The sequence below is a fragment of the Chryseobacterium sp. MMS23-Vi53 genome, from assembly GCF_047651245.1.
Taxonomy (GTDB): domain Bacteria; phylum Bacteroidota; class Bacteroidia; order Flavobacteriales; family Weeksellaceae; genus Chryseobacterium.
Genome location: NZ_CP180265.1, coordinates 114,570 through 172,240, shown reverse-complemented (window position 1 = coordinate 172,240; position 57,671 = coordinate 114,570). Strand labels below are relative to the sequence as shown.

48 protein-coding genes (2 of these 48 cut by a window edge) are annotated in these 57,671 nt (G+C 34.1%); 16 read left to right on the top strand and 32 right to left on the bottom strand.

Features of this window, described 5'->3' with window-relative positions:
* The 5 genes from ACKX2A_RS00790 to ACKX2A_RS00770 all read left to right on the top strand — a co-directional run.
* Window positions 1-311, top strand: partial view of a polysaccharide deacetylase family protein gene (locus tag ACKX2A_RS00790; RefSeq protein WP_415327120.1) — the 3' portion only. Its footprint begins 556 nt before the window's first position; the window shows 311 of its 867 coding nt (coding positions 557-867); its start codon lies beyond the left edge, outside the window; its stop codon occupies window positions 309-311.
* 137 nt (window positions 312-448) lie between these two features.
* Window positions 449-1,108 (top strand): YggS family pyridoxal phosphate-dependent enzyme, encoded by a 660-nt coding sequence (locus ACKX2A_RS00785; RefSeq protein WP_415327119.1) that lies wholly within the window; start codon window positions 449-451, stop codon window positions 1,106-1,108.
* A gap of 57 nt (window positions 1,109-1,165) precedes the next feature.
* Entirely contained in the window at window positions 1,166-2,350 is a 1,185-nt protein-coding gene (locus tag ACKX2A_RS00780) for a sigma-54-dependent transcriptional regulator (protein ID WP_415327118.1), read from the top strand.
* 95 nt (window positions 2,351-2,445) lie between these two features.
* Window positions 2,446-3,807 carry an MATE family efflux transporter gene (locus ACKX2A_RS00775; RefSeq protein ID WP_415327117.1) on the top strand — a complete coding sequence of 454 codons (1,362 nt, stop codon included), beginning with the start codon at window positions 2,446-2,448 and terminating at the stop codon, window positions 3,805-3,807.
* 61 nt (window positions 3,808-3,868) lie between these two features.
* On the top strand, window positions 3,869-4,594 hold the full coding sequence (locus ACKX2A_RS00770) for a hypothetical protein (RefSeq protein ID WP_415327116.1): 726 nt from the start codon (window positions 3,869-3,871) through the stop codon (window positions 4,592-4,594).
* A 39-nt stretch (window positions 4,595-4,633) separates the two neighbouring features.
* On the opposite strand, the gene ACKX2A_RS00765 is transcribed toward ACKX2A_RS00770, so the two are convergent.
* Both ACKX2A_RS00765 and ACKX2A_RS00760 read right to left on the bottom strand, forming a co-directional pair.
* A complete protein-coding gene (locus ACKX2A_RS00765) occupies window positions 4,634-5,137 on the bottom strand; it encodes a GNAT family N-acetyltransferase (protein ID WP_415327115.1) in 504 nt (167 codons plus the stop codon).
* Window positions 5,138-5,192: 55 nt separating this feature from the next.
* Window positions 5,193-5,777, bottom strand: a complete 585-nt coding sequence (locus tag ACKX2A_RS00760) for a Crp/Fnr family transcriptional regulator (RefSeq protein ID WP_415327114.1) — start codon at window positions 5,775-5,777, stop codon at window positions 5,193-5,195.
* A gap of 89 nt (window positions 5,778-5,866) precedes the next feature.
* Between ACKX2A_RS00760 and ACKX2A_RS00755 the strand changes: the two genes are divergently transcribed.
* Complete coding sequence (locus ACKX2A_RS00755; protein WP_415327113.1) at window positions 5,867-6,556, top strand: HAD family hydrolase; 690 nt, start codon at window positions 5,867-5,869, stop codon at window positions 6,554-6,556.
* 332 nt (window positions 6,557-6,888) lie between these two features.
* Here ACKX2A_RS00755 and ACKX2A_RS00750 read toward each other — a convergent pair whose 3' ends face one another.
* The 9 genes from ACKX2A_RS00750 to ACKX2A_RS00710 all read right to left on the bottom strand — a co-directional run bounded on the left by ACKX2A_RS00750 (window position 6,889) and on the right by ACKX2A_RS00710 (window position 17,352).
* Complete coding sequence (locus ACKX2A_RS00750; RefSeq protein ID WP_415327112.1) at window positions 6,889-7,323, bottom strand: hypothetical protein; 435 nt, start codon at window positions 7,321-7,323, stop codon at window positions 6,889-6,891.
* Between the two features lie 62 nt (window positions 7,324-7,385).
* The gene (locus ACKX2A_RS00745) at window positions 7,386-9,788 is read right to left on the bottom strand and encodes a prolyl oligopeptidase family serine peptidase (protein ID WP_415327111.1); all 2,403 of its coding nucleotides are present in this window, start codon (window positions 9,786-9,788) and stop codon (window positions 7,386-7,388) included.
* A gap of 363 nt (window positions 9,789-10,151) precedes the next feature.
* Window positions 10,152-10,580, bottom strand: coding sequence for a DoxX family protein (locus tag ACKX2A_RS00740; protein WP_415327110.1), 429 nt, complete (start codon window positions 10,578-10,580; stop codon window positions 10,152-10,154).
* A gap of 68 nt (window positions 10,581-10,648) precedes the next feature.
* Entirely contained in the window at window positions 10,649-11,524 is an 876-nt protein-coding gene (gene era / locus ACKX2A_RS00735) for a GTPase Era (RefSeq protein ID WP_415327109.1), read from the bottom strand.
* A 129-nt stretch (window positions 11,525-11,653) separates the two neighbouring features.
* Window positions 11,654-12,490 carry a sugar phosphate isomerase/epimerase family protein gene (locus tag ACKX2A_RS00730; RefSeq protein WP_415327108.1) on the bottom strand — a complete coding sequence of 279 codons (837 nt, stop codon included), beginning with the start codon at window positions 12,488-12,490 and terminating at the stop codon, window positions 11,654-11,656.
* A gap of 218 nt (window positions 12,491-12,708) precedes the next feature.
* Window positions 12,709-14,118 (bottom strand): carbohydrate porin, encoded by a 1,410-nt coding sequence (locus ACKX2A_RS00725; protein WP_415327107.1) that lies wholly within the window; start codon window positions 14,116-14,118, stop codon window positions 12,709-12,711.
* Between the two features lie 9 nt (window positions 14,119-14,127).
* Window positions 14,128-15,375 (bottom strand): sugar MFS transporter, encoded by a 1,248-nt coding sequence (locus ACKX2A_RS00720; protein WP_415327106.1) that lies wholly within the window; start codon window positions 15,373-15,375, stop codon window positions 14,128-14,130.
* 41 nt (window positions 15,376-15,416) lie between these two features.
* Complete coding sequence (locus ACKX2A_RS00715) at window positions 15,417-16,319, bottom strand: carbohydrate kinase family protein (protein ID WP_415327105.1); 903 nt, start codon at window positions 16,317-16,319, stop codon at window positions 15,417-15,419.
* Between the two features lie 34 nt (window positions 16,320-16,353).
* The gene (locus ACKX2A_RS00710) at window positions 16,354-17,352 is read right to left on the bottom strand and encodes a LacI family DNA-binding transcriptional regulator (RefSeq protein ID WP_415327104.1); all 999 of its coding nucleotides are present in this window, start codon (window positions 17,350-17,352) and stop codon (window positions 16,354-16,356) included.
* A gap of 344 nt (window positions 17,353-17,696) precedes the next feature.
* Here ACKX2A_RS00710 and ACKX2A_RS00705 point away from each other — a divergent pair, with 344 nt between their 5' ends.
* The 3 genes from ACKX2A_RS00705 to ACKX2A_RS00695 all read left to right on the top strand — a co-directional run bounded on the left by ACKX2A_RS00705 (window position 17,697) and on the right by ACKX2A_RS00695 (window position 19,663).
* Window positions 17,697-18,260, top strand: a complete 564-nt coding sequence (locus ACKX2A_RS00705) for a Crp/Fnr family transcriptional regulator (protein ID WP_415327103.1) — start codon at window positions 17,697-17,699, stop codon at window positions 18,258-18,260.
* Between the two features lie 230 nt (window positions 18,261-18,490).
* A complete protein-coding gene (locus ACKX2A_RS00700; protein WP_415327102.1) occupies window positions 18,491-18,820 on the top strand; it encodes a DMT family transporter in 330 nt (109 codons plus the stop codon).
* Window positions 18,821-18,946: 126 nt separating this feature from the next.
* Window positions 18,947-19,663, top strand: a complete 717-nt coding sequence (locus tag ACKX2A_RS00695) for a T9SS type A sorting domain-containing protein (RefSeq protein ID WP_415327101.1) — start codon at window positions 18,947-18,949, stop codon at window positions 19,661-19,663.
* A 68-nt stretch (window positions 19,664-19,731) separates the two neighbouring features.
* Here ACKX2A_RS00695 and ACKX2A_RS00690 read toward each other — a convergent pair whose 3' ends face one another.
* From ACKX2A_RS00690 to ACKX2A_RS00665, 6 genes are all read right to left on the bottom strand, one after another.
* A complete protein-coding gene (locus ACKX2A_RS00690; protein WP_415327100.1) occupies window positions 19,732-20,499 on the bottom strand; it encodes a class I SAM-dependent methyltransferase in 768 nt (255 codons plus the stop codon).
* The gene (map, locus tag ACKX2A_RS00685; protein ID WP_415327099.1) at window positions 20,499-21,308 is read right to left on the bottom strand and encodes a type I methionyl aminopeptidase; all 810 of its coding nucleotides are present in this window, start codon (window positions 21,306-21,308) and stop codon (window positions 20,499-20,501) included. The genes ACKX2A_RS00690 and map overlap by 1 nt, the downstream gene beginning before the upstream one ends.
* Before the next feature lie 91 nt (window positions 21,309-21,399).
* Window positions 21,400-21,831, bottom strand: a complete 432-nt coding sequence (locus ACKX2A_RS00680; RefSeq protein ID WP_415327098.1) for a BT0820 family HAD-type phosphatase — start codon at window positions 21,829-21,831, stop codon at window positions 21,400-21,402.
* A 90-nt stretch (window positions 21,832-21,921) separates the two neighbouring features.
* Complete coding sequence (locus tag ACKX2A_RS00675; protein ID WP_415327097.1) at window positions 21,922-22,902, bottom strand: acyl-ACP desaturase; 981 nt, start codon at window positions 22,900-22,902, stop codon at window positions 21,922-21,924.
* Window positions 22,903-23,611: 709 nt separating this feature from the next.
* Window positions 23,612-25,153 (bottom strand): 2,3-bisphosphoglycerate-independent phosphoglycerate mutase, encoded by a 1,542-nt coding sequence (gene gpmI, locus ACKX2A_RS00670; RefSeq protein ID WP_415327096.1) that lies wholly within the window; start codon window positions 25,151-25,153, stop codon window positions 23,612-23,614.
* Between the two features lie 330 nt (window positions 25,154-25,483).
* Window positions 25,484-26,722 (bottom strand): DUF2268 domain-containing putative Zn-dependent protease, encoded by a 1,239-nt coding sequence (locus tag ACKX2A_RS00665; protein ID WP_415327095.1) that lies wholly within the window; start codon window positions 26,720-26,722, stop codon window positions 25,484-25,486.
* Between the two features lie 238 nt (window positions 26,723-26,960).
* Between ACKX2A_RS00665 and ACKX2A_RS00660 the strand changes: the two genes are divergently transcribed.
* Window positions 26,961-27,284, top strand: a complete 324-nt coding sequence (locus ACKX2A_RS00660; RefSeq protein WP_415327094.1) for a translation initiation factor — start codon at window positions 26,961-26,963, stop codon at window positions 27,282-27,284.
* Between the two features lie 154 nt (window positions 27,285-27,438).
* Here ACKX2A_RS00660 and ACKX2A_RS00655 read toward each other — a convergent pair whose 3' ends face one another.
* The 3 genes from ACKX2A_RS00655 to ACKX2A_RS00645 form a co-directional block, all read right to left on the bottom strand.
* Window positions 27,439-28,338, bottom strand: coding sequence for a leucine-rich repeat domain-containing protein (locus tag ACKX2A_RS00655; RefSeq protein ID WP_415327093.1), 900 nt, complete (start codon window positions 28,336-28,338; stop codon window positions 27,439-27,441).
* Between the two features lie 58 nt (window positions 28,339-28,396).
* Window positions 28,397-30,541 (bottom strand): PhoX family protein, encoded by a 2,145-nt coding sequence (locus ACKX2A_RS00650; RefSeq protein WP_415327092.1) that lies wholly within the window; start codon window positions 30,539-30,541, stop codon window positions 28,397-28,399.
* Window positions 30,542-31,162: 621 nt separating this feature from the next.
* Entirely contained in the window at window positions 31,163-32,989 is a 1,827-nt protein-coding gene (locus ACKX2A_RS00645) for a cytochrome-c peroxidase (protein WP_415327091.1), read from the bottom strand.
* Between the two features lie 257 nt (window positions 32,990-33,246).
* Between ACKX2A_RS00645 and ACKX2A_RS00640 the strand changes: the two genes are divergently transcribed.
* A complete protein-coding gene (locus ACKX2A_RS00640) occupies window positions 33,247-34,101 on the top strand; it encodes a nucleoside phosphorylase (RefSeq protein ID WP_415327090.1) in 855 nt (284 codons plus the stop codon).
* 207 nt (window positions 34,102-34,308) lie between these two features.
* Here ACKX2A_RS00640 and ACKX2A_RS00635 read toward each other — a convergent pair whose 3' ends face one another.
* A complete protein-coding gene (locus tag ACKX2A_RS00635; RefSeq protein WP_415327089.1) occupies window positions 34,309-35,682 on the bottom strand; it encodes a hypothetical protein in 1,374 nt (457 codons plus the stop codon).
* A gap of 735 nt (window positions 35,683-36,417) precedes the next feature.
* On the opposite strand from ACKX2A_RS00635, the gene ACKX2A_RS00630 reads away from it, so the two are divergent.
* Both ACKX2A_RS00630 and ACKX2A_RS00625 read left to right on the top strand, forming a co-directional pair.
* Complete coding sequence (locus tag ACKX2A_RS00630; RefSeq protein ID WP_415327088.1) at window positions 36,418-36,717, top strand: hypothetical protein; 300 nt, start codon at window positions 36,418-36,420, stop codon at window positions 36,715-36,717.
* A 123-nt stretch (window positions 36,718-36,840) separates the two neighbouring features.
* The gene (locus ACKX2A_RS00625) at window positions 36,841-37,650 is read left to right on the top strand and encodes an enoyl-ACP reductase (protein WP_415327087.1); all 810 of its coding nucleotides are present in this window, start codon (window positions 36,841-36,843) and stop codon (window positions 37,648-37,650) included.
* Window positions 37,651-38,027: 377 nt separating this feature from the next.
* On the opposite strand, the gene ACKX2A_RS00620 is transcribed toward ACKX2A_RS00625, so the two are convergent.
* The 7 genes from ACKX2A_RS00620 to ACKX2A_RS00590 form a co-directional block, all read right to left on the bottom strand.
* Complete coding sequence (locus tag ACKX2A_RS00620) at window positions 38,028-39,467, bottom strand: glycoside hydrolase family 30 protein (RefSeq protein WP_415327086.1); 1,440 nt, start codon at window positions 39,465-39,467, stop codon at window positions 38,028-38,030.
* Between the two features lie 75 nt (window positions 39,468-39,542).
* Window positions 39,543-40,346, bottom strand: a complete 804-nt coding sequence (locus tag ACKX2A_RS00615) for a family 16 glycosylhydrolase (RefSeq protein ID WP_415327085.1) — start codon at window positions 40,344-40,346, stop codon at window positions 39,543-39,545.
* A 359-nt stretch (window positions 40,347-40,705) separates the two neighbouring features.
* Window positions 40,706-42,928: a beta-glucosidase BglX gene (gene bglX, locus ACKX2A_RS00610; RefSeq protein ID WP_415327084.1), complete on the bottom strand. Its 2,223-nt coding sequence runs from the start codon at window positions 42,926-42,928 to the stop codon at window positions 40,706-40,708.
* Window positions 42,929-43,080: 152 nt separating this feature from the next.
* Window positions 43,081-44,547, bottom strand: coding sequence for a glycoside hydrolase family 30 protein (locus ACKX2A_RS00605; RefSeq protein ID WP_415327083.1), 1,467 nt, complete (start codon window positions 44,545-44,547; stop codon window positions 43,081-43,083).
* Between the two features lie 21 nt (window positions 44,548-44,568).
* Window positions 44,569-45,429, bottom strand: coding sequence for a hypothetical protein (locus ACKX2A_RS00600; protein ID WP_415327082.1), 861 nt, complete (start codon window positions 45,427-45,429; stop codon window positions 44,569-44,571).
* 17 nt (window positions 45,430-45,446) lie between these two features.
* On the bottom strand, window positions 45,447-46,991 hold the full coding sequence (locus ACKX2A_RS00595) for a RagB/SusD family nutrient uptake outer membrane protein (protein ID WP_415327081.1): 1,545 nt from the start codon (window positions 46,989-46,991) through the stop codon (window positions 45,447-45,449).
* Between the two features lie 10 nt (window positions 46,992-47,001).
* Window positions 47,002-49,902: a SusC/RagA family TonB-linked outer membrane protein gene (locus ACKX2A_RS00590; RefSeq protein ID WP_415327080.1), complete on the bottom strand. Its 2,901-nt coding sequence runs from the start codon at window positions 49,900-49,902 to the stop codon at window positions 47,002-47,004.
* Window positions 49,903-50,079: 177 nt separating this feature from the next.
* Between ACKX2A_RS00590 and ACKX2A_RS00585 the strand changes: the two genes are divergently transcribed.
* The 3 genes from ACKX2A_RS00585 (at window position 50,080) to ACKX2A_RS00575 (ending at window position 53,378) form a co-directional block, all read left to right on the top strand.
* Window positions 50,080-51,267 (top strand): MFS transporter, encoded by a 1,188-nt coding sequence (locus ACKX2A_RS00585; RefSeq protein WP_415327079.1) that lies wholly within the window; start codon window positions 50,080-50,082, stop codon window positions 51,265-51,267.
* 23 nt (window positions 51,268-51,290) lie between these two features.
* Window positions 51,291-52,100: an NUDIX hydrolase gene (locus ACKX2A_RS00580; RefSeq protein WP_415327078.1), complete on the top strand. Its 810-nt coding sequence runs from the start codon at window positions 51,291-51,293 to the stop codon at window positions 52,098-52,100.
* Between the two features lie 99 nt (window positions 52,101-52,199).
* Entirely contained in the window at window positions 52,200-53,378 is a 1,179-nt protein-coding gene (locus ACKX2A_RS00575) for an acyl-CoA dehydrogenase family protein (protein ID WP_415327077.1), read from the top strand.
* Window positions 53,379-53,456: 78 nt separating this feature from the next.
* Here the strand turns inward: ACKX2A_RS00575 and ACKX2A_RS00570 are convergent, their stop codons facing one another.
* The 4 genes from ACKX2A_RS00570 to rsmG all read right to left on the bottom strand — a co-directional run.
* Window positions 53,457-56,150, bottom strand: a complete 2,694-nt coding sequence (locus ACKX2A_RS00570; protein WP_415327076.1) for a PD-(D/E)XK nuclease family protein — start codon at window positions 56,148-56,150, stop codon at window positions 53,457-53,459.
* Window positions 56,147-56,683, bottom strand: a complete 537-nt coding sequence (locus ACKX2A_RS00565) for a DUF922 domain-containing protein (protein ID WP_415327075.1) — start codon at window positions 56,681-56,683, stop codon at window positions 56,147-56,149. Before ACKX2A_RS00565 ends, ACKX2A_RS00570 begins: the two co-directional genes overlap by 4 nt.
* A gap of 5 nt (window positions 56,684-56,688) precedes the next feature.
* Complete coding sequence (locus ACKX2A_RS00560; RefSeq protein ID WP_415327074.1) at window positions 56,689-57,096, bottom strand: hypothetical protein; 408 nt, start codon at window positions 57,094-57,096, stop codon at window positions 56,689-56,691.
* A 62-nt stretch (window positions 57,097-57,158) separates the two neighbouring features.
* Window positions 57,159-57,671: the 3' portion of a 16S rRNA (guanine(527)-N(7))-methyltransferase RsmG gene (gene rsmG / locus ACKX2A_RS00555; protein WP_415327073.1), read on the bottom strand. It continues 123 nt past the right edge of the window; only the last 513 of its 636 coding nucleotides appear in the window; its start codon lies off the right edge, out of view; the stop codon is at window positions 57,159-57,161.

Sequence of the window (57,671 nt, the reverse complement as noted above, 5' to 3'; positions counted from 1 at the left end):
CAACAGCCGCAGCAGACCAGCTTAAACAGGCAGGTTACAAAGTTGTCGGTTGGGATCTTGAATGGAAGCCAACCAATAAAATGGAATTAAAAGGAAATCATGAGGCAATGCTGAAAAAAGTAGACAGCATTTTCTTCAATGACCTTGAGAAAACATCAAGGCATCTCGTTTTTCTGACACACGATCAATATTTAACAGATAATGATTCGGTGAACGAACTGGATCTTTTTATTGAAAAATTACAGAAAAGTAACCGATTCGTCTTTAGAAAAATATCGGAATATCCGAAGATTAATGAAGTTTTGAATTAATCTTTTTTGTTTTTCCCACAGATTTTCACAGATGTTTGCGTTACATTCTTATTAAAATAGAAAAAACTAAGCGCAATCATCTGTGAAAATCTGTGTAATCTGTGGGAATTAAATTTAAAATTCAGAAATTTGCATTTATGAGTATTCAAGAAAATTACAACGATATAAAAAATCAGCTTCCGGAAAATGTACAATTGGTTGCTGTTTCGAAAACGCATCCGGTGTCGGCTATTCAGGAAGTTTATGATTTTGGGCAAAGAGTTTTTGGAGAAAATAAAGTTCAGGAGGTTATGGAGAAATATCCGCTTCTTCCGAAAGATATTCAATGGCATCTGATTGGGCATTTACAAACCAATAAAGTAAAATATATTGCAGGATTTGTTGATACCATCCAAAGTGTAGATTCTGAAAAATTAATCAAAGAAATCGACAAAGAAGCAACAAAACATAATCGTAAAATTAAGGTTTTGCTTCAAGTAAAAATTGCTGAAGAAGACACAAAATTTGGTTTGGAAATTGAAGAAGCAAAAGATCTATTTCAAAAATATATCAGCGGAGAATTTCCAAATACTGAAATTACAGGATTAATGGGAATGGCTACCTTCACAGATGATAAAGATCAGGTGAAAAAGGAATTTTTAATCCTAAAAAGACTTTTTGATGAATTAAATCAACTAAAAAAATTAGAAACTTTATCTATGGGAATGAGTGACGATTTCCCTATCGCCATCGAATGCGGGGCGAATTCTGTACGAGTAGGATCTGCAATTTTCGGCAGAAGAGATTATTCAAAATAGAATGATTTAGGTATAGTTTTTGCTAATAATTCAATCAAAAAATTTAAATTTGCAACTATGCAAAAAATCCTTATTGTAGAAGACGAAAAAGCAATCTCAGGGGTACTCCACAGTATTCTTTCTGATGAACTAACTGACTATGAATTTGTTATCGCCGAAGACGGCCTTGAAGGTTACAAACAGGTTGAAAAAGAAGATTTCGCTTTGGTGATTTCCGATATTAAAATGCCTAAACTTTCCGGGACTGAACTTTTGAAACAAAGTTTAGCCCTAAAGCCGGAATCCACTTTCATTATGATTTCAGGACACGCAGATATTGATTCTGCAGTTTCTTGTCTGAAAGATGGTGCTTACGATTTCATTTCTAAGCCTATCGATATCAACAGATTGATTACCAGTGTAAAAAATGCTTTAGCTAAAGAAACTTTAAAGAAAGAAAACAAAAATCTTCAAACTGAAAATAAAACGCTAAAGAAAAAGGTAAACAAAAAGTACCAAATGATCGGTGAATCAGCTGGTTTGCAGAAGATTCAGGATATGATCGAAAAGGTTGCTGCTTCTGATGCAAGGGTTTTAATTACTGGTCCAAACGGTGCAGGAAAAGAATTGGTTGCTCATGCGATTCACAATCAAAGTGACCGAGCTAGAGGTCCGATGGTAGAAGTAAACTGTGCTGCAATTCCTTCCGAACTAATTGAATCTGAATTATTTGGACACGTAAAAGGTTCATTTACAGGTGCAATTAAAGACAAGCAAGGAAAATTTGAGCAGGCAAATGGAGGTACAATCTTCTTGGATGAAATTGGAGATATGAGCTTAATTGCTCAGGCAAAGGTCTTGAGAGCGCTTCAGGAAAGCAAAGTTTCTCCTGTGGGAAGTGATAAGGAAATAAAAGTTGATGTAAGAGTTCTTGCAGCAACCAACAAAAATATGCAGACGGAAATTGAAGCAGGAAGATTCAGAGAAGACCTTTATCACAGACTTTCTGTAATTGAAATCTACGTTCCGCCGTTGGATGAAAGAAAAGAAGACATCAAATTATTGGTTGAGCATTTCTCGGGAATGATCGCCGATGAGCACGGAACTGCTACAAAAAAATTCGATGATAAAGCGATTGATGCCTTAAAAGCACTTTCATGGACTGGAAACATCAGAGAATTGAGAAACGTTGTAGAAAGGCTAATTATTTTAGGAGGAAACACTGTTTCAGCCGAAGATGTTGCAAGTTTTGTAAGGAAATAATGTAAATTATTATCTAATATAAATTATAAAAATTGCAGTATCATTTTGTTACTGCAATTTTTTTTTAATTAAAACTATATGAATTATAAACTATTATGAACTTTTTAAATAAAAACTACACGAAAGAATGCCTGACCTTGGCTCTTCCTGTGATGTTGACGCAGGTGGGGCAAGTCTCGGTGAATTTATTCGACAACATCATTGTCGGACAGCTTTTGGGAGCAAATGCATTAGCTTCTGTTTCGCTGGGAAATGCGGTGTTTTTCTCAATGTTTGTATTGGCATTGGGATTTTCTTTTGCGATTCCGCCATTGGTTTCGGAGGCGCATTCTCAGCATGATCATAAAACGATCAATTCCGTTTTCAGTCATGGATTTGTGATAAATATGACGGTCGGAATTATTTTAATGGGAGTTCTGATTTTGGGACTGCCGCTACTCTATCATTCTGGTCAACCGGCGAAAATTGTTCCAGATACAGTAGATTTTTTAGGAATAATGGCAATTAGTATTGTTCCTTTTATGGCATTTCAGACGTTGCGAGAAGTTTCGGAAGGATTATCATATACGATTGGAGTTACAAAGGCTACGATTATTGCAAACGTTATTAATATCGTTCTGAATTATGTTTTCATTAAAGGACTTTTCGGAATTCCGCCAATGGGTGTGAAAGGCTCTGCTTTGGCAAGTTTAATTGCGCGAGTTTTTATGGTTGTTTTCCTTTATTTTGTTTTATTAAATGAAAAGAAAACAAAACAATATATCAAGGATTTTTCGTTAAAAATTCAGGTTTTTACGAAAGAAATGTTTGAAAAAATGATAAGATTAGGATTTCCTACAGCCTTACAAATGTTTTTTGAAGTAACGGCTTTTGCGGGTGCGGCTTTCATTTGTGGATTGATTTCGGCTCATGACATTGCATCTCACCAAATCGCTTTGAGTATGGCTTCTTTTACCTTCAATTTATGTATCGGTTTCAGTGTGGCTTCAACGGTGATGATTGGTAGAAAATTGGGAGAACAAAACTTTGTTGAATTAAGAAAAGTCGGAATCAATAATCTGAAAATTGCTTTTATTTTCATGATTATTTGTGGAATTATTTTCATATTAGGACGAAATATTTTACCAACATTCTTCACAAAAAAAGAGGAAGTTGAAGTAATTACATTAGCTTCAAAATTAATGATTATTGCTGCATTATTCCAGTTATCAGACGGAATTCAGGTAACAGCTTTGGGAATGTTGAGAGGTTTGCAGGACGTGAAAATCCCTTCTATTTACACTTTTATTGCGTATTGGATCATTACGATTCCTCTTGGATATTTCTTTTGTGTAACATTAGAAATGGGCGCTTTCGGAATGTGGATCGCATTAGGTTTGGGATTGACGGTTTCCGCAGTGATGCTGGTCAAGCGATTTTTGAATATGTCTGCGAAGAGAATTAAGCAGAATTTATAAATTAAAAGCGATCTTTTTGGGTCGCTTTTTTTATTACCTTTTATTAAATTTATCAATAATTATGGAACAAAAGCTTCAACAAATTTTTCACTTCTTAAAAGAAAATAGAAAATATAATAAAGATCTACAAGAAAGATATTATTCCTCTCTTATTTTACCCTTTGAAACAAAAGAAGATAAAATAATTTCCATTCTTTATAACATTGCCTCAACACAAAGTAAATCAAAAATTAATGATTTATCTGTATTTTTTAAGTCAATACATAAGGAATCAAACTCATTAAATACGTTCAACGCTTTTGTTCAAACAATAAATCCTGACGGCATAAAAAATTATCAATCTTTATTTCAAGGAATGAAAAAACAAAAAGGATGGGGAGATAAAACATCCGCTTTATTTACAAAAGTTATATTCCATTTGCATAATAAAGAATATTCTGACAAACTTTTAATATGGAATGATGTTCCACAATTTTCAGAAAATGATAAATTCTTTTTACCCGTAGATTTTGTTATAATTTCAATTTTTAATAAAATTCAAAAAAGTAGTTGGAATTTTAAAAAGATTAATGATCTATTGAATGGGTATTATAGAGGTAAAGAAATTGAAATTTGGGATGATCTTTGGTTTTGGGGATTTATAACACAGCACGGCTCGGGAATAAACCGTGATTTTAAATGGAATGAAAATAAATATTGGATGATGAAAGAAAGTAATAAAAACCAAAATACAATAACTGAAATAAAGAACAAATCAAAAATATTTTTAGATTTAAATGATGGTTAAATTTTAAGATTGCTTCGTCGCTTCGCTCCTCGCAATGACCTAATCTATCCTCTTCCCCAAAATCACCAAAGTTCTTTCCACACCATCCAAAACCGCTACATTCGGAAGTGTCCCCCAATCTTCAAAACCAAAATGTCTAAACAATTTTAAGCTTGGTTCGTTATGTAAAAATATAAAGCCTAATAACGTTTTTACACCAAATTTTCCTGCATTATCGATACAATATTGAAGGACTTTCTTTCCATAGCCTTTTCCTCGGCTGTTTTCGCCCATGTAAATGCTGATTTCTACCGTTCCGTTATAGGCAGGTCTGCCATAAAATGAAGAAAAACTTACCCAACCTAAAACATTTTGTTGTTCATCCTCAATCATCCATAATGGTCGTGTTTCAGGGTTATGAACGAGAAACCAATCCAGTCTACTTTCTACTGAAACATCTTCTGTATCCGCAGTTACCATTCTTGAAGGGATGGTTGAATTGTAAATTTCAACAATTGTGGGCAAATCCTCTAAAGTTGCATTCCTGAATACCAATTCTTGCATGATCTTATCGCATATTTTTGCAAATATACACGAAGATTAGGCTATTTTTCAAGAATTATTCTTTCTCGATATTTTCTTTTTCTTCCAGTTCTTTTAATGCTCTGTTAAGACTTCGTACCGTAATTCCCAAGTAGGCAGCCATATCCTCTTTCGAAATTTCCATTTCTTTGGATTTTAATTCAAGAAGTTGAGACAGTGTATGTTCCGTTGTGTAAAGTTGTTGATAAGACGCTCGACTCGAAGTATTTACGATACGTTCAGCGAAAACATCAAGCAGTAAATTATTCAACGTTAAATCATTTTTTATCAAAGACTGAAAATACGGAATCGTCATAGAATACACCGTAACTTCCGTCATGGCTTCGATGCTGCAAAGGCACGAAACGTTTTTAATGACTTCAATTTCACCAATAATTTCACCCTTTCCTAAAAACTCAACAATATATTCTTTGCCATTTTCTTCGACAAAATAACATTTCGTAATTCCGTTTTTAATAAGCATTATTTTATTCGAAACTTCATTTTGGGTTAAAATTCTATCGCCTTTTTCATAAGATTTTAAGACAATATCCTTTTTATTTTTTTGTTTGCTGTAAAGCTCTTCCAGATAGTCTAAAAATTGAGGATTGGTACGTAACATATTTCGTTTGGGACAAATGTCCTTTTCTAGTTTGTTTTTTATATTGATTTTTGTCGGCAGAAAATTACAAAAACTAAAGTAAACTCAATATGAATAATGCTATAATAACCATCGCTTTTGACGCAGATGATACACTTTGGATCAATGAACCTTATTTTCAGGAAGCTGAAAAAGAATTTTGCGTCTTACTTGAAGATTATCTTCCGCAACATTCTGTTTCTCAGGAATTATTCAAAACAGAGATGAAAAATCTTCATTTGTATGGCTATGGAGTGAAAGGATTTATGTTGTGTATGATTGAAACGGTAAGCAAAGTTTCAAACAACACTGCATCATTGGAACTCATTAATAAAACGATAGAAATCGGTCATGATCTTCTCCAAAAACCAGTCGAACTTTTAGATGGAGTGACTGAAACTTTAGAAAAATTAAAGGGAAAATACAGATTGGTTGTTGCCACAAAAGGCGATTTGTTGGATCAGGAACGTAAGTTAAAAAAATCAGGATTGCAGGATTATTTTCATCATATTGAAATTATGAGCGACAAAAAAGAATCTGATTATCAAAAACTATTAAAGCATTTGGATTGTAAACCGGAGAATTTTTTAATGCTTGGAAATTCAGTTAAATCCGATATTTTGCCTGTTTTGGAAATTGGTGGATTTGCCGCGCATATTCCGTATCATATGACGTGGAGTCATGAGCAGCATGATTTGAATTTAGAACATCCTAATTTTATGGAATTGGAGAATATTATTGGGATTTTGGGTTATTTGTAATTTGTAAATTTTTATTTGAAGCTTATCCTGCTTTCCACTGTATCTTTTTGGTTACGGCTTCCACTTCGTTCCAGCCGCAACCAAAAAGGATGTCGTTTCAATCAGGGCTAGGAGAAGGTCGCTGTTGAAAACCACCCCGTCAAAAATTCTTTGAATTTTCGCCACCCCTCCAAAGGAAAGGAATTCCCGATATGTAAAACCTTTGAGGTCTTTGTTAAGTGAAACGCCTTTACGAACTTAAAAACGATTAGTAGTTTAAAAAAAACTTTGTGGACTTTGCGTTAAAAAACATATTAACAAAGAAGCATTCAAAAAACTGAAACAACTAGTTCCTATTTAATCTTTTGGTATAAATCTTCAAGCTCTAAATTATTTTTCCAACCTCCAGATTTATATATTGAAATAATTATCATATTTTTAAATTCATTCAATGTTCTTGATTTTCCTTGTATTATCGCTCCCTCCCAAGGTCTTTCATTTTCCGGAATTATATATTCTATCCTAAATTCATTATAATATTTTGATTTGTACGCACTGATAACGATAAAGTAATCTGAATTTTCTTTATCATCATTAAATAAAAGCAGATGTGCATGAGAAGTTAATCCATATATTTTTGTTTGTGGGAATATTTCATTTAATAGTGACAAAACTTCAAGCATTGGAGTCCCAACATCTTCAAATGTATCTTCATTTTTAGGTATAAACTCTTTATAAAATTCTTCTAGTGTTTGTCGTTTCTGCTCAAAACGTCTTACAATTGGCATAATTCTAAATTATTAATACAAATAAAACAAAAAACTCGCTCAAAAAGAACGAGTTTCAAAATTTATTTCTTCAAACATTTCTCCAAAAACTGATCCTGTTCCCAAAGAACATGCAAAATATTCTCTTTTGCCTGATAACCGTGGGCTTCTTTTGGAAGAAGAACCATTTTTACCGGAGCACCAAGATTTTTCAAAGCCTGAAAATATCTTTCTGTCTGCAAGGTAAAAGTTCCAGGATTATTATCCGCATCTCCGTGAATCAAAAGCATTGGAGTTTTCATTTTGTCGGCATTCATAAACGGTGACATTGCATTATAAATTTCAGGAATATCCCAGTAATTTCTCTGTTCACTCTGGAATCCAAATGGCGTCAATGTTCTGTTATAAGCACCGCTTCTTGCAATTCCACAAGCGTAATCTTTAGAATGTGTCAAAAGATTTGCCGTCATGAAAGCACCGTAAGAATGTCCTCCAACAGCAACTTTGGTTCTGTCGATGTAACCCAATTTATCTACCGCATCAATCGCTGCTCTTCCGTTAGCTACCAATTGAGGGATAAATGTGTCGTTCGGTTCCGTTTTTCCTTCTCCGATTATTGGGAATGAAGCGTCATCCAAAACTGCATATCCTTTTGTCGTCCAATACACGAAAGATCCGTAATATGGGAATGTGAAATCATTCGGGTTTTGCGTGTTTTGTCTTGCTGTATTTTTGTCTTTATATTCTGTAGGATACGCCCAGATCAGCAAAGGAAGCTTGTCTTTTTTCGTTTTTCTATCGTAATTTGCAGGAAGATAAAGTGTTCCGGTCAAAATAACTCCGTCATTCCTTTTATAGGTAATAACTTCTTTATAAACATCTTTAATGCTTTCGAATGGATTTGCAAAATTAGTTACTGCTTCTGCTTTATTAGACTTAATATTCTTCTTAAAATAATTCGGATATTGACTTGAAGATTGTTGAATCGTTAAAACTTCACCTTTTGAAGGATTAAGGATATCTATAATTTCTTCCTTTGCATTTTTGATATTGGATGTGTACAATCTCTTTTTCTTCAGCGTTTTCATATCCATTTCATCGATAAAAGGATGCTGTCCATCCTTTGTAAATCCTGCTCCGATAAGATAAGATTTCTCGCCTTTCATATCGATTACATTTCTTCCGTATTGGTTTTTTGTTGTATTAAAATTACCCGGATCACTATAAACATCCTGATAATTTCGATCATCAATTACTTTTGATTCACCATTGTTAAGATCGATAAGGAAAGACTTTGTATTTCTTGTATCGTACCAACCTTCAGAAACAATCGCATAGTGATCGTTCGTCCAGTTTACCCCTTCATATCTTTGTTTGGTTTTAAAAAATGATTTTGGAGCATTATCAAATGGTGCTTCCCAAGTAAAAATTTCATCTCTGTAATCCGCTGTCTTAAATTGATCTCCCCCATCCAAAGCTTCGGTGTAAACCAAAGTTGAAGGAAGATCACTTCTCCAGCCCATATCTCTTTTTCCTGTTCTCACAGAAGAAAAGCCTTTCGGCATGATTTCATTTAATGGAATTTCATTTACCACTTTTATCACATTTCCTTTGTTATCAAATATCGTGGTCGTCATCGGAAATCGGTTTAAAGGAACGATATATGAGAACGGTTTTTTAATTGTTGTTACCATCAAATAATTCCCATCAGGAGAATAGCTTGTTCCGGTATACATATCCTGATCCTTTATTTTTTTAAGATTTCCGTTCAGGTCAACATTATAAATTTCTGACGCGGTAAGAATCTCAAAATTCTTTTCATCCTGAGGATTTTTCAAAAGATCCTGGTATGTTCTGTTTTGTGAAACTTTACCGTCCGCTGTAGACACAATCGGACCTGTCGGAAGATCTTTGCCTGAATCGATTAAAGTTCCTCTATTTTGCGGAAGAGTTTTAATTAAAATATTCTGAGAATCTTTATTCCAGACATACGGGCTTCCTAAATTGGCGTTTAAATTATCATTTGTAATTTTCTTTGCTGTTGCCGTTTCCAGATCAACAATCCAAAGTTCTACACCTTTATTTGTCGTATTTGTGAACGCCAATTTCTTTTCATCCGGTGAAAATGAAGTATATGTTATTTTCGGATTTGATGGTAAATTTTTAACCTGAACCTCCGTTTTTTCATTTATTTTTCTAACTTTTAAGTTATTTGAATACGTCGCCGTACTTGAAATATTCGTCACAGGATTGATTCTTAATCCTCCAAGTTTCATTTCCTGCTGACTAAGATCTTCCAATGTTTTGTAAGTTGGGCGATAGGTAAAAACGATCCAGTCTTTTTTGCTATTCATTAAAACACTTGGAGGTCTCTCATAATCTGCAAGTTTCAAAATTTCTGCAGATGGCTTCTGATATGTGATACTTTCCTGAGCTTCATAAAAATTAAGAAACGCAAGAAGACATATAGTCAGTTTTATTTTCATAAATTCTCTTTTCAACGAAAATAATGAATTTAAAATTAATGATTTTTCTTTTTTTTGGGAGCTATTTCCCGCTTTCCACTATATCTTTTGTTTCGCTTCGCTACACAAAAGGATGCCATTGCAATCGGGGCTAGGCTACAATCTTTTATTTAAAAATTAGTAAAATATACAAGTGGTTTGTCATCCTGTAAAAATCTATGCTCAAATCTTTCAATTTTATTTACTCATACTATGCCTAGCCCCTTACAAGATGATAAACGTTGTGTGAATAAATTTAAATGGAAAGGTTAAATAATCGAATCTTAATCACAAAAAAAACAGCAAGAAAACTTACTGCTTTATGATATGTATTTTTTAATTTAATTACCAATCATTGGCTCTTTTTCTTTTTTCAATCATATAATCTACGGAAATTTTTCCGGCTCCGTAAACGATTAAAAGAAGATAAACAGAGAGATAAATTAAACTCATTTCCTGTTTCTCAAAAGGATCTGCTCCATGAACTACAAACCCAGCGATAATCATCGTGAAGATTAAAAATCCTAAAGCGATTCTTGTAAAAAGTCCTAGAATTAAAAGAATTGAACAAACAAATTCTGCAAAAACCGTTAAACCTAAAGAAATTTTTGCACCCATTCCCAAAAAGTCGAAAAATTCTACTTTTCCTCCTTCTATCAACAATTGCAATTTTGGAAAACCGTGAGACAGCATGGCAAAGCCAATAAAAACTCTCACGACTAGCAAAATAATATCCTTTAAAACCGTATTGGAATTTGAATTCAAATTATTCATTTAACCTCGAATTATAATTTAAAGATAATAAAAATCTTTTAATAGAACGGCTTTTCGAAGTTTTTAGTTTATCTGTAACCGAAATTTTTTAAATCTCTGTCGTTTTTTCTCCAGTCTTTTTTCACTTTTACGAACAAATTTAAGTGAATTTTTTTGTTGAAAAACTTCTCAAGATCCAATCTCGATTCTGTTCCTACTTTCTTGATTGCCTCACCTTTATGTCCGATAATAATACCTTTTTGTGTATCTCTTTCTACATAAATAATAGAATCAATGAATATAATTCCTTCTTTTTCTTTAAACTGTTCTGTTACTACTTCTACCGAATATGGAATTTCTTTATCATAATTCAGTAAAATTTTCTCACGAATAGCCTCATTTACAAAAAATCTTTCAGGCTTATCTGTATATTGATCTTTATCGTAATACGGTGGATTTTCAGGAAGCATTGATTTCAATTTAGGCAAAATAACATCCGTATTGAAAGCATTTAATGCAGAAATAGGAAGAATTTCAGCCTTAGGAATTCTTTCATGCCAAGTTTCAACCAATTTTTCAAGACCTTCCTGATTCGTCTGATCTACTTTGTTTAATAAAAGTAAAACAGGAACAGGGATTTTATTTAACTTATCAATTAGAAATTCAGAAGGTTCAGCTTTATCTGTAACATCTACAATGAACAAAAAAACGTCCGCATCTTGTAAAGAATCCTTTACAAAATCCATCATTTTCTCCTGCAAACCGTACTTCGGATCCAACACTCCCGGAGTATCGGAAAATACGATCTGTAAGTCATCTTCGTTATAAATTCCAAAAATTCTGTGACGTGTTGTTTGAGCCTTTTGCGTTACAATCGCCAACTTCTCCCCCATCAACTGGTTCAGCAAGGTAGATTTTCCGGCATTGGGCTTCCCAACTATATTTACAAATCCTGCTTTGTGCATAAAATAATATTAGAAATGCAAAGTTACTAAAACAAATTTGGTCTTTCCGACTATTCTTAAAGTTTTAAAGATAAAAAGCCTTCCCAAATCAAGGAAAGGCTTCATCATTGTTGTGTTTTTAGAATAAAGTTAAATATGTTTTTTCATGAAGTTTAAACTTCCAATTGCCAATTCTTCGGCATCGTAGGGAGATTTTTGCCACAAAGAAACCATTTGCTGCATTCCCGGAATTGATGATGAAAAGTTTTCCAAAACTAGATTTCCTTCGAAATTAATTTCTTTTAATGCTTTAAATAATTCATCCCAATTAACGGTTCCTTCTCCTAACATTCCGCGATGAGATTCGGTCATATGAACGTGCTTCAACTTATTTCCGGCTAAAATAATCGGATCGTAGAAGTTATTTTCTTCGATATTCATATGGAAAGTATCAAGATGTAAAAACAAATTATCCTTTCCTGTTTTTGAAATTAAATCAAGAACATTTTTCGCCGTGTTGCAAACATAAGTTTCATATCTGTTTATTGGCTCAATACCAATGTTTACTCCTTTTTCTTTCGCATAATCTGCAATATTGCTCCAGACTTCTGTAATAATTTCTGCTTCATTTTCTGTCAACGGATTTCCCGAAAAAACGCCGATTCCGCCGTGAAGAACTCCGCCTAAAAAATTAGTTTCCAGTTCTGAAGCTTTATCGACAGCTTGTTTCATTAAGTTTTCTGCCACTTTCGGATGAAATGCAATATGCGCTTCTTTAGGAAGATTTAAAGAACAAACGGCTTCAAGGTTATTATTTTTGAGCTGTTTTTTTACTTCTTTGGCTTTAAATTCCATTGAAGACGGAAGTAAAATTTCAATTAAATCAAATCCTGCATTGGCCGTCTTTTCGATGGCATATATTCCAGCTTCCGGATTCCAGACCGGAGTAATCCATGAAAGTAACGACGCCCCAAATTTTATATTCATTTTTAATTATTAATTTAAATTATCGATCTAATTTTTTTAACCAAAAAAGATGTAAAAGAAATTTCTGATTCTAAAAATTTAATGATGAAGAAAGCAAAAGTGTTTCAAAGAATAAAATAAATGATCTTCAAAAAACTTTCGTCCTCTTATTTAAAATTTAGTAAAAAGATTAATAATCACAGTATAAATCTTTTATGCCTTTTGTGGTTAAAATCATTCTAGAAAACCCACCATTCGGTTCTTACCCCAAAATAAGTTCCGAATCTTTTCGAACCAGACTGCTGTAAAAACGGCGAGTATAAACTATTCATTGCCTGATCGTTATATCTTGAAACTTCCGCAATCAGTCTGATATGTGGTCTTGCCCAAAAGCTTCTTTCTGCAGTCGGAACAATCGTTGGAGCCAGTACAAATTTCACCATCGACGCAGGATCCTGAGTTCCGTCTTTTCTTTGTGCATAATGCAATTCGGAAACAATATGGAACCAGTTGTTGAAATAATAAGTGGCTCTTACACCCGTATTGAATTCAGATTTTTTGTTGAAAATATCTCTTTTATAATAATCAACTGCTTTATTATCACTACTTGCACCACCTTTACTTTGAGTATAAACTGCATATCCGTTTACCGACCAACGATTGGAAAGATTTAACAAAATGTGTTCAACAGCAGTTAAGGAATATGCGCCTTTATAAGTTCCAGTTACTTCATCCGGAGCACCGTAAGTTCTCCAGGTTTGGGTATTTCCTCCATCTCCACCATTTGCAATACCGGCTCCGTAACGTAAGGAAATTTGATTAAAAGATCCCGGAAGTCTTGTTTTTAAATTTGAATTTAATTTTGCTCCCAAAACCCAACCATTATCCGAAGGATATTGTTCAATCGAGTTTTTCCCAGATTTGTCTACTGTATGAAATTCTGCTAATAATTTAACCTTATGATTATTATTTTTAAATGGAATCGTATGTTCTAATACAAAAACTTCTCTTTGTCTGTAAATCAAATGTTTTCCGCCACTGATGACATTCGTATAAGAATATGGTGTTGAATTAGTTGGTGCCGTATCAATCGCCGCAGGAAAAAACATAGAAAATCTTGTGTTTTTATGCCTTACACCCCAACCTGTCGAAGAATGATCATCAAAATAGAAATAATCTGCAACATGAACGTCATCAAAACGAAGCCATCTCGATCCTGCCCAAACATCCCAGTCGCTTCCCATAATATTTCTGGCTTCCACAAAAGCTTCCGGTAATGCGATTATCATCCCCTGGTTTGATTTTGTATCTACATTTCCAAGAAAAGTCCCTCCGGAATAGAAACTTAGTCTCGCCTGCATATCGATTTTCGTCTTTTTTGCACTGTCACCAACAACTGGTGTGAAGTGAAAAGCCGGTAAAAAATCTACATAATCTCCCTGATCCATTCTTCCTCCCAGAGATCCTTGATTGTTTAGGTTTAATTGTCTTCCTGTACGTCCGTCTGCGTTGGGAGAGTACGCTGCTCCGATCCTTCCTGTTGTTCCGAATGAAAATTTCTGATTCGTAATTGTTATTTGGGCATGACCTCTCTGGCTGAAGATGATTAACATCAAAAAACAGCCTTTTAAAATTTTATTTTTCATCATTTTAAATTTTTACTTTAAGGTTTTCGGTTTGTAAAGTTTTAAAGCAAATAAAACGATGATAACATAACAAATGATAGGTAGTAGATATGCATGAGCAACATCTGTTTCGGCAATTTTACCCATAATCGGTGTGAAAAATGCTCCACCAAACATCGCCATTACCAAGAAAGAAGAAGCTTGATGAACTTTCTCTCCTAATTTTTTTAATCCAAGACTGAAAATCGTAGGATACATTACACTCAAGAATAAATTAAGCATAATTAAACTGATGAAAGAAACCCATCCGAAACTTTGAGAAATAATTAAACAAAGAACAATATTACAAGCTGTGAAAATTGCCAAAACTTTGTTTGGAGCGATATATCTCATTAAGAATGTACCGATAAAACGACCAACCATCATCATTGCCATACTTAGCGAAAAATAATAAGAAGCCTGAGTTTCCTGAAGGTGCATTTTTTCTACTCCATAATTGATGAAAAACGCCCAAGTTCCGCCTTGTGCTGCAACATTGAAAAACTGCGCTACAACGGCAAAAACAAAATGTCTCTGCTTCCAAAGCGGTGCATTTGCATCTACTTTATCTGTGTGATGATCTTCACCTGTTGCATGTTCAAGCATTTCCATTTCTTCTGCATGAGGATCCTTTAATTCAGGAACTTTAATAAAAGAAAAAACAATTGCCAAGATTAAAATAACAACCCCTATCCAAGTATAAAGACTTTTAACGGAATCTAAAGAATTATCCTCTCCTGCTCCGCCAAAGATGAAAAACCCACCCAATAGCGGACCTACAATTGCTCCCAATCCGTTGAAAGACTGTGCAAAGTTTACTCTTTGATCACTCGTTCTCTCATCTCCCAGAGAAGCTACGAAAGGGTGTGCTACTGTTTCCAAAGTTGCCATTCCTAAAGCTAAAATGAAAAGTGCAACCCTGAAAAAGTCGAAAGATCCCATGTTTGCGGCAGGAACGAACAGGAAGCATCCTCCTGCAAATAGTGTCAACCCTAAGATAACTCCCATTTTATAGCCAAATTTTTTCATAAAAAGTCCCGCAGGAATTCCCATCAAAGCATAAGCTCCAAAAATTGAAAGCTGTACCAATCCCGATTTTGATTTTGAAATATGAAGAACATTCTGAAAATGCTTATTCAAAACGTCTCCCATTGTAAGGGCAATTGCCCAGAAAAAAAACAATGAAGTTACAAAAGCCAGTACAACAAGGTACTTCTTTTCCGTAAATTTTGCTGAGTTCATAAGTGTGTTTTTACAAATTAGAGTGTTAGTGAGATATAAAATTAAATTGTATGTTGGGTTTTAAATAGATCAAATTCATCATATTCATAATCCGGGCAGGCCCCTGATTTTGAAGTGATAAATGCACCTAAAGAAATTGCCTGTTCCATAATTTCTTCGGGATTTGCATTTTGAATTCTTTTTGAAATAAATCCTGAAAGAAAAGCATCTCCGCTTCCCACGGTATCAGCAATAGTAATCGGCACTGCTGTGAATCCGTAGTTGTGATTTCCAACAAAATATCTTGCTCCTTTACTACCTTTCGTCAGAATAATTTCTTTGATATTAAAATGATTCTGAATGAATGCTGCACTTTCATCCTCACTTTTGTATTCTTCGCCAAAATAAGCCATGATTTCACGCATTTCCGATTTATTCATTTTTACGATATCGGCTTTATGCAGAAGAGTTTTGATTAATTCAACATCGATAAAAGGTGGTCTGAAATTCACATCAAAAATTTTCAGTTTTGCATATTCAAGCAACTGGAGTAGAGTTTTTTTTGTCTTTTCATTTCGTGCTGAAAGACTTCCGAAAACAAACGCTTCAGCATTCGAAACCAATTCTTTGTGTTCAGGAAGCAATTCAATATAATCCCAAGCTACATTGTTGATGATTTCGTAACTTGCTTCATTATGTTCATCGATTTTAGCAATAACCGTACTTGTCGGTTTTTCATCATCCACTTGGATATAATCTGTTGTAATTCCCCAACCTTGAATTTGATCAGTTAATTTCTGTCCTAATTCATCATTTCCGATTCTGCTTAGCATTTTTACATCAATACCCATTTTATGGATATTGTATGCTGCATTGAAAGGCGCTCCTCCCGCTCTGGTTCCTTCCGGGAAAATATCCCAAAGAACTTCTCCAAAACAAACTACATAAGATTTTTTATCTATCATAAGGTTAAACGTTTAATTAATTTGTTAAATTTTTTTATCCTACGGAATTTCTTTCCATATATTTAGCATGAAAAGTTACTCTTTTTCCGTTTGGGGTATAATTATTAATTTGATTATCAAGAAGTTTTACAGATTCTTTTGCCATATCGATTAAAGGTTGCTGGATAAAATTCACGTCAGTCGGGAAAAGATGATATGCTTCCGTCTCATCAAAAGCGATGACAGAAACATCTTGCGGAACTCTGATGTTATTATCATTTAAATATCGTAAACCAGCGATTCCCAGCTTATTGCTTGAAAAATAAATGGCTGTTCTCTTAGATAAATCAAGATTTTTGCGAAGTTTTTGCTCTACTTCTTCCGTAATATTATGAATACCGATCAAAATTCTATTAGCAGGAATATCGGATTTTGCAATTCTTTTATCAAAACCATCCTGTCTGTCAAGCAAATGTGGAAGTTTTGTATCATATCCGACATAGATAATTTCCTCGAAATTTTTCTCAACCAGCTGATCGCAGATGTACTCGGAAATCTCTGAATTATTGATCATTACACCTGGAAGACTCACATTTTTTAGATAACGGTCGATTGTTACGATTGGATATTCTTCACCAATTAGTTTATTGATGGCTTCATCTGATTCTACCACTGGCGCAACGATCATTCCATCAACCTGTTGCTCTGAAAAAAGTTCGGTTAATTTTTTGAATTTTTCGGGCGTTTCGTCTGAACTTCCGATCAGAAGAGTATACCCCAATTTCATGGCCTCATCTTCGATACTTCGGGCAATGTTGGAATAAAAGTCATTGGAAATATCAGCAACGATAAGTCCGATCAATTTACTCTTACTCATCTTTAAGCTTTTGGCAATTTTGTTTGGAGTATAATTAATCGTTTCAGCCACTTCAAGAATTTTTTTCTTGGTAGCATCGCTGATTCGGCTTCCTTCTTTTTTGTTTAAAACATAGGAAACAGTTGCAACGGAAACTCCGGCAATTCTCGCAATGTCTTTTATGGAAGCTCTTTTCATTCTAATTAACTTTCTACGGCAAAAATATTCCATAAAAAATATAAAAAACAATAGCCACATTTTTTTGGCTGTTTCAAAAATAATTGTATTTTCGCGACTTTTTAATTTTCAGACTTATCAAATTAGTAAAATACTAATTATCAACAAGTTAATCTTACCGCGATATTAAATTTAAATGGAATGTTAATTAAATATTAATAAACAAGGTTAATTTAGTACAGATTTTGGTTAAACGTTTATGCTTATAAAATTTAATAAAAATTAAAATAATTTCAAAATAGGTACAAATATTCTTTCATTAAAGAACGAAAACTAATAATTTTGAAATATTTCCACAGCCAAATATGAATATCGACGAAATTCTTGATCGCATTTACCCTCTTCCCGATTCTTCTAAAGTAAGTCTAAAAAATACTATTGAGGAAGTTTCACATCCGAAAAATTTCTGTTTAATGGAATCTGATAAAGTTATTCCTCACATTTATTTTATTAAAAAAGGAATTGTTCGCGCATACGCTTCTACCGAAGATAAAAATATTACTTTTTGGTTTGGAAGCGAAGGTGAAACCGTTGTTTCTATGAAAAGCTATGTCGAAGATAAACCCGGCTATGAAAATATTGAACTTCTTGAAGATTGCGAATTGTATAAACTGGAAACGGAAAATTTAAGAAAATTATTCAACGAAGATATTCATATTGCGAATTGGGGAAGAAAGTTTGCAGAAAGAGAATTGGTAAAAACCGAAGAATTGATTATTTCCAGGCAGTTTAAAACATCTTTGGAACGTTATAAAGATTTAATGAAATACAAATCTGATCTTATAAAACGCGTCCAATTGGGGCATATTGCTTCGTATCTGGGAATAACGCAGGTGAGTTTGAGTAGAATTCGGGCGGAGATAAAGTGAGTTTTTTGGGTTTGAGTGTAATTGGTTTTTTAGTTTTTTGTTCTCGCAGGTTACGCGGATCTTTTTTTATGCATGGTTAAAATTACATGCAAACATCTGCGAAAAATAATTTAAGCGCGAATTACTTTTGAAAATTAAATGTATTTCTATAAATATTCAATCATTTTTTAACAATTGTAAAATTTTAGTCATTTTTAAATGCTGAACTTTGCAGCAGAAAATAAAGAAAAATGAATTGGATTATCTTAATTATTGCGGGATTGTTTGAAGTGGCTTTTGCATCATGTTTAGGAAAAGTAAAGGAAACATCTGGAACGACCATGTATTTTTGGTTTGCCGGATTTTTGATTTCTCTCACAATCAGTATGCTTTTGTTGATTAAAGCGACACAGACTTTACCGATTGGAACAGCGTATGCAGTCTGGACAGGAATTGGAGCAGTTGGAACAGTTCTGATGGGGATTTTCTTCTTTAAAGATCCTGTAAGTTTCTGGAGAATTTTCTTTATTGTGACTCTAATTGGCTCTGTCGTTGGATTAAAAGCTGTTTCCTCTCATTAGTTTTTAACACAAATAACACTATTGTAAAGTAAAATTTAATATAAATTAAAATCCGTCTTCTATATTGAGGGCGGTTTTGTTTTTTAGAACAACTTTATTTCCATAATTTTGGATAAAATTAATACCGTGAAAAAAACTCTATTTCTTCTATTGACGAGCAGCTTATTGTGCGCTCAAAACTCTGAATTATTTACCAATGACTGGTATCTTTCTAAAATTGAAACCAATGGACAGACTGTAGCAACTCCAACTATGGATATTGCTCTCTCAAAATCTAATTTTGTAACAGTAACAGGATCTGGAAGCGGTTACGCATTGAATTCCAAACACTTTAATTCTTGCCAAATCGAAACAACATTTGTTTCCAATACCAATAGCTTTACAAAGGTGAACTCAGCTTGTACATTGTCGATGTATGGTGGAAATAATATGACAGCAGTGAATGGTTACGATCAAAAACATACAGATTTCTTCATTTATCCGACACCTGGAACTATTTTCAATTATGAAATTATACCAAACGGTTCGGGAAAAACTTTGATTATCACCAATCCTTCTACCGGAAATAAATTGTATTATAATAATGATAATTTATTTCTAAGCACCAAAGAAAATGGCACATCATACCGGTCTCTTACTTTTCAAAATCCTGTAAAATCGGAATTATTTATTGAGAATATCGAAAACGATTTATCTGTAAAGGTTTTTAATATGCTTGGAGAGATAGTGTATGAAGGAAAAACGAATGACAGAAAAGTAAAAATTGATACTAAAAATTTTGCAGTTGGTTCATATATTTTGAATATTCAGAAGTATAAATCTTATAAATTTATTAAAGAATAATTTTTATTTAATTTTCTAAATTTCATTTAAATAAACTAAAAACCGTCTCCAAATTAGAGACGGTTTTCTTATTTTTTATAAACGACAGGAAGGATTTCGTTTTTCCTTAACCCGTATTTTTTTATTTCTTCTTCCGTGAATTCCTGCGAATAGAAATTGATATCTGTTTCGAAACCAGCATTTTTTAATCGATCAAAATAATCCATTCCGTACCAGCGAACGTGATCGTATTGTCCAAAATGTTTCTGACGTTCTTTTGGATCTTTAATCGTAAAATCTTCATAAGTTTTTTCCAAAGAATTTTTCATGGGAACTTGTAAAATTCCCCATCCTCCGGGTTTCAAAACTCTAAATAATTCACTCATCGCTTTTGTATCGTCTTCGATATGTTCTAAAACATGGTTACAGAATACAATATCAAAACTTTCATCGGCAAAAGGTAAATCCAAAATATCTGCTTTTACATCCACAATTGGCGAAAACAAATCGGCTGAAATATAATCCAGATTCTTCATCCTTTTGAATTTACGAAGAAATTCCTGTTCGGGAGCGATGTGTAAAACTTTATAATTTTTAATAAAAAAATCAGTTTCATTTTGAAGATACAGCCACATCTGGCGGTGTCTTTCCAGGCTTAAAGTTCCGGGTGACAAAGCATTTTCGCGTTGATTTCCGTATCCGTAAGGAAGAAATTTTCGGTAAGATCTTCCATCAATCGGATCAAAGAAATTGTCTCCTTTAAAAAACTGATAAATAAGCGGTCGCGCCCAAATACTCATTTTAATAAGCATTGGACGTGGAATTTTATTTAGTAAAAGTTTAGTGACTTTTTTCATTAAAAATCCAATTGGAAAGGCTTTTCTTCATCTGTTACAATACCCAAAGCATCGTAAATATATTGGAAAGTTGAAAGCAAAACAGGTTTACCATTATAGACTGCAACATCGTGCTCAAAATGTGCAGAAGGCTGATTATCAAGCGTTGTCACCGTCCAGCCATCATTGTGAAATTTTACTTTTTCTGTTCCAAGGTTAATCATTGGCTCGATAGCAATCGTTAAACCATCTTTAATTACCTTACCACTTCCCTGTCTTCCGTAGTTTGGAACTTGTGGATCTTCGTGCATTTGTCTACCAACTCCGTGCCCAACAAGCTCTTTTACAACACCATATCCTTCTTTTTCGCAGTGAGATTGAATTGCATGAGAAATATCTCCGATTCTCTTTCCTCTGATACACTGTTCGATACCTTTGTAAAGAGATTCTTTAGCAACTTTCAATAATTTTTTCGTTTCCGGTTTCACCTCACCGATTTCGAAAGTATAAGCGTGATCCCCTACAAATCCGTTTAAAATAGCTCCGCAATCTACAGAAAGCACATCGCCTTCCTTGATTTCTTCCTTGCTTGGAAAACCGTGAACCACTTGCTCATTCGGAGAAATACATAGTGAATAAGGAAAACCTCCATATCCAAGGAATGCAGGTTCTGCACCATGATCTTTGATAAAATCGTGTGCCAGTTTATCTAAATATAAGGTAGTAATCCCCGGTTTGATCTCTTTTGCCAACATTCCTAATGTTCTCGAAACCAAACGAGCACTTTCCTTCATAAGACGAAGTTCGTCTATTGTTTTTAATTGAATCATTGTTCTAATTTACCAATGTATTAGTGTATCAATGTAACAATATTAATGAATTGGTAAATTGCTACATCGTTAAATTGTTACATTAATTATTCTACCAGAATAATCCTTTTTTCTTTTCTTTTTTAAGTTTAGAATATGCCAAAACTTCTTTTCCTTCCACACGAAATTCTATTCTTTCCTGAATAATGTTGTAGATCTCGCCCCAACCTGGGAATCCACCCAAATTTCTGTCATCGATAAACCAGTCTGCATCTAATTTTCTTGATTGATTTTCAGCATCGAAAACCTCTCCTTCAAAACTAGAATTTACGGCATAAAATTCAATACCGTTTTGTTTGCAGAATTCTACGGCTTCATCCAACGTTTTTCCGTGTCTGTACGTCCACAAAATAAGTCTGTAGCCTTCCGCCTGAAGTCTTCTTAATGTTTCAAATGCAAAAATTTTGGCTTTCCCAATTGCCGGATAAGCGTCGTCAACGATCGTCCCATCGAAGTCTACAGCAATTTTCTTATTATTCATCATTATTTATGATTTAGAAGTGCAAAGATACAAAATAAAAAGAGTGCCAAAAAACTTAGCACTCTTACTTTATCATTTAATTATAATTTATAACTAACTTTTCACCCATTTGAACTCGAATTGCAAATCCGGAGTTGAAATTCGGTCGGTGATTTTCTGTAATCTTCCCGGTAATTTCATTAAATATTCCTGAGCCTTTTCAGCTTTTTCGGTAAGACCTTTTACATGTTCGATTTTCCATTCGTCTAAAAGATCTTTCAAAATGTTGATATAGTCTTGTCCTGTGTAAACCATACATCTCTGAGCTGCATCCGAAAAATGTCCCCAAAGCTCACCCGCCATTTGACCAGATTGTCTCATCATGTGAGCAGGCATTACGATCTTTTTACGCATCATATCTTCAAATGCAAGGATCATTTCCGAAGGATCGATTTCTAAAATTTTTGCTACGAAATGTTTGTAGGCTTTTGCGTGTCTTGCTTCATCTGCGGCAATTACACCACACATTTTTGCCAATTTCCCGTTTCCGGTTTGTTTTGCTAATGTACCTACTCTTCTGTGAGAAATATTAGTCGCTGTTTCCTGAAAACTTGTATAGATAAAGTTTCTGTAAGGATCCATACTTGTTCCTAAATCGAAACCATCGTTAATCAAATATTGAGTCGTGATCTCCATTTCTCTCATATTCACTCTTCCACACAAATAAAGATATTTGCCTAAAAGATCTCCGTGCCTGTTTTCTTCACCCGTCCAGGCTCTTACCCAGCTTGCCCAACCTGGTTCTGTTTTTTCCTGATCGATACCATCAACACCCATTAACCACGATTCGTAAGATGGCAATGCTTCTTCGGTAATACAGTCGCCAATTAGAGTCACGAATAAATCATAAGGCATTTCACGCGCAAAAGTCTGAATTTCTTCTAAATCATATTTAAAATTCTCGCTGGATGGATCCGGAAGGTAATCGGAAGGTTGCCAGATTTTCTCGATAGGCGTTAAAAATTTTTCGAGAAAAGAACCTACTTCCTTTTCCAATATTCCCATTACTTCTTTCCTTACGAGCTTTTGATACATTTTTAGAATTTAGAATTAAACAGCAAAGTTAAAATTTTTATTATTATTTACGACATAATAATTTGTTAATTATTCTGATATTAATCATAAATATGCCGCTATTTAAATTATAACGGCATATTTGTTTTAATATTTTGAATTAAACTCTGAATTGTTTTTAAACCCTTTTTTACTGGAATTAATCTTGAACTTGTTTTAAACGCAAAGTTCACTAAGATTTTTCTTAACTACTATTCTTCTTTAAGTTCGCAAAGGCGTTTCACTTAAATAAGACCTCGAAGGTTTATTTACAGATTTTAAATTCTTTTTTCTTTTATATCTTTATAAATTGATAATTAATCTTAAACCTGTTTTTAAACGCAAAGTTCACTAAGATTTTTTTTAACTACTATTCTTTTTTAAGTTCGCAAAGACGTTTCACTTAACTAAGATCTCAAAGATTTTTTTCTACTCTCTTTCATCTTAATTTCTATTTTCAAAGTTTGTCATGCTGAAAGCATCCAAACTTGGTGTTAGAAAAATTATGGAAAGATTCGTGTCTAGATGCTTTCAGCATGACAAATGTTGTGAATATTTTCCTTAACGCCTGATGTAGATCACCTCACCCTAGCCCCGATTGCAACGGCATCCTTTTGTGCAGCGAAGCGGAGCAAAAGATACAGTGGAAAGCGGGAAAAAGCTTCTAAAAAAATTACATAAGTTTAAAATTTTAGCTAACTAAAATATCTCCTGTCATTACCTCTGGAGCTTCTATTCCCATTACTTTTAAAATAGTCGGAGCAACATCACCTAATTTACCAGGCTTCAAATTCCATGTGTGGTCTTTATCCATCACGATGAAAGGAACAAGGTTTGTGGAATGTTGTGTATTCGGCGTTCCGTCCGGATTAATCATAACGTCTGAGTTTCCGTGGTCTGCTAAAATGAAGACCGCATAACCATTATCGTAAGCTGTTGTTGCTACCTTTTCGATACAGCTGTCAACAACTTCCGCCGCTTTTACTGCTGCTGAGAAAACACCTGTATGACCGACCATATCTGTATTTGCAAAATTTAAACAAACAAAATCTGCTGTTCCGTTTTGCAATTCCGGAACGATGGCGTTTGTAATGTCGTAAGCTGACATTTCAGGCTTTAAATCGTATGTCGGAACGTCTTTCGGACTTGGGCAAAGCAATCTTTTTTCACCAATAAATTCTTCTTCACGACCCCCTGAAAAGAAGAATGTAACGTGAGGATATTTTTCTGTTTCCGCTATTCTGATCTGCGTTTTATGATTTCTTTCTAAAATTTCGCCCATCGTTTCGTGTAAAACTTCTTCATCGAAAACAACGTGAACGTTTTGGAAAGTTTTATCATAGTTGGTTAAAGTAACATAATAAAGATTCAGTTTTCTCATGAAAAACTCCGGGAAATCCTGCTGAGAAAGCACTTCTGTAATTTCACGACCTCTGTCTGTACGGAAATTGAAACAGATAACCACATCATTATCAACGATCTTGGCAACCGGAACTACATTTCCTATTTGCGTAGAATCGACCATGATGATCGGCTTAATGAACTCATCCGTCACATTGCTATCGTAAGATTTCTGGATTGAAGCCAAAGCATCTGTCGACTGCTCTCCAACGCCTTCTACCATCGCATCATAAGCCAATTTCACACGCTCCCATCTTTTATCTCTGTCCATCGCGTAATATCTGCCGACAATTGTTGCCAGTTTACCAACAGTTTTCGACATATGATCCTGAAGCTCTTCGATGAAACCTTTTCCTGAAAGCGGATCGCAGTCGCGTCCATCTGTAAATGCATGAACGAAAACATTTTCTTCCAATCCAAATTCATGAGCAGCCGTTAAAAGACCTTTTAAATGATTGATATGTGAATGCACTCCTCCATTGGAAACCAAACCGATAAAGTGCACTTTTTTATTCTCTCTCTTAGCATATTCGAAAGCGTCCTGAATAATTTTTTGCTGTCCTAGTGATCCGTTTTCAACAGCCATATTCAGCTTTACAAGGTTTTGGTATACTACTCTTCCCGCTCCCAGATTCATATGTCCAACTTCGGAATTTCCCATTTGCCCGGCCGGTAAACCTACCGCCAAACCACTGGCTTCAAGTGTTGTGTGAGGAAAATTCTTAAGGCAGTTATCTATAAAAGGAGTGTTTGCTTTATCTAGTGCTGAAACGTCCGGATTCATTCCCAATCCCCATCCGTCAAGGATCGCTAATATTGCTTTTTTCGACATTATGTATAAACTTTTGTTATACAAATTTATTTATTTTGAAATGAATGGAAGAATTGAGGGACTTAAATTTTGTTTAAAATTTAATAAATCTTCATTTCTTTTCTCTCGCTGATTTTGCTGATTGCGCAGTTTTTTTTTAAACTTTGATGATGTTTTTTAAACGCAAAGTGCGCTAAGATTTTTTGACTACTATGCTTTTTTAAGTTCGCAAAGGCGTTTCACTTAACTGAGATCGCTAAGATTTTTCTTTCTGTTTAAATTATAAAAATATAAACGGAATAATTGTAAACTTCCATCATCCAACTTCAAACTTCCAGCCTTAAATTTTCCCTAATTCTTAAACCAATTATTAATCGTATAAGAGATTTTCTTTGATTTTACTTTATCTATCGTGATGTTGTTTCCTTTTTCTATTCCTTTAACATTGGCTTCCTGATTCCAGTTTCCTTTGGTGAATTTTAATTGTGCAGGGAAATGTATTTTTAAAGTAAGTGTTCTTTCAAAATCGCTTTTTTTATCCATTTTTATGGTTGATGCATTCCAATTTCCTAATTCTTTTTGATTTCCTGCGATATAAACCTCATCATCTTTGTCCGGAACATTTACTACAAAAGTAACTTCAGAAGGCTCACCCGAAAACTCACTGAAAAAATCTTCGTATTTCAAATTCTTTTCTTTTGCGTATTGCTGAATATAGGAATTAAGAAATCCGCTTTCTTTTAAAAATAAAAATGGATCTTCAATATTTAAAATATCATATACAGCCTTTTGCTTATCAGTCTGTTTATTGAAATAGGCTTCACAGATTTTATATCCGATCCAATATCCCAAATCATTGGGTCTGTCATCTTTTTTGGAAGTCCAGTAGAACCAGTCGCCGAAATCTTCACTCTTGTAACGGGTCACAAATTCTTTACAGAGCTGATCCAAATGTGCTTCACCATATTGAAAAGCTTTCGTATTCATCGGTTCACCAGAAACAAATTCTCCGATAAAATCTGCTCCGCCTTCTGTTACTGCTTGTTTTAACAAATTATTACCGCCTTTATTGTTTTGCTGATAATGAATCATCTCATGAACAACAAGTGCTACAACACCATCCAGATTTTTAAATAGCTCGGTTCCGATTGAAATTCCTTCGCTGGAAGAATTTCCACCTGTGTTCATTCTCCCGTAAACGAAATATACTGTTGGAAATTTTGCTTGAGGATACCAATATTTTAAAGCGCTATAAGATGATTTTAATTTTTTATCTATAGATTTAATTCCATTTAAGGTATTTCTGGTTTTCAGATATTCTTCTTTATTTTTTTTCACCGTTGCATACAAAGAATCTGGGTTGATGATACGATGTTTTATGAATGACTGAACTCCGGGTGAACCATTGTTAATATACTCTGTAAAAGGATTCGTTGTGGAAGTTTCCATTTTATCGAAGGCTTTCCAGAAATTTTGTGCATCTTTTGTTTCTATAACAGCTTGTAAAGGATCTTCTGTAAATTGTTGAGCGCTTATTGTTCCGAAAGTTAATAAAGCAATTGCTACAAATTGGTTGGTTAATAGTTTCATGTTTGGTGTGAAAAAAGTTTTTTAATTAACGTTTAAAAATAGAAAAATGTTGTAATCTTTTTATTTTTTTGTTGGAAAATCGTAAAGACACTAAGATTTTTTGAATATCTTTTGCTTTAAGACGCAAGGATTTTATCTGCGATAAAATTTAAAACTGTAAAAATATTTTTATGTCTAAAATCTTGCGCATTCGATTTTTCAACAAAAAGTTTTACTGAAATTTTATTAATTTTGTTTTATGGATTTAAGAGATCAATTGAAAAACCTTTTTCCTGATCATGAGGAGCAGGATTTTGAGATGCCTGAAGAACAATTCAAGCAGAAAGAACCTTTGGTGTGCAAATTTGAGAAAAAAGGCAGAAACGGAAAACCTGTAACCATTGTTGAAGGTTGGGAAGGAGGTGAGGAAGATTTGAAGAAAATCTCAAAGAAAATAAAAACCACCTTAGGAATCGGCGGTTCTGAAAAAGATGGAACGATCATCATTCAAGGAGATAATCGTGATAAGATCATGGATATCCTTAAAGAAATGGGTTATAAAACAAAAAGAGTTGGTGGATAAATTTCTACCGCAAAAGAGACAAAAGATTAATACTTAAGTTTTTAAAAATCTTTGATTTTTACTCTTTTGCAAATTTTTGATTTCTCCTATTTAAAAGTAAATTTTAAAACCCAATAGGAACTTTTGTGTCTTTTGTGGTTAAATTAAAACGATTTTAGAAATAAATCTGCGTTTGCGGCATCATTTCTTTTAATTTTTCAATGGTTGATTTTTCTATTGGATTGCCCGTTAATATTAGTGTTTTAAGATTTTTCAATTGTGAAAATTCGGTTGGAAGATCTTTTAAATCATTATTTGCCAAATTCATACTAACCACATTTTTCAAGCCTTTTACTTTTGGCGAAATCTCTTTGATGTGGTTCTGACTAACATTTAAAAACTCCAGACTCTTCGACTGAAAAAGATCTTCAGGAAGTTTTGAAATTTCATTTTGCTGTAATTCAAGATATTTTAATTGTTTCGGAAATTCTAAGTTTCCTAAGTCTTTGATTTGGTTTGAAGCCAGATTTAATGATTTTAAATTTTTAATTTTATCTAAATCTTTCGCAATAAAACTAATCTGGTTTCCCTGCAAGTTAATTTCTTCCAGACTCGGAATCTGCATCAATGCTTCCGGAAAAACATTTAAGTTATTGGCATCAAGGTGAATAACTTTTAATTTCTGAAGTTTTCCAATGTTGGGATTTACGCTTTTTAATTCATTTAAATTAATCGAAAAACTTTCCAATTTTTGCAATTCTGCAATTTCGTCGGGAATGTATTTGATGCTGTTTTCGTTTACATTTAAAATCGTTAATTCCTTTAGTTTAAAAATAGATTCATCCATCTTCTCAAACTTATTTTCCATTAAATTCAGGAAGAAAATAGACTTCAATTGTTGAATTTCGCTCGGAAGGTTGAACATTACTTTCCCTCTGAAGCTCATGCTATAAACGGGCTGTCCGCTCTTCAGAGCATCATCAATATTGGTATACGTCGGATATTTTACAGGGTCTATCTGGGCTTTTGCCTGTGAAATAATTAAAATAGATATAGAAAAAAATAGTTTTCTCATAAACAAAAAAACTACCGATAACCTAATGATTACCGGCAGTAATGTAAATATTAATAGTTTATTTTTTCAAAAGTTTTACTGTCTGCTGGAATCCTCCTTCCGCTTCGATATTTAAAACCAATACTCTTGAAGCCTCAAGTTGCTTAGTGAAATCTAAATCCAAAGATTTGTTTGTTCCTGAGTATTTCTGAGTGAAAACGATTTTGCCGTCGATGCTGTAAGCCGTTACCACAATGTTTTTCAATCCTTTTGGAGCGTTGATCTTCACCAATCCGGAAGTTGGATTCGGAGCAACTGTAACTGTAGCTTCTGTGTGAGCATCAATTGTTCCTAATGTTCCTGTTGTTCCTAAATTATTTTTAAGAGCCACAACGATCGTTGCAGATTTCCCTCTGTAGTCGATTGTGTTTCCAGTTGCGTCAACATCCGTAGAAATTGTTCCATCCGGGTGCTGGATAGAGAAGAATCCGAATTTGTGATCCGGCGTGAATGTAAGACCAGTCGGCTCAGATCCTGCTGGCATCGAAGCAAATAATTTCACTTTCGGATTTGCCTGAGTATGATCCGGAGCAATTACCCAAATGTAGTTTTTACCACCATCCTGAAGAACCCAAAGGTTTCCAAGCTCGTCGAAAGTAAGGTTGTCGTTTCCGTCTCCCCAAGCTTCTGTTTTTGTTCCCTGAGCTGTGTCGAAAGAATAGTTTGTTGTAAGACCTCCAACGAAAGTTTCAACGTTTGAAGCAGTCATTCCGTTATCCTGAAGTCTGTAAACTTTATTTAAACCTTTTGCAGTAAAGTAAATTTTACCATCAAGCGGACTGATATCAACATCCTCAATTCCATTGAAAGAAGTTCCACCAAGAGATTGTGCTAAAGTTGTAGTATTATTTTGGTCAGCTTTTGTTTTGTTAGGAACCTGAATCCAAGTTGCAGTTGTAGCAACAGGGTCTCCTCCACTTAACCCTTGATCTAGTTTTAAAACATAAAGATTTCCAGAAGAAAGGTTATTTGGAGTATCCATCACATATTTGTAAACCATGTGCGTTCCACCGTCTTCACCGTAATAAGCGATTGTTCCCGCATTATTTACCACTACGTTTTCGTGGTTCATAATACCCATTTGCCACAATTTTCCTTTGGAGCCGTCAGCATTTTGAGAAATAACCTGAGCTGTTGCAGGATCGATTTCTACCAACCAACCGTAATCTTTCATTCCATCTGCATTTACATCGCTCGAAGTCGTTTGTTCTTCAGCAGTAACCACAGTTCCCCACGGAGTAATACCTCCAGAACAGTTTCTGATTGTCTGAACTAAACTTGGAGCTGAAAAACTTACCGCTCTGGATTTTGTTAACTGCCAAAGTTTTGTTGTAGCGTTGTAATTAACTTCCGCCATTGTAACTCCACCAGGATTCGTTTCGTGGTTTACAGAAAGATATCCGTTTGTAGCGCTTCCATTTTTCGGAACGTAAGCTGTAAAGTCGTTCTGTCCTCCAACTAAACCTCCTCCTTCTGTATAATTATCACCTTCTTTAAGGATTAATTGATATTTATGTTCAGCAGGAATGATTAATTTATTAGTCTGAGCCGTTGGAACAATTGAAGTGAAGCAGCTGATATGAGCAGCGTTACAAGGAACCGGCGTTGTTGTAGTTGTCGTTTTAAGATAAGCATCAATTCTTAAATCAGAACTTGCAGCCCCTCTGTTGTGCAATTCGATAGAAATTCTGTTGTTTCCGTTAACGAATTTAGTTTTTGGAATAGAGAAAACGTTATAAACACTTTCTGCTGCACCATCGATTGTCGTGCTAGACCAAGTATTAAAATCTATCGTTCCTACAGGCATATTGTCTCTTACAACCTCTTCACCATTAAGATAAACAACGATTCCGTCGTCTCTCATGATTCCCAATTCCATCGTAGAAGAAAGGTCATTTAAGTTTACTGTAAAATCTTTTGCAAAATAAGCTGTTACAAGACCTGTAGCCGTAGTAGTTGTCACAGGATCACCGTAACCAAGAGGTCCGTTTCCTTGAGACCAGGCAGAAACATCATAAGCAGTATCTTTCCACTGAGCGGCCAAAGCTGTATTGCTGTCATTGTATTTCCAAGCAGAATTTTTGTTGAAAACAAATGTCTGTGCATTCAAAAATGAACCGGTTAGCATTGCAAGAGCTGCAACTGTTAGTAGTTTTCTTTTCATTTTAAATTTCGATTTATTAGACTCTGCAAAACTATCAGATTGTCACGAAGCCCCTGTTAATAGGATTTTAAATAAATCTTGACAAATATTAATTAATAGAAAACCGAATGTTAATTAAATTAATTTTATGTTAAATTAAAAAAATATTAAAATTTTGAATTTGAATTTTTTGCATTGCAATTTTTAGTTGTATTTGTCATTCCGTAGAAATCTATACTCGATTCTTTTGAATATTATTTTCTAATACTATACTTAGATTCCTACCGGAATGACAAACTGTGTGGAAATCTTTCGCGAAACTATCCTTGTCAAGGCTTGAACCTTGACAAGGATTATGAAAACAAATTCATATGTAATAATAAAAAGCCTAAATCAAAAATTGAAATGTAGACTACAATTCTTGTTGGAAAAACACAAAGGCACTAAGATTTTTTAAATGTACTCTGCTTTAAGACACAAGGATTTTATCTTTGATAAAATTTAAGACTGAATAACTTTTTGAAAATCTTTGATTTCCTTGTGCCTTAAATCATTTTAAATTATAAAAAAAATCTTAGTGCCTTTGTGTTTTTCCAACAAAAGAAAATTCACAAGCGAAGCAAATTGACAATTTACAGTTGACTACTTCCTGCTTACATCCGTCAAAGAATTCAGGAAAGCAATAATCTGCTTGATTTCCGGTTGTGTTAAATTCAGTTTATCTGGAGCCAAAGTTTGGTTTTTCACTTTTAAGCCAAGACCTTCTCCTCCACCTTCATTGTAAAAATCCAGAACTTCTTCAAGCGTGTTGAAAGCTCCATTATGGAAATAAGGTTTCGTTAAAGCAATATTTCTCACCGTAACCGTTTTGAATGAATTTTCATAGATCCATGAGTTTTCCTTTTTTACAGGGCTGTTTACTCTTCCTCTATCCGCATCCAGTTCCAAAGGTTTTTGGCTGATTGGCTTTGTTGTAATTCCTAACACTTCAGATTCATTTTCATTAAAAAATGGCGGAACTAATCCTGAAAAGTTTGGGGCAAAATGACATGTCGCGCAATTCGCCTTTCCCATGAATAAATTAAACCCTTTCTTCACATCCGATGAAATTTCTTTTTCATTTCTCATGAATTTATCAAAATCACTTTCATAAGAATATAAAGAAGCAACATAAGAACTCAATGCTTTAGAAAAATTTTCTTTGCTGATGTTTCCGTCTTTGAAAGCTTTCTTAAAAGCCTTTCTGTATTCAGGTTTTGTTTTTAATTTTTTAATGATGCTTTCATAACTTGTATTGAATTCATCTTCGTTGTAAATAACGTGCTCAGCTTGTTGTTCAAGATAAAAAGCCCTTAAATCGTAGAAAAATCTTTTCGCAAAAACAGCATTATATAAGGAGGGAGAATTTCTCAGTACCGTTTTTCCCTCAACATTACTTTGAGATTTTGTTTTTAAATCTGTAAATGCATTTTCAGGTAAATGACAGGTTGCACAGCTCATTTTTCCGTTATCACTCAAATTTTGATCGTAAAAAATTTCTTTTCCTAATTTCCTCAAATCAACATTATCCTCATCTTTTTTTAATAAAGTATAAAAATAAGGATCCAAGAAATCACTGCTGAAAAGGTTTTTATTATTCACATTCCAGCCGGAAAATTCTTTCAAATCATCACTTCTTCCATCCCACTTTCCTAATTCTTCATACAAAGGCTGAATATATTTTTTGTAGAATTCTATTCTGTCAAAAGTTTCAAAGTCTGTATTTTTTGCTAAATAATCGATTCCTTCCATTAAAATCGCATTTGCTCTTTGGATACTATAATTTTTGAAATAAGGATCATCATTAATATATTTTTTCATTCCTAAAAAAGCATGGCTTGCTTCATCAGAAACATTCAACGAGCCTGGAGTATCGAAGCCTGTTACGCCCAAGCTGTATATTCTGATCAGTTCTATTCTTAATGGTAACGTTTTGTTATTTCCTTTGCTTAAACCATTTTTAATTGAACTCAAATAAAAACTTGCGTAACTATTGTATAAATAAGTCGTAATTGTTTTGATTTCTTCTTTTTGTTCGGTCGCTTCATCAGAAAAAATCAGTTCGTCTAAAACTTGTAAACCTTCTGGAGGAAGCGTGTAAGCTTTTGTTCCTGCTGCCTCAATATGAAATAAAGGAGCTGCATTAAGCTTAGATTTTGTAAATTCAGGGTAATGATAAGCCACGTAAAATTCGATTTCTTTGAAAGAATTTCTTGTATTTTTTAAAGATTCCTGAAGCTGTCCGAGAGAAATTTTATCTTCTGAAAACTGGTAAGCATCCGATTTTAGTTGATCTAATTTACTTTTAAAATCAGTTAAACCTTTGTTAACCATCGTACTTTCGCTTTCAATTCCTTTATCAACAGGATTAAAAGACATCACAGCGAAACCAATCAACAGAACAATAATAGCTAAAGGATAAAATCTCATTAAATTTTTTCGCAAAACTATTGATACAGCACCAATCCAACGTTACATCAATTTTAATTTTGAATTAAGTTATGTTTACATTTATTTAAAGTATTTTTTATTAATTTTAAACCCCAAAATCAATTCATTGCTGCAAATACAGCCGATTTTCTTTTTCGGCTGCGTTTTAAAATAATGAAGATGGATATTGGGGAAGGATTTTAAAACTGATTTTTACAAATCACAATTTTCATTTTAAACTATAAAAAAACATACTTATGCTAAATAAACTTGCTGCTTCCGAGCTCGTTCTGAACGATGACGGAAGTGTTTATCATTTAAACCTTTTACCTGAAGATATTGCTGAAAAAATTATTCTTGTAGGTGATCCGGATCGTGTTCCGAAGGTTTCACAATATTTTGATAAAGTAGAAATCAAGAAAAATAAAAGAGAATTTTACACGCATACAGGAACTTTACGAGGTGAAAGAATCACCGTAATGTCAACCGGAATTGGTACTGAAAACATTGATATCGTAATGAATGAGCTTGATGCTCTGGTAAACCTTGATCTTAAAAACAAAGAATTTAAGACAGATCATACCTCGCTACAATTATTCAGAATGGGAACTTGCGGGAGTGTGAATCCTGATGTTCAGGTTGATAACATGCTTGTGACTCAGAATGTCGTAGGTTTAGATGGATTGATGCATTTCTATCAGGATTATGAGTTTGAAAATGAGTTTTCTAAGAGCTTTTTAGACAAATTCCCTTATCCGAAAATCAAACCAATGTTGTATTTTGCAGATTGGGCGGAAGAATTGGGAGAATTGTATAAAGACGCAAAATACCACGGAAATACAGCAACTTTCCCCGGGTTTTATGCTCCACAAGGAAGACAGCTTCGTCTGAGAGCCGTTGATGATAAATTCTTAGAAACTTTAAATGACCTTGGTGTAACCAATTTCGAAATGGAGACGTCTGCCATTTATGCCTTATCTAAACTTTTAGGTCATAAAGCCATCACCGTGAATAATGTTATCGCCAACAGAAGACGTGGAGAATTCTCTGCGGATCATCATGCTTCCGAGAAGAATCTGATTACATGGGTTTTGGATAGAATTATTAAATAAAATATTTCAAAATAAACCTTCAAGGTTTTCAAAGCCTTGAAGGTTCAATTCAAATAAAAAAAGGATTTCATTTCTGAAAATCCTTCCCTATTATACCACTAAGATTTGTTGCGCAAGGTTTTAATGGTTTTTAATAACTTCTTTATATATAAATCCTAAAATATATTTGAAGTAACGTTCACACTTAATTATTTAATTCTAATTCTATTAAAATTCATTTACGGTAACATAGAAGTGCGAAGAATTCAAACTTTCTGCACCCGATGAAATATTCGTAAGGTTGATTGTAATATTTGATGTCGATGTCATTCTGGGATTAGAAATTGAGAAGGTAGAATTTCCTGCAAAATCTCCCGCCGGAGATACCACGATTGTTCCTCTAGTTGAGCTCGGAATAAGAGCCGGAGGAATGGTGATATTCATTGTTGTGGATTTTCCTGATGCCAGATTATTAATAGAAACACTAGGCCAAACCTCAAAACTGATTTGGTTTTTAGTCACTGTTCCTCTGTCTCCTAATTTATAAGCTCCGTTTACATCCAATTTTGCGGTTGTATTTGGTGTACTTGTTCCGATCCCCACATTTGCACTGCTATTTCCTAAAACAATTGCATTATATTGAGAAGTTGTTGCCTGATACCCAATTGCTGTAGAATTTTGCCCTGTTGCAGAAGCTCCTGAGCCAATTGCTGTTGAGTTTTGTCCATTTGTTAATGAACCATATCCTACCGCTGTTTCGCTGTTAGAATTTGTTTTTGCATTGTATCCCAAGGCAATCGATTGGTAACCTGCCGCCAAAGAATTATTTCCTAATGCAGATGATTCGTTAGCGGTTGTTTTTGCATTAAAACCTACCGCCGTCGACTGAAAGCCTGAAGCCGTAGAATTGTTTCCGATTGCGGAAGATTCATTTACCGTTACTTTAGAATTGTAGCCTAAAGCAAGTGAACGATATCCCGAAACATTAGATAATTCTCCGATACCGATAGATTCATTCTGGGTAACATTTGAATTATTTCCAATAGAAATTCCTTGATAAGCCGAGCTTGAAGTTCCTAAAGCAATTCCATTCTGAGCCGCATTTGCACCCACTCCGAAACTGATTGAATTATAAACTCCCAACCTTCCCATCACATTAGAATTCACTTTAAAAACCAAATCATCCAAAGTAGATGTTCCTAAAGATAATGGTGTGTTTGCGCCACCATAATTTCCGGTATTATCACCTGTAGTTTTCCAACCTGTTGTAGAATTGGTACTCCCACCACCTCCTGAAGTAATTCCGTTTCCAGTGGCAGAAAGTGAATTCCATGTATTATTGTTCCAAAAATAGAATCCTGTTGTTGTAAGTCCTCCTGTTCCATTATTCCACACCAGAAGGCTATTCGCCGGCGAAGGAATAGTTGTCGCGTCTGATAATGAAGTTAAAGCTATGCTAGGAATTAGTAAACCTTTATTAGACGAATTAATCTGAAGCATTGCAGATTGATTCGGATTTGATATACCTATCCCTACTTGAGCGTAATAAATACTACTTAGAAAAATGAATAGTATTGATTGTAGAATTTTCTTTTTTTGCATCCCCGAGTTATTATTAGTTATAGTTTACTACGGCAAATATATAAATTTTTCAATAAATCGATATTTTTTTTGAATATTTTTCAATAACTATACTAAACAGTGAATAAATGCTTATTTAATCACTGTTTAATGAAAGAATCATTAAAATTAACAAATCGCTAAATCGCGGCCTGAGAAGGATATAATACGTATTTTAATTCTTACTTTAGTGGAATAAAATTTCACTTTTCACAAATAACTTCACATAAAAATGAATAAAATTTAATTTATCATTAATAAGTGAAACATTTAAAAAATATAAAATAACTCTACTTTTTGCATTTTTTAAAAAATCAACACATATTGATTTAATTTAATGTAAAAGTCTGAATATTAAAAACCTAAGTCGTATTCCTATTTTATATACACATATTTATCTGGAAAAAAACGGTGTTTTTTTGTCTTTTAAGGCTAATTTGAAGGAATGAATTTAAAAAAAGATTAAAAAAAAATTAATTTTTGTTAGAATTCTTTATTATTCTTTAAAATTACTTGATAGCATACTACAAACTGTTTATCTTCAAATAACATAATATGAGATTTTTTCTTAAAAATTCCTTTTTTGATTTCCATTTTAAATTAAGAAAACATTATTTAGAAAAGTATAACAAAAGTTTATGAAAAGTTTAACAGGCTTCTGAAATTTTAGGAATGGTTCTTGTTTATTTACTATCACACAACAAAATATTTAATATTATGAATAATTCAGAATACAACAAAGCTGAAAATGCAGTGAACAACACAGAAAATTCTTTGAAAAATACCGCAGATAAAGCAAAATGGAAAATTGAAGAATTAGCTGACAGAGCGAAAGATTATATCAACGAAAAAAGAGCCAATGATGAGGAAGCGCAGCAGGAAGACTGGTTTGATAAAGTAAAAAACAATGCGTCCGATGCTTGGGACGATATTAAAGATAAAGCAAACGAAGCCTGGGAAAAAACTAAGGACGCAGCAGAGGATGTAAAAGCAGAATGGAACAAGAAAACCAATTAAAAATTTCAGTCATATAAATATTTTCAAGAAAAACGGAGTCTTTTTACATAAGGCTCCGTTTTTTATTATGCTCTAAACACAAATTATTGCTACATTTGTAATATTAATAAACATTAAAAAATTATGTCATACGGTTTACTTAAAGGCAAAAAGGGAATTATTTTTGGAGCCCTTAATGAACAATCAATCGCATGGAAAGTTGCTGAAAGATGTCATGAAGAAGGTGCTGAATTTATCTTGTCTAATGCTCCTATTGCTTTGAGAATGGGAGAACTTAACGGTTTAGCAGAAAAAACAGGTTCTGAAGTTATCGGAGCAGATGCTACTTCTATCGAAGATCTTGAAAAACTTTTTGATGCTGCAGTTGCCAAATTTGGTAAAATCGATTTTATCCTTCACTCTATCGGAATGTCTATCAACGTAAGAAAAGGAAAACATTATACAGAAATGAACTATGACTGGTTGGAAAAAGGTTGGGATATCTCAGCAGTTTCTTTCCACAAAGTGATGAAAGTGGCTTATGAAAAAGACTGTATGAATGAATGGGGAAGTATTTTGGCGCTTACTTACATCGCTGCACAAAGAACATTCCCGGATTACAATGATATGTCTGACAACAAAGCATATTTGGAAAGTATCGCAAGAACTTTCGGAAGCTATTGGGGTGAAAGAAAAGTACGTGTAAATACAGTTTCTCAGTCTCCTACTCCAACTACTGCAGGTAGCGGTGTAAAAGGCTTCGGAGGTTTCCTTGGATATGCAGAAGATATGTCTCCACTAGGAAATGCTACAGCTCTTGAATGTGCAGATTACTGTGTAACTTTGTTCTCTGATCTTACGAAAAAAGTAACAATGCAGAATCTTTTCCATGATGGAGGTTTCAGCAGCTCTGGTGTTACTCAGAAGGTTATCAGCAAATATGATGTTGAATAATTAAATTACTCTCATAAATAATACAAAAACCGAGGCAATTGCTTCGGTTTTCTGTTTTTAATATTTTTAAAACTTTTTATTTGAAGCTTAATCCCGCTTTCCACTATATCTTTTGCTTCGCTTCGCTACACAAAAGGATGCCGTTGCAATCGGGGCTATGGTTTCCGATCGTATAATTAAACGCTAGGAAAATATTCATAGAGTTTGTCATTCCGTAGGAATCTAGACTCGAATTTTTCCACTATAATTTCTAAAAACTTCGCTTAGATTCCTACGGAATGACAAACTTTGAAAATAAAAAGTTTAATTCTAATAAAAACGAAATCGGCGGCATCTTCGATGCCGCCGATTCTTAAAAATAATCTTAAATATGAAGTCTATAAAATTACGGTCTGTATAGAGTGTGCCGGAGCATTTAATTTTGCAGACATCCCTTCAATCCAAAGGTTGGCGTTGATGTCTTTGTCGGAGTCATTCATGATGATCGTTACTAATTCTCCGTTTTCGTTCATGAATGAAGTTGCTGTAAGATCTGATGTATTTGCAGAACTTCCTACCCTTCTTGCATTTGGTTTTACAAATTTTGAAACCTGTCCGACATAATAATATTCATAAGTATAATGAACTTCGCCTGTTTTTGTATCAGCAATGATTGGTGCAAAACAGAAATTTCCAACGTGGTTTGGTCCGCCAGTTTCGTCCAAAAGAACGTTCCAGTCAGTCCATAATGATGTTCCTCTGTTGAAATCGTTAATCATATTTCGACCGTACAATTCTCCCAGACTTACATCTTCAATTCTTTCCATTTTAAACACCTCCTTACAGCCTTCTGTAAAAGCAAGGAATTTATCCGAGAAAGCTCTGTTGGTCTCCATCACGTTATCGAACAAATTCGTTCTGTTGTGCCAAACTTCATACCAGTGATACGCAATTCCCGAAGCATATTTTGAAACTTCAGGATCGCTCAGCGTTGTCGTTGCTCGTTGATACATTAAATCACGATTGTGATCCCAAATCATTACCTTTTTATCCTTAAATCCATTTTTCCAAAGCGTTGGTCCCAAATTATTTTTCAGGAAATTTCCTTCTTCTTCCGCCGTGTACATGCAAGATTCCCAGGTTTGTCTTGCCATGGCTTCATTTTGGATCGTCAATCCCCAAATGTTGATTCCTCTTTTTTCATATTCCTTGATGAATTTCACATAATAATCTGCCCAAGTCTGATAATATTGAGGTTCTAATTTTCCTCCATCCAACATATTTTTATTGGTTTTCATCCAAGCTGGTGGACTCCACGGAGAAAAATATAATTTAAAATTGTTTCCAATTGCTTTTTGAGCTTCCTTAATCATTGGAATTTTAAACTTCTCATCATGAGCAACATCAAATGATTTCAACGAAGTATCATTATCCTGAACATATGTATAAGAATCGCTCGAAAAATCACAAGAGTTCATATTCGTACGAACTACCGAATATCCCAATCCGTTTTTGCCATAATAAGCCTCGATAATTTCTTTCTGCTTATCCTTTGGCATTTTATAAAAAGTTTCGGCAGCAGCATCTGTGATGGCTCCACCAATTCCTATTAATTTCTGATATTTAAAATCGGGATCAACAAAAATACTAAGTTCATTTTCCTTCGGCTGATCGAATTTTTCGAATTTCACTGTTCCTTTATTCGCTAATTTTTCATTGGTTTTGGCATTGGTAAGAATTACTCTTCCTGTTTTTCCGGCATTTTTTTTCCAGTAATTTTGTGCATTTGCGTTGAAAGCCAGCCCAACAACAAAACAACTTACGATTAGTTTTTTCATTCTTTCTTCTTTCTATTTTATAATTGATCATCATGTTAAAAGCTTATTAACCTTCAACACTAAAAATTGTGTATTTTATTTATTTTGATACACTCTTACATAGTCTATATAATATTTCTGAGAAAAAATGCTGTCATCAATTCCCTCTTTTCCACCCCAAAATCCGCCAACTGCAAGATTTAAAATGATAAAATAAGGCTGATCAAAAGGCCATGCTTCATATGTTTTTTCTTTATTTTCATACGTGAAAAACTTTTGATCGTCGATATAAACATCAATCTTCTCAGGCGTCCAGTCCGCTTTATAAACATGGAACTTTTCGCTCAAATCTTTTACAATCAAAGTATCCGTTTTTTGAGTTCCGATTTTGTGATTGTATTTTTTTGTATGAACCGAAGCATGAACATAACCTTGATTAAATCCAACATGCTCCATGATATCCAATTCACCGTCATCCGGCCATTTCTTCATATTTTCGCTCATCATCCATATTGCAGGCCAGGTTCCGCGACCTTTTGGAAGTTTTGCACGAACCTCAACCGTACCGTACTGAAATGAAAATTTCCCTTTCGTTAAAAGTCTGGCTGAAGTATATTTATTCTTTTCCCAGTTTTCTTTTCTGGCTTCAATGATTAAATTTCCATTTTCGACTCTTGCATTTTCGAGACGGTTTTTAGTGTAAAACTGAGCTTCGTCATTTCCATAACCTCCACCTCCGACATCATAATTCCATTTGGAAGAATCTGGTAAACCTTTTCCGTTAAATTCATCATTCCAAATCAATTTTCTGCTTGAATCGGGTTTGTTTGAGGCACAACTCGAAACAGAAAAAAGTAATGTTCCGCCGAGTAAAATGGTGATGATGTTTTGGAGTTTCATGTTTGGAATTTTTGTTTTATACTGTTTTTAAACGCAAAGGTTTTATGAAAAATGCTGTTAATTATAAGGAGCAAAGATTTGAATCAATTTCATTGATTTTATGAAGCTGGCTTAATAAGCGACTTTGTCGCAATACTTTACTCCTTAAAATTTTGAGTTATAATATTTAAATCTTTGCGTTAAAAAATTTTAGATTAAGATTATTTTCAAAGTTGTCATGCTGGAAGCATCTCTACAAAGATTATCTAGATTCTTTCAGAATGACAAAAGTTGTGTTTAATTGATATTTCGCAAAAAAACATTTAGTCTTCTGCCACCAAAAGCGGGTTTTATCCCGCTCTTAGTTTAGAAAACTTATATTATTTTGACCAGTTAATTCTTTTAGTCTGAACATTTTGAGAATCAGTTCCGACCATAATGTCAAAGTCACCGCCTTCCCAATCAAAATTCAGCTGATCGTCATAGAATTTTAGATTTTCCGGAGTTAAAGTGAAATTGATTGTTTTTGTTTCCCCTTTTTTAATGAAAACTTTTTCAAAACCTTTCAATTCTTTTACAGGTCTTACAACCTTTCCGAAAAGATCTCTGATGTACAGCTGCACCACTTCTTCCCCATCATAATTTCCAGTGTTAGAAACATTTACACTGATATTTAAAGTCTGATTTCCTTTAAGATTGGTTGAACTTAAATTCATATCAGAATATTTAAACTGAGTATAACTTAAACCATAACCAAACGGAAATTTCGGGTCATTATCCAAATCGATATAAGCCGAAACATAGTTTCTGTCGGTGTTATTTTTTGCAGGTCTTCCCGTATTGTAATGATTGTAGTAAACAGGAATCTGTCCTTCTGTTCTCGGGAAAGTCATTGGAAGTTTCCCGCCCGGATTTACTGTACCGAAGAGAACATCCGCTATAGAATTCCCAGCTTCCGTTCCCAACCACCAAGTGTACATAATTGTCGGAATATTGTCTGCCGCCCAATCAAAAACCAAAGGTCTTCCTGCGTTAATCATCAAGACAATCGGTTTTCCTGTTTTAGCAATTTCTTTCAACAGATCTTCCTGAACACCTGTAAAATGTAGATTGCTTCTGCTTTTCGCCTCACCGCTCATCGCGTGACCTTCACCTAAAGTCATGATGACAACGTCTGCTTTTTTCGCTGTTTCTACGGCTTCTGCAAACATCGACTTGTCCTGATCATCAACATTCGCGCCTTTTGCATACAATAATGTTGAGTTTTTATCTAATTGATTTTTAATTCCATCAAATTGGGTAATGATTCTTTGATTATCGTCTTTAAATGCAATCGACCAGAATCCGTGATTGGCAGAAGTTTCTTTTCCGAAAGGTCCAATCAAGGCAACCGTTTTTGTAGATCTTGAAAGAGGCAGAATATTATTTTGATTTTTAAGTAAAACAATAGATTTTGAACCAAATTCTCTTCCGAATTTTCTGTTTTCCTGATTATTTAGCTGCTCTTTCTGTCTTTTTTCGTTGCTGAATCTGTAAGGATCGTCGAATAATCCCATCTCAAATTTTTTAATCAAAATTCTTCTTGCTGCATCATCAATCAACTTCGGATCAACCTTTCCTTCCTGAACCAATTTTGGAAGTTCCGCAATGTAAGCTCGGCTTTCCATATCCATATCGCTTCCTGCATTGATGGCCTTTTCCGCCGCTTCTTTATTATCTTTAGCATAGCCGTGAGGAACCATTTCGCCGATGCTTCCCCAATCTGAAACCACAAAACCTTTGTAATTCCATTTTCCTTTTAATAAATCTCTTAAGATATACTTATTTGCTGTTGCCGGAATTCCGTTAATATCATTAAAAGAGTTCATAAAAGTTGCAACTCCGGCTTCTGCAGCCGCTTTGAAAGGAGGAAGATAGGTTTCGTTTAATTGTCTTAAACTCATGTCAACAGAATTGTAATCTCTTCCGCCAACTGCCGCTCCATAAGCCGCGAAATGTTTTGCACAAGCCATGATTGCATCCAGATTTCCAAGACCTTTTCCCTGAAAACCTTTGATTCTTGCCAAACCAATCTGCGTTCCCAAGTAAGTATCTTCACCTGAACCTTCCATTACTCTTCCCCATCGTGGATCTCTCGCAATGTCGACCATTGGTGCAAACGTCCAGTGAATTCCATAAGCTGATGCTTCCGTAGCCGCAATTCTTTCTGATTTTTCAATTAATTTTAAATCCCAGCTTGCCGCCTGACCCAAATTCACGGGAAATGTTGTTCTGTACCCATGAATTACATCCTGACCAAACAGTAATGGAATTCTCAACCTAGATTTTAAAGCTAATTCCTGAAATTTTCTTGTTTCTTCTGCTCCCGCTACATTGAGCATAGAACCGACTTTGCCTTGTTTTATTTCATTTAAAACACTTGCAGAATTGGAATTCTGAGGACCTGTTGCATATTCAAAACCGCTGTATTGAACCAACTGCCCTACTTTTTCTTCTAACGTCATTTTCGACAACAACTCAGAAACTCTCTGGTCGATTGTCTTTTGTCCAAATGCATTCATCCCAAATGCTGTAATTGCCAATAAGAAATAAACTCTCTTCATTTTACTCTAATTTTCTGTTTTTATATTAATTTTTTAACGCAAAGTCCGCAAAGATTTTTTGAAATTAATATTGCTTATTTTTAAGTTCGCAAAGGCGTTTCCACTTAAATAAGAACACTAAGATTTTCATTTCATCCAATTGATTCTTTACTTTAAAAAATATATGTCGCAGTTGAGCTTCCTGAAATAGTAACAGGAGCTGTCTTCTGATTATATTTAATGGTAAAAGCTTTGTCCCCAGAATTGCTGTTCTGAACAATAAGAACTGTTTTCCCAGCCGGAGTTTTAAAAGCTACCGTTGAAAGGTTATCGCCCTGTGTAGAAGCGATTCTCTGAGAATTTACCGGAACAAATTTAGAAGCATGAGCGATAATATAGTAGGCAACATTTTTGTCGTATGCCGTCGCATTATTTACTGTAATAGCACCTTTACATTGAGTACAGCCACCCGGCGTATGAGGCCCAAACGAGGCATCATTTGCTACATTCCACTCCAACGCTGTCTTACTCCAGTTTCTCATCGAACCAATAATAACGTTTTTTACGTGCCAATCCAAATCTCCGGAGAAACCTCCTGTAGAACTTGTCCATTGTTCTGTGAAATAGACGTCTTTATTTGGAAATAAATTGTGAACGGTACTCAACGCCGAAATATCTCCTGCATATAAATGGAAAGCCGATCCATCCACGTAAGGATTTGCCGCTGTGTCATTTAAAACAGTCAAAGGATAAGTCGGATCATCGCAATTGTGATCGTAAGCAATAATTTTAGTGGTAATATTGGCAGCCTGAAAAGCAGGCCCTAAATTATTTTTAATAAAAGTAGCCTGACTTCCTGCCGTCATATACATACTTGGATTGTTTCCCGGATGCAGTGGCTCGTTTTGAGGTGTAATGGCATCAATTTTAATTCCCTGAGCCTGCATTTGCTGAATATATTTTACGAAATATTGAGCATAAACTCCGTAAAATTCAGGTTTTAAGCTACCTCCCATGCTGTTTCCGTTGTCTTTCATCCAAACCGGAGGTGACCACGGTGTTGCTAAGATTTTAATATTTGGATTAATCACCAAAATATCTTTTAACATCTGGATAACAGCCTGATCTTTCGTTAAGCTAAATTGTGCAAGCGTAGGATCTGTTTGTCCTGTTGGCATATCGTCATAAGAAAAAACCTCGCTGTTCAAATCTGAAGCGCCAATGCTAATTCTTAAATAACTAATACCAATTCCTGAACTACTGAATAGATCATTCAATAATTCCTGTTTCTTGGTTGCATTCAGCTGATTAATTACCTGAACACTCCCACCAGTAAGCGTATATCCGAAACCATCAATACTTTGGAAAATCTGCGAAGCATCCACTTCTATTGTTGTTCCTGTGCTTGATGTTCCTGAAAAATAAGCTGTACCCTGTTGTTGTAGTTTCACTGTTTGATCTCCTTTCGTTAACCACACCTGTACCGGATCTCCGGAAGTACTTCCGTTTCCATTGTTCCCTGAATTGTCATTATTAGACAAATCCGAAGATGTACTGCTGCAGTTTAAAAAAGAAAGAAGCGCTACACCGCAGAGTGCAGCACTTCTAAGTACGAAACTATATGAATGTTGTGATTTCATATCGATTTAATTGTGTGAGGTTTACGTGGTTTTTCTGAATTCAACTTTATCTACGCTCAATCCTGTCACCTTATCTCCTCCGCATTTAATTACCAGATAGACTGTTCCAGTTGCTGTTGCAGTATAAACTCCTGCATTTTTACCACTATTGCATCCTATAGCAGAAACTTTTCCTCCGAAAGCACTTTTACCACAACCATCCCATGTATTAATATTTCTATAAACTGTTCCACTAATATCATTGCCAGGTGCTGGTAAGCTGTTAACTACATAAACTTCGAACCATGTATTTTCTAATGCTGTTCCTGAAGATGCTACCATATCTATGGAATACTTTTGTCCTGCAACTACATTTACAGCTTGATAAAAAGCTTGCTGATTACCTCCTGAAGCTACAATTGTTGCTTTACCATTAGCTATCACCCATTGAGCTTTGGTAGGACTAATAGGATGAATTGTCCACTTTGCAACTTCTGCGGGTGTATCAAATCTTCCGCCCTGAATAATGTTGCCAGCTACTGGATCTGAAGTTGGAACAACAATAGTATTACTTGCTGTACCTCCGACTTGTCCACCAATACCTACTGTATTTCGCTGAACAACATATGTTCCTGCATCCGGAAGAAAAATGTCCATCTCATTTTTTCCATTGATAAAACCATCGTAATCGACGTTCCATTGAGAATTTATGAAATTAACATAATTGTCATTAACAGCTTTTAAGTGATAGTGATTTTCACTTGTTTTAGTTACTGTAAAAGATGCGTCCACTGAAGGCTGTGTAAGACCATTTCCTTCACCTACAGTATCCGGAGAACATCCTGCCAGAAAAAAAACAGCTGAACTTATTAAAAGAGTTTTAGTAATATATTTAGTTATCATGTTTTTATTGATTAATATTAATAACCTGGGTTTTGCTTTAAGATTGTTCCGGTAAGTTCCGTTAAAGGTATTGGCATAATCTCATTTTTACCTGCTATGAAACCTTTAGATGCTAATTTTGTAGATGCTTCTCCCCATCTAACAAGATCAAAGAATCTATGACCTTCACCTGCTAGTTCTCTTCTTCTTTCATCTTTAACAGCCTGTAAGCTTACTGGTACGGATGCTAAGCCAACTCTTGCTCTTACTGCATCAAGTAAAGCCTGCGCTCTGGATCCTGTTCCGTTAAGAGCTTCTGCTTCCATAAGATAAGTATCTGCAAGTCTGATAAGAATGTAGTTTTGTCTGTAATTAAGCTCAGATACTCCAGGTAAATTGGTAACTTTATCCTTTGTCGGCATAAATTTGTTGAAGAAATATCCTGTATCCATGTAAGCAGGAGAATAATCAGCCTTATTTTGTTGTTTTAAGAGATTCATATTAAGAATTGTTGCATCTCTTCTAGGGTCGGTTTGCATGAAGTTATAAAGATCTGTAGTTATAACATTAAATGCCCATCCTGAAACAATGTCCGGTGCATCTGTAGCCTTTCTATTATAAGATCTTGGCGCTGTCATTACACAGATAGAATTTCCCTCATCTTTTCCCTGCCCCCAAAAGCTCCAGTCTGAATTTGCTTTATTTGTATGCATAACTTCAATAATAGATTCGGTGCTAAACTTATATGGATCGTTAGCTTCAGTAACTGGAGCTGATTTAAACAGATCTGCATAGTTGGCTACTAATTTGTATCCATATTGACTTGTCCCGCCAGGTGTTCCGTTTACATCAGCAAATTGCGCTGCAGCCTCATTTTTCTTGTTTTCATACAAGTAAACTTTACCAAGTAGTGCTTTTGCAGCTCCTTGAGTTAATCGCCCTCTTTGCTCACCTGAGACAGTCATAGGAAGGTTAGGAATTGCTTCTAGTAAATCTGTCTCTATTTGAGTATAAACTGCAGTAGGTGCAACCTGTGGAACATTAAAAAGATCATCGGATGCTGTAAAAGGTTTTAGAATTAATGGAATATTTCTAAAAATACGTACCAAATCAAAATAATATAAAGCACGAAGAACTTTTGCTTCTGCAATGAATCTGCTTTTCGTCGTTTCATTCATTACCGCATTCGGAGCTCTTAAAATAAGAGTATTTGCTCTAGCAATCCCTTGATAATAATCACTCCAATAACTTGGAGGCATTGTATTAGGATTAATCTGGAAGTTTGACGCTCCCTGAATTCCTGCTCCATCAGTAGCACTTCCTCCTCCTGCATAAAAATCGTCAGATGCTGCATTGTAGAAAGTTACTAGATTTTCAAAACCTCCTGCATATTTTCTTAAAGGATCATATGTACCGACAAGCGCAAAAAAACATTCCTGCTCATTTCGGAAAAAGTTTTCCGATAAAAATGTTCCGGGATTTGTTTTTTCTTCAAGATCAGCGTCTGTACAAGAAACATTTGCTGCGGATAAACCTATCAATAGAGAAGCCGCAATACTTATTTTAAAGAATTTATTTTTCATTTTATTTTTTTTAGAAAGTTACATTAGCACCAAACATGAAAGTTCTGGCTTGTGGATAAAATGCTCTATCGATTCCAAAAGAATCACCTGCTGCAATTTCAGGATCGTATCCTGTATATTTCGTAAATGTGAAAAGATTTTCACCTGTAACATATAGACGTAATTTGCTTACTCCGAAATTTTGCGTCATATTTGATGGTAACGTGTATCCTATCTGTACTAATTTGATACGGAAATAATCTCCTTTCTGTAAATACCAGTTTGACATTCTGGAATAGTTTTTATTAGGATCATCTCTAGTAACTCTTGGGTTGTCATTTGTAGATCCTTCTCCCGTCCAACGATCAAGAATTTTTGTCTGATAGTTTGCATCCAGCATATCTAGTCTTCTTAGACCCTGGAATATTTTATGCCCAGCTGCTCCCTGTCCAAATACCATTAAATCCCAGTTTTTGTAGCTAATATTTAAAGTAGCCCCGAAATTGAATTTAGGTATTGAACTTCCAAGATATACTTTGTCATTATCATCTATCACACCATCACCATTTGAATCCTGCCAGATAAAATCCCCAGGTTTTGCATTAGCCTGAAGCATTTGTCCGTTTGAATTTACGTAAGAATTAATCTGTGATTGGTTTTGGAATACTCCCAAGGTCTGAAAACCATAGAATGATTTATAAGGTCTTCCCACAATTGTTCTTTGTACAGGACCCATAGATTGGAAACTCCCCTCATCTAAATATTTAGTTCCTGTTTCTAATGTAAGAACTTCGTTTTCATTATATGCAAAGTTTGTATTTAGTGAGAATGTGAAGTCATTCCAGTTTTTCTTGTATCCAAGTTCAACTTCTACACCTCGGTTTTCCATATCACCTACATTAGCAATATAAGGAGCTGAGACCCCAACATAACCCGGGATTTTTATAGGACGTAAAATATCAACTGTTTTTTTCTTATAAAAATCTACTGATAAATTAAAATTATTAAATAGTTTAAGATCGGCAGCAATATTTACCTGTCTTGTTGTTTCCCATTTGAGATCTGGATTTGCCAAAGAACCTGGAGCATATCCAGTCAGCACTGTATTGTTCCCGTTGGTATAATTAAAGCCTGATAAAAAGAAACTAGAAAATCTGAATGTTTCAATACCATCATTACCTAATGTTCCAAAACCTCCACGGAATTTCAAACTATTAACTATATTATTCTGAGGCCAGAAACTTTCGTTATTAACATTCCATCCTAAAGAGAAAGAAGGAAAAAGTCCCCAGTGATGATTGGGTCCGAAAAGAGAAGATCCATCATAACGCAATGTTCCCGTTAATAAATATCTATTGTCATAATCGTATATAAGACGTCCAAAATAAGAAGCTTTATTCCACTCTACATTATCCCATGCATTAGAAGTTCTGTTTTCAGAAGGCAAAGCAAAATTGAATGATGCGTCTTCATAGCTTGTAATAGGTAGATTTGTATGGGTAATCGTCTGTCCATTTCCAATGTTATAATCATAATATCCTGTTCCTAACAAAACATTAAAATTATGCTTACCAAATTTATTCTGATAGTTTAATGTGTTTTCCATGCTCCACTCAAATTTATTTTGAGTTGTACGGCTTAAACTATTATTCACTAAATTACTGTAAGTAGAGCTTAAATAAAATAAAGGTGTAAAACTCTGGCTTCCCCAATATGCTTTTTTACCATTTAAAGAAGATTTAAAAGTAAAATGATCTAAAAATTTAACTTCTGCGTACACATTTGCTATAAAATCATCAGACCAGTTAAAATTACCAAGCTGGGTATATCTAAAAGCTTTTGGGTTAGACATTTCCTGATTTACATAAGGGGAAATTCCATACGGATTCCCATATTCATCTCTGACTATGTATGGATTGGAATAGATGTTGGGATCTACTGTAGAAAAATCTTTTACAACTACAGGAGTAATTGGATCAAGATTTACTGCTGAGCTTAAAGGTCCGCCAAATTCACCATTAGAATTAATCCCTTGATTTTTCTGATGAGTATAGCCAAATGTCTGACCTAATGTAAGCCAATCTGTAACTTTATGGCTCGAGTTTATTCTTGCTGTTAATCTTTTATAGTAAGATATATCACTCATTACAATACCAGATTGATCATAATATCCGAAAGATCCGTAAAACAATGACTTTTCATTTCCTCCCTGTACACTTACTTCATGATTTTGTCTTTCTCCAGTGCTGAAAATCTGGTCTTGCCAATCTGTACCTTTGCCAAACGACGAAGGATTTTGAAATCTAATTGGCTTCCCATCATTGGCAAAACCTTCATTGATAATACTTGCATACTGTGTCGCATCTAAAAGATCTAATTTTCTTGCAGCATTGCTAACACCATAGAAGCCATTATACGTTAGATTAAGTCTTCCTCTTTTTCCTTTTTTAGTAGTAACCAAAATTACACCTCTTGCTGCAGACACACCATAAATAGCTGATGACGCTCCATCTTTTAGGACTTCAATACTTTCAATATCACTCTGATTAAGCCATCCAATTCCGTCTACAACAATTCCATCAACCACCCAAAGTGGATCATTATTGGATGAATAACTGGTAATTCCTCTTACTCTAATTGTTGCACTAGATCCAGGCTGCCCAGAATTTGAGATTACATTAACACCGGCAGCTCTCCCCTGAAGCACTTGTTCCGGTTTACCTGCAGGAATTGCTTCAATGTCACTGGCTTTAATACTTGCGATCGCACCCGTCACATTACTCTTTTTCTGAGTACCGTAACCGATCATTACTACCTCTTCAATTTTTTGTTCTTTTGGAAGAGTGTCTTTCTTTGTGTTTTGGGCATTGAAATTTGCAGTAAAATATAGCACTGCAACCATCCCCAAACTTCTAGATATTCTTACATTCATATACAGTTAGTTTTTTAATTCTCAAATTGAGACAATAAAAATATATTTTTTTTTAAATAATTAACATTTTATTAATAATTATTTTAATATTTCGTTTATTTTTGGGGGTTTAAAGGCATAAATTTTTCTTAAAAACGAGTAAAATTTGGCAAAAAATCAATAAAAAAAATCCCCAAAATGTCGACCAAGCTCTCTAAAATTTCACTTCCACTCAAGCTGACTTTTCTAATTTTCTCCATGGTGCTAAACTGCATGGGCATTGTAATTCTTCAACTTTCGGAGGCAAAAATCACCTATGATAAATTAGGATTTTTAGAATCTTTCAAAGATCTTCCGATTGCTTTTATTTCACTTTTCGCTGTTAATTTTATCAGCAAATTTGGAACAAAAAAATCTCTTATTTTAGCTTTAACAATTGTTGGGATTTGTTCACTTATTTTACCATTTGTAGAGGTATTTTGGTTTTATAAATTATGGTTTGCCATTATAGGAACGTGTTTCGCAATCGGAAAAATTTGTGTCTTTGGAATCATCAGAAACAATATTTCAGATGAAAAATCTTTAGCTAAAACCATGAATAGTGTCGAAGCTTCCTTCATGATCGGAGTTTTTGTTGTGAATACGGGATTTGGGTGGATTATTTCCAGTCAGTTTTCTCAATTCTGGAAATTTGGCTTTTTATCCATATCAGTCTTATCAGCCGTTACCATCTTTTTATTTTCAAGATTACCGATTGCAGAACCAATAAAGGAAGAAAAAGAAAATATCTTAAAAGACCTCATAACATTTATCAATCCTTTGATTATTATATTTTTAGCTGTAGTTTTTTCTATTGTTTTTGTTGAGCAAAGCTTCAATTCCTGGCTGCCTTCTTTTTATAAAAATCATTTAAAAGTAAATTCATTTTTTGCGCTTCAGGCTTCATCATTTTTATCTTTATTTTCGTACATCGGAAGAACCATTACAGCGAATATTATTCAGAAATTTTCTCTTTCAAAGTACTATATTTTATGTCTTTCATTAATTATGCTTGTTTTATCCGTAATCATTGGCATCCAGTTTTTAGTGACAGATAATTCAAAGGCGTTGCTATTTTTATTTCCGGTGATTGGATTATTTTTATCACCACTCTACCCTGTTATCAATTCAAAAATGATTGCCCATATCGAAAATTCGAAAGCCAACCTTATTACATCACTAATAGTTATTTTTTCATCGTTGGGTAGCTCTGTAAGTTCAATTATAATGTCTGTTTTATTTAAAAATGAATTGCTGAATTTCTATTCTATATATATTTTAATCGCTGTAATTGTGGTATTTACGATAAGTTTAATTTATTTTAGACTTGCTAATAAAAACATTTAGAAAATAATTTTATTTTTACTACCATGGAAATCAAGAACGAAAAAAACAAGGAAACTCTACGGGAACTTATTGATACAAAAGACTTTGTAGCGCATGTATCTGTCGATTGTACCATATTTGGTTTTCATAATAATATCCTGAAAGTGTTGCTTTTGAAGTACCATGACCTCAATTTGTGGTCTCTTCCGGGTGGTTTTGTCTTTAATGATGAAGACCTTCGTGAAGCTGCTGCACGTGTATTGCATGAAAGAACACATCTTAAAGATATTTTCTTAAAACAGTTCCACACATTCGGTAGAATTGACAGAACGGAGAATAATGTTCACCAAATTCTACTAAACAATAAAGGTATTGAAGTTCCGAAAGATCACTGGATTTTCCAAAGATTTATTACAGTTGGATATTGCAGTTTGATCGATTTTTCTCTTGCGAATACTTTCCCTGATGCTTTCAACGAGACTTGTGAATGGTTTGAAGTCAATAATTTACCCCAAATGGCTTTCGATCACGACAGAATCATCGAGACCGGTCTGGAATACTTAAGAATGAACATCAACACAGAAGTTGCAGCAAGTAATCTTTTGCCTGAAAAATTCACGATGAAAGATCTTCAATGTCTGTATGAAACCATTTTAGGTGAAAAATTCAGAAGAAATAATTTTCAACGTAAAATATTGAGTTTAAATATTTTAGAAAGGCTTGAGAAATTGTACGATGGTTCAGCAAACAAAGCTCCGTATTTGTATAAATTTAAAACTAGAATTTACAATCCGACGAATCAGTACCCAATCTCCAATGAAGAGGGAAACGATTTTAGTGATTCTGCTGAGTAAAACTTCATTTAATTAGTTTAAAATCAACCAATAAACGACATTTAAAAAAAATTTTTCAGGAATACCGAAAAGTATTACTTTTAGGAAAATTAAATTACAATGTCATATTATTCCCTTACGAGCATCCCCGATTATTACGGGATCGATGCTTTACTTACCGATGAACACAAACTTATTCGCCAGTCTGTAAGAGATTGGGTGGAAAGTTTTGTAATGCCACAGATAGATCAAGCTGCACAAAATCATACAGATATACCGAATTTGATGAGAGAATTGGGGAAAATTGGCGCACTTGGCCCCTATATTCCTGTTGAATACGGAGGTTCAGGATTAGATCAAATTTCTTACGGTTTAATCATGCAGGAGCTGGAAAGGGGTGATTCTGCCGTTCGTTCTGCAGCTTCTGTACAAAGTTCTTTGGTGATGTTTCCTATTAATGAATTTGGTTCTGAAGAGCAGAAAAAGAAATATTTACCAAAATTAGCAGCCGGTGAAATGATTGGTTCTTTCGGTTTGACTGAGCCAAATCACGGTTCAGATCCAGGTTCTATGGAAACATATTTTAAAGATATGGGAGATCATTATCTTTTGAATGGGGCGAAAATGTGGATCACAAACTCTCCTCTTTGCGATATTGCCGTGGTTTGGGCTAAAAATGAAGAAGGAAAAGTTCAGGGATTGATCGTAGAAAGAGGGATGGAAGGCTTTACAACACCTGAAACTCATAATAAATGGAGTTTAAGAGCTTCAAAAACAGGAGAATTGGTTTTTAATGATGTAAAAGTACCAAAAGAAAATTTACTTCCTGGAGTTACGGGATTAAAAGGACCTTTATCGTGCTTAAATTCAGCGAGATACGGTATTTCTTGGGGCGTAATCGGTGCAGCAATTGATTGCTATTGTACTGCCGTTCAGTATTCTAAAGAAAGAAAACAGTTTGGAAAACCAATTGGATCTTATCAGTTACAACAGAAGAAACTAGCCGAATTTTTAACGGAAATCACTAAGGCTCAATTACTTTGTCTACAATTAGGAAATCTTAAGAATGCTCATAAAGCAACTCCTGCCCAAATTTCAATGGCGAAAAGAAATAATGTAAAAATGGCTATTGATATTGCCAGAGAATCTCGTCAAATCCTCGGAGGAATGGGAATTATGGGTGAATTCCCGATGATGCGCCACGCCGCAAACCTTGAATCTGTAATCACTTACGAAGGAACTCACGATGTTCATTTGTTGATTACAGGTCTTGATATTACAGGAATTAACGCTTTCTAAATTTAGAAAAATAGAAATAAAAAAGAGCTTGACAGTTTTGTTAAGCTCTTCTGTTTTATTAAAAATCAATGCATTAAATTAATTAGAATATGATTTTATTTCTTCAATAAAATTCATGTCGGGATTTAAAATTTCATCAATTAAACTTTTGATAGATTTCATCGCATCATCAATATTTCCTTTTTCAAATTGTAACGAAACAACTCCTTTTTTCGCCTCTGCAAAACTCCAGATTCCTGTCTCAATTGGCATTCCCCAAAACTCTGGAAGATTCTGCACAACATATTGATATATACATAATTGCAACGCTTGTTTTCGATCGCTGTTGTGGAAATAATCATCTACATTATTTTCGTCGATTTTTACAATTAAGTTTTTAATTTTCGCTGTTTTATAATCGATGATTCTTAAAGTCCCGTTCAGTCGGTCGATTCGATCGATGAAACCAAAGAAAGAAATTTTATCGTTTTCATCAAGATAAAAATCAACATTTTCGAAGCGTTTTTCTATATCTAAAATTTCTAATTTATTTCCACTTTTTATTAATTCAAGATCATGATTAAGGATGTTTTCAATCACCTTTTTGGCAATCGCCTTGTGGATGAAATTCATCCCTTTTTCGTAGAATTCAGGTTGATGTTTTAGCTTATCAATTGCAACTTCAATATATTTATCAATTGCTTTAATTGAATCCTTTAAATCATTTTCTTTTAGCGCTTTACCTTTTAACACCTCATAAACTTCTTGAAGTGTATAGTGAACTAAATTCCCATAATTTTTAACTGATAATTCCTCTTCAATTTCGTCACTTTCAGATGTCTTTAAAATCTTCGAAAAATAAAAATCGATGGGATTATAAAGATAGCTCGTAAGGTGCGACGCGGAAACTTTTTCCTTCCATTTTTGAAGCCTTTCCAACACAATGTTTGTCTTTGAAATTTCAATCGGTTGTGTGATGATCGGTTCGGAAGAATTTTCTATAACCAGGTGCTCTATTTGATGAGAACTTTCCATCTCAATTTGAGTAATAAATCTACTTTTTTCACCCGTATTTACACCCGAACTTAAAGCATTAAATAACAAATGAACATTTTTAGAATCCTGAATCAAACGGTAAAAATGGTATGCATAAATACTGTCATTTTCAAGGAAAGTATGCATATCAAAAAACCGTCTGATATCGAAAGGAATATAGGTATTTTGCGAATTACCGAGCGGTAGTTTCCCTTCATTTACAGAAAGCATAATTACGTTTTCAAAATTCAAAAGACGGGTTTCCAACAATCCCATAATTTGTAATCCTCGCAAAGGTTCACCTTGAAAATCAATACTTTCAGAATTAATATGTTGATTAATCAAAATTTCCAATGTTTCCATTTTGATTTCAAATTGGTATGGAGACAATTGGTTTTTAATAATTCTAAATGAATTCTCAAAATGAGATACATTTTCGTATTGAATATCATCAATTTGCAGCCATTTTACTTTCTTACAAAATTCAATTAATGAATCTAAATAAATTCCTGTAGAATCTGCTTTTTGAAGTAAATTATAATATGAAAGCTCACCCAAAAGTTCATCGAGTAATTTTCTTGAAATATAAACGATGTTTCGTTCCTCAATTTTTGCTTTGAATTGATTGATAATCAACTCATCTTCAATCGATTTCGGAAGTTCTTCAAGAATGGGAAAAATATCACGATAATAATAAGATGACTTATTTTTTTCTAATTGTTTCTGAAGATAAAAAAGCTGTTTTATGGCATTCGAAAAAGAAAGATTTTTCAACGGAAAACCCATTGTAATATTCAGATTCTGAACATTGTACATTACATCTAAACTTGCGGGAAGAAGGTTTTCATCCAACAAAACAACGGCTGTATCAGAAAATGTTTTATTTTCTATTTCTTTGAAAATTTCAGGTAAAATTTTTGTTTGTGTAATATTCCCTGAAACTTCGTAAACTTTTATATTTTTAGGTTGATTAAAGTCGTCTTCAATCCAGTTAAAAAGTCTATGGTCATCGAATTCTTTCCATGTTTTATGATTTCTCAAAAACTTTCCGGCTTCCTGTCTTTCATCATCAAAATAATAATGATCTGCCTGAAAAAAACACTGCGCTTTATCCCACTGCAAAAGGCTTCTGACTAATTTTTCTTCAACAGGGGTAAATGCATTAAAACCACAAAAAACAAACTGTTCATTCGTATTTTTAGCAAAATCAACAATACTTGCTTTTGCCGTTTCATGAATCATTCCTGAAGTTGCCCAGTTTTTTTCCTGTAATTTTTTCTTTAAAACAGGAAGAAAAACATTCATGTTTTGCCAAAAATTTAGGAATTTTTTTCGTGGAACATCATCGTCTTCACCCAAATCTTGTGCCCATTCCTTGATCCTTTCTTCATCGAACATATATTCTAAAACCGCCTGATCGCTTTCAGAAAACTTCAAAATATCGTCCCAATCTTTCTGTAAAGTCGGAAACCATTTTAAAAATTCAGAAAAATCATAATTGGGAATTAAATTCAGACTTTTATAGACATCAAAGGCAAACAGCCACAGCGAAATCCCTTGAATAGGCTGTTTGTCAGCAATTCGATCAATAAGTTCTTCAACAGTGAAAAAATTTGGAAGAAATCCGGAATAATTATTTTCCTCTAAAATCCGTCGGATAAAAACGATCGGACGCTTTCCGGGCAAAACTATGTTAAACACAGATAAATCCGTGTTTTGAACTAATAATTCATCGATGATTTTATTGAGGAATTTCAATACGCTTTGTAGCTTTTATAATTTTCTAATTCTTCAGCAATAATACGATTATATTCTGATTGTTTTTCCTCAACAATGCCATTCTTTGTTTCGCCGTCGTAGGCTTTTTGAAAATCCTGATATTCTTTAAGAATTCTTGCATAAATATCTTTAAAATATCTATCAAAATCGGAATTTGATTTTATTTTTTCCGCAACTTCTTTTCTCAATTTTCGTGAAAAAATTTCAGCCACATCAAAATGTTTTTGTTCATGAAGAAGAACATAATCATTAATTCTTTTCACATCTTTCCACGATTTATCTTCATTAAAAACCGTTTCAATCTTTATTTTGATGGGAACTTTCGGATTAGAAGACTTTACATAAGAATAGATCCAGCCACAGTTTGTGTATGCAGCAACATTAGAACCATGCTGATTATTTACTCTACTTTTAAAATTACTCCATTTTAATTTCACATTCTCCGACCAGTATATTCTTTGACCAAATAACACATTGGAAATCAGAATACAAGCTACAAAAATCCCTTTCATTTATTTTATTCAACTACAATTGTTTTGGTAATCCAGTTTGTGCCACCGTTCCAGAATTTAAAAGTATATATACCAGTTTGTTGCGGACTAAAATTGATCTGGCTTGCAGCTGTATAATTTTCTTGCGTACAAGGTCCGTTGCTGATATATTTATAGGCAGTAACCGTTCTCGTAAAGTTATCCGTATGAATATAATCGTAACCGTAAAATCCTTGGCAATGAGATGGATACGTGGAATAAGTTTTAATACTCTGAACAGAAAAAACGTCCATTGTATCATTTACGATTTTCACACTGTCTATTTTTATTTTATCAATAGATTCTATCGTCTGATAGTCGTCGTCATCGTTACATGAAGTGAAAAATAATCCTAAAACTAATGCAGAAAACCCAATATGGAAAAACTTTTTCATAACTACAAAATTTTGATTATTAATTAATTTTTAAGCAAAAATTATTCCTTAATTATGTTAAATTAAGAATTAAAATTTCCTTTTGATAGATACACAACTTTTTTGGTATCATAAAACTCTTCATCAAAATAGCTTTTTAAGTTGAAAATTTCACATTTAAGTCCGGCAAGCTCTTCTGCTAAGTCTCCGCCTTTTAAATACAAAATTCCGTTGTGTTTGGGATTAATTTGTTCTTTTTCAAATTTGCCTTTTAACCATCTTAAAAATTCCGGCATTTGCGTTACTGCACGGCTTACTACAAAATGGAATTTTTCCTTTAATTTTTCCGCTCTTCCATGAATTGCAGTTACATTTTTCAATCCTACACCTTCTGCAACAGCATTTACCACTGTAATTTTTTTTCCGATCGAATCAATTAACGTAAATTGTACTTCCGGAAATAAAATCGCCAACGGAATCCCCGGAAAACCGCCACCGGTTCCGATGTCCAAGACTTTGGTTCCTGGTGCAAATTCCATCACTTTTGCGATTCCCAAAGAGTGTAAAATATGCTTTTCATACAGAGATTCCATATC

Excerpts from the sequence above, each read along its gene's own strand:
- ACKX2A_RS00785 (WP_415327119.1), top strand. The coding sequence starts at position 449 with ATGAGTATTCAAGAAAATTACAACGATATAAAAAATCAGCTTCCGGAA.
- ACKX2A_RS00780 (WP_415327118.1), top strand. The coding sequence starts at position 1,166 with ATGCAAAAAATCCTTATTGTAGAAGACGAAAAAGCAATCTCAGGGGTA.
- ACKX2A_RS00775 (WP_415327117.1), top strand. The coding sequence starts at position 2,446 with ATGAACTTTTTAAATAAAAACTACACGAAAGAATGCCTGACCTTGGCT.
- ACKX2A_RS00770 (WP_415327116.1), top strand. The coding sequence starts at position 3,869 with ATGGAACAAAAGCTTCAACAAATTTTTCACTTCTTAAAAGAAAATAGA.
- ACKX2A_RS00765 (WP_415327115.1), bottom strand. The coding sequence starts at position 5,137 with ATGCAAGAATTGGTATTCAGGAATGCAACTTTAGAGGATTTGCCCACA.
- ACKX2A_RS00760 (WP_415327114.1), bottom strand. The coding sequence starts at position 5,777 with ATGTTACGTACCAATCCTCAATTTTTAGACTATCTGGAAGAGCTTTAC.
- ACKX2A_RS00755 (WP_415327113.1), top strand. The coding sequence starts at position 5,867 with ATGAATAATGCTATAATAACCATCGCTTTTGACGCAGATGATACACTT.
- ACKX2A_RS00750 (WP_415327112.1), bottom strand. The coding sequence starts at position 7,323 with ATGCCAATTGTAAGACGTTTTGAGCAGAAACGACAAACACTAGAAGAA.
- ACKX2A_RS00745 (WP_415327111.1), bottom strand. The coding sequence starts at position 9,788 with ATGAAAATAAAACTGACTATATGTCTTCTTGCGTTTCTTAATTTTTAT.
- ACKX2A_RS00740 (WP_415327110.1), bottom strand. The coding sequence starts at position 10,580 with ATGAATAATTTGAATTCAAATTCCAATACGGTTTTAAAGGATATTATT.
- era (WP_415327109.1), bottom strand. The coding sequence starts at position 11,524 with ATGCACAAAGCAGGATTTGTAAATATAGTTGGGAAGCCCAATGCCGGA.
- ACKX2A_RS00730 (WP_415327108.1), bottom strand. The coding sequence starts at position 12,490 with ATGAATATAAAATTTGGGGCGTCGTTACTTTCATGGATTACTCCGGTC.
- ACKX2A_RS00725 (WP_415327107.1), bottom strand. The coding sequence starts at position 14,118 with ATGATGAAAAATAAAATTTTAAAAGGCTGTTTTTTGATGTTAATCATC.
- ACKX2A_RS00720 (WP_415327106.1), bottom strand. The coding sequence starts at position 15,375 with ATGAACTCAGCAAAATTTACGGAAAAGAAGTACCTTGTTGTACTGGCT.
- ACKX2A_RS00715 (WP_415327105.1), bottom strand. The coding sequence starts at position 16,319 with ATGATAGATAAAAAATCTTATGTAGTTTGTTTTGGAGAAGTTCTTTGG.
- ACKX2A_RS00710 (WP_415327104.1), bottom strand. The coding sequence starts at position 17,352 with ATGAAAAGAGCTTCCATAAAAGACATTGCGAGAATTGCCGGAGTTTCC.
- ACKX2A_RS00705 (WP_415327103.1), top strand. The coding sequence starts at position 17,697 with ATGAATATCGACGAAATTCTTGATCGCATTTACCCTCTTCCCGATTCT.
- ACKX2A_RS00700 (WP_415327102.1), top strand. The coding sequence starts at position 18,491 with ATGAATTGGATTATCTTAATTATTGCGGGATTGTTTGAAGTGGCTTTT.
- ACKX2A_RS00690 (WP_415327100.1), bottom strand. The coding sequence starts at position 20,499 with ATGAAAAAAGTCACTAAACTTTTACTAAATAAAATTCCACGTCCAATG.
- map (WP_415327099.1), bottom strand. The coding sequence starts at position 21,308 with ATGATTCAATTAAAAACAATAGACGAACTTCGTCTTATGAAGGAAAGT.
- ACKX2A_RS00680 (WP_415327098.1), bottom strand. The coding sequence starts at position 21,831 with ATGATGAATAATAAGAAAATTGCTGTAGACTTCGATGGGACGATCGTT.
- ACKX2A_RS00675 (WP_415327097.1), bottom strand. The coding sequence starts at position 22,902 with ATGTATCAAAAGCTCGTAAGGAAAGAAGTAATGGGAATATTGGAAAAG.
- gpmI (WP_415327096.1), bottom strand. The coding sequence starts at position 25,153 with ATGTCGAAAAAAGCAATATTAGCGATCCTTGACGGATGGGGATTGGGA.
- ACKX2A_RS00665 (WP_415327095.1), bottom strand. The coding sequence starts at position 26,722 with ATGAAACTATTAACCAACCAATTTGTAGCAATTGCTTTATTAACTTTC.
- ACKX2A_RS00660 (WP_415327094.1), top strand. The coding sequence starts at position 26,961 with ATGGATTTAAGAGATCAATTGAAAAACCTTTTTCCTGATCATGAGGAG.
- ACKX2A_RS00655 (WP_415327093.1), bottom strand. The coding sequence starts at position 28,338 with ATGAGAAAACTATTTTTTTCTATATCTATTTTAATTATTTCACAGGCA.
- ACKX2A_RS00650 (WP_415327092.1), bottom strand. The coding sequence starts at position 30,541 with ATGAAAAGAAAACTACTAACAGTTGCAGCTCTTGCAATGCTAACCGGT.
- ACKX2A_RS00645 (WP_415327091.1), bottom strand. The coding sequence starts at position 32,989 with ATGAGATTTTATCCTTTAGCTATTATTGTTCTGTTGATTGGTTTCGCT.
- ACKX2A_RS00640 (WP_415327090.1), top strand. The coding sequence starts at position 33,247 with ATGCTAAATAAACTTGCTGCTTCCGAGCTCGTTCTGAACGATGACGGA.
- ACKX2A_RS00635 (WP_415327089.1), bottom strand. The coding sequence starts at position 35,682 with ATGCAAAAAAAGAAAATTCTACAATCAATACTATTCATTTTTCTAAGT.
- ACKX2A_RS00630 (WP_415327088.1), top strand. The coding sequence starts at position 36,418 with ATGAATAATTCAGAATACAACAAAGCTGAAAATGCAGTGAACAACACA.
- ACKX2A_RS00625 (WP_415327087.1), top strand. The coding sequence starts at position 36,841 with ATGTCATACGGTTTACTTAAAGGCAAAAAGGGAATTATTTTTGGAGCC.
- ACKX2A_RS00620 (WP_415327086.1), bottom strand. The coding sequence starts at position 39,467 with ATGAAAAAACTAATCGTAAGTTGTTTTGTTGTTGGGCTGGCTTTCAAC.
- ACKX2A_RS00615 (WP_415327085.1), bottom strand. The coding sequence starts at position 40,346 with ATGAAACTCCAAAACATCATCACCATTTTACTCGGCGGAACATTACTT.
- bglX (WP_415327084.1), bottom strand. The coding sequence starts at position 42,928 with ATGAAGAGAGTTTATTTCTTATTGGCAATTACAGCATTTGGGATGAAT.
- ACKX2A_RS00605 (WP_415327083.1), bottom strand. The coding sequence starts at position 44,547 with ATGAAATCACAACATTCATATAGTTTCGTACTTAGAAGTGCTGCACTC.
- ACKX2A_RS00600 (WP_415327082.1), bottom strand. The coding sequence starts at position 45,429 with ATGATAACTAAATATATTACTAAAACTCTTTTAATAAGTTCAGCTGTT.
- ACKX2A_RS00595 (WP_415327081.1), bottom strand. The coding sequence starts at position 46,991 with ATGAAAAATAAATTCTTTAAAATAAGTATTGCGGCTTCTCTATTGATA.
- ACKX2A_RS00590 (WP_415327080.1), bottom strand. The coding sequence starts at position 49,902 with ATGAATGTAAGAATATCTAGAAGTTTGGGGATGGTTGCAGTGCTATAT.
- ACKX2A_RS00585 (WP_415327079.1), top strand. The coding sequence starts at position 50,080 with ATGTCGACCAAGCTCTCTAAAATTTCACTTCCACTCAAGCTGACTTTT.
- ACKX2A_RS00580 (WP_415327078.1), top strand. The coding sequence starts at position 51,291 with ATGGAAATCAAGAACGAAAAAAACAAGGAAACTCTACGGGAACTTATT.
- ACKX2A_RS00575 (WP_415327077.1), top strand. The coding sequence starts at position 52,200 with ATGTCATATTATTCCCTTACGAGCATCCCCGATTATTACGGGATCGAT.
- ACKX2A_RS00565 (WP_415327075.1), bottom strand. The coding sequence starts at position 56,683 with ATGAAAGGGATTTTTGTAGCTTGTATTCTGATTTCCAATGTGTTATTT.
- ACKX2A_RS00560 (WP_415327074.1), bottom strand. The coding sequence starts at position 57,096 with ATGAAAAAGTTTTTCCATATTGGGTTTTCTGCATTAGTTTTAGGATTA.